54 protein-coding genes and 2 pseudogenes (1 of these 56 running past the window's edge) are annotated in these 57,479 nt (G+C 64.0%); 40 read left to right on the top strand and 16 right to left on the bottom strand.

The genetic code is table 11. The features are described 5' to 3' along the window. The 17 genes from GGR61_RS20985 to GGR61_RS19530 all read left to right on the top strand — a co-directional run. Positions 1-25 carry part of the coding region annotated (locus tag GGR61_RS20985; protein ID WP_221237463.1) for a hypothetical protein on the top strand (this coding region is incomplete at its 5' end). The annotated region extends 384 nt beyond the left edge of the window, so 25 of the 409 annotated nt are shown. Between the two features lie 794 nt (positions 26-819). Beyond that, complete coding sequence (locus GGR61_RS19610; RefSeq protein WP_184623494.1) at positions 820-1,290, top strand: VOC family protein; 471 nt, start codon at positions 820-822, stop codon at positions 1,288-1,290. 174 nt (positions 1,291-1,464) lie between these two features. Beyond that, the gene (locus GGR61_RS19605) at positions 1,465-1,644 is read left to right on the top strand and encodes a hypothetical protein (protein ID WP_184409305.1); all 180 of its coding nucleotides are present in this window, start codon (positions 1,465-1,467) and stop codon (positions 1,642-1,644) included. Positions 1,645-1,774: 130 nt separating this feature from the next. Next, positions 1,775-2,029: a hypothetical protein gene (locus tag GGR61_RS19600; RefSeq protein WP_184623486.1), complete on the top strand. Its 255-nt coding sequence runs from the start codon at positions 1,775-1,777 to the stop codon at positions 2,027-2,029. A gap of 293 nt (positions 2,030-2,322) precedes the next feature. After that, positions 2,323-2,685, top strand: coding sequence for an MAPEG family protein (locus GGR61_RS19595; protein ID WP_260289049.1), 363 nt, complete (start codon positions 2,323-2,325; stop codon positions 2,683-2,685). 57 nt (positions 2,686-2,742) lie between these two features. Beyond that, positions 2,743-3,129 (top strand): hypothetical protein, encoded by a 387-nt coding sequence (locus tag GGR61_RS19590; protein ID WP_184623484.1) that lies wholly within the window; start codon positions 2,743-2,745, stop codon positions 3,127-3,129. Positions 3,130-3,494: 365 nt separating this feature from the next. Next, entirely contained in the window at positions 3,495-3,953 is a 459-nt protein-coding gene (locus tag GGR61_RS19585; RefSeq protein WP_184623482.1) for a hypothetical protein, read from the top strand. A 564-nt stretch (positions 3,954-4,517) separates the two neighbouring features. Then, on the top strand, positions 4,518-4,874 hold the full coding sequence (locus GGR61_RS19580) for a hypothetical protein (RefSeq protein ID WP_184409309.1): 357 nt from the start codon (positions 4,518-4,520) through the stop codon (positions 4,872-4,874). Between the two features lie 463 nt (positions 4,875-5,337). Continuing rightward, complete coding sequence (locus GGR61_RS19575; RefSeq protein WP_326520645.1) at positions 5,338-5,691, top strand: cupin domain-containing protein; 354 nt, start codon at positions 5,338-5,340, stop codon at positions 5,689-5,691. Positions 5,692-6,478: 787 nt separating this feature from the next. Further along, on the top strand, positions 6,479-6,979 hold the full coding sequence (locus GGR61_RS19565; protein ID WP_184623477.1) for a hypothetical protein: 501 nt from the start codon (positions 6,479-6,481) through the stop codon (positions 6,977-6,979). Between the two features lie 340 nt (positions 6,980-7,319). Then, positions 7,320-7,781: an RDD family protein gene (locus tag GGR61_RS19560; protein WP_184623475.1), complete on the top strand. Its 462-nt coding sequence runs from the start codon at positions 7,320-7,322 to the stop codon at positions 7,779-7,781. Positions 7,782-7,852: 71 nt separating this feature from the next. After that, positions 7,853-8,305 carry a GNAT family N-acetyltransferase gene (locus GGR61_RS19555; RefSeq protein WP_184623473.1) on the top strand — a complete coding sequence of 151 codons (453 nt, stop codon included), beginning with the start codon at positions 7,853-7,855 and terminating at the stop codon, positions 8,303-8,305. A 108-nt stretch (positions 8,306-8,413) separates the two neighbouring features. Next, on the top strand, positions 8,414-9,442 hold the full coding sequence (locus GGR61_RS19550) for a hypothetical protein (RefSeq protein WP_260289046.1): 1,029 nt from the start codon (positions 8,414-8,416) through the stop codon (positions 9,440-9,442). Between the two features lie 393 nt (positions 9,443-9,835). After that, a complete protein-coding gene (locus GGR61_RS19545) occupies positions 9,836-10,018 on the top strand; it encodes a hypothetical protein (protein ID WP_184409316.1) in 183 nt (60 codons plus the stop codon). A gap of 114 nt (positions 10,019-10,132) precedes the next feature. Next, positions 10,133-10,585 (top strand): YfeK family protein, encoded by a 453-nt coding sequence (locus GGR61_RS19540; protein ID WP_260289045.1) that lies wholly within the window; start codon positions 10,133-10,135, stop codon positions 10,583-10,585. Positions 10,586-10,703: 118 nt separating this feature from the next. Further along, on the top strand, positions 10,704-11,126 hold the full coding sequence (locus GGR61_RS19535; RefSeq protein ID WP_260289044.1) for an isoprenylcysteine carboxylmethyltransferase family protein: 423 nt from the start codon (positions 10,704-10,706) through the stop codon (positions 11,124-11,126). Positions 11,127-11,308: 182 nt separating this feature from the next. Further along, positions 11,309-11,581 (top strand): hypothetical protein, encoded by a 273-nt coding sequence (locus tag GGR61_RS19530; protein ID WP_184623471.1) that lies wholly within the window; start codon positions 11,309-11,311, stop codon positions 11,579-11,581. Positions 11,582-11,786: 205 nt separating this feature from the next. On the opposite strand, the gene GGR61_RS19525 is transcribed toward GGR61_RS19530, so the two are convergent. Further along, positions 11,787-12,221, bottom strand: coding sequence for a helix-turn-helix domain-containing protein (locus tag GGR61_RS19525; protein WP_184409318.1), 435 nt, complete (start codon positions 12,219-12,221; stop codon positions 11,787-11,789). Between the two features lie 133 nt (positions 12,222-12,354). On the opposite strand from GGR61_RS19525, the gene GGR61_RS19520 reads away from it, so the two are divergent. The 3 genes from GGR61_RS19520 (at position 12,355) to kdgT (ending at position 16,446) form a co-directional block, all read left to right on the top strand. After that, positions 12,355-13,230: an SDR family oxidoreductase gene (locus GGR61_RS19520; protein WP_184409319.1), complete on the top strand. Its 876-nt coding sequence runs from the start codon at positions 12,355-12,357 to the stop codon at positions 13,228-13,230. A gap of 577 nt (positions 13,231-13,807) precedes the next feature. Further along, complete coding sequence (locus GGR61_RS19515) at positions 13,808-15,256, top strand: OprO/OprP family phosphate-selective porin (RefSeq protein WP_184623469.1); 1,449 nt, start codon at positions 13,808-13,810, stop codon at positions 15,254-15,256. Between the two features lie 215 nt (positions 15,257-15,471). Further along, entirely contained in the window at positions 15,472-16,446 is a 975-nt protein-coding gene (gene kdgT, locus GGR61_RS19510) for a 2-keto-3-deoxygluconate transporter (RefSeq protein ID WP_184623467.1), read from the top strand. Between the two features lie 59 nt (positions 16,447-16,505). Here the strand turns inward: kdgT and GGR61_RS19505 are convergent, their stop codons facing one another. From GGR61_RS19505 to msuE, 3 genes are all read right to left on the bottom strand, one after another. Beyond that, positions 16,506-17,537 (bottom strand): methionine synthase, encoded by a 1,032-nt coding sequence (locus tag GGR61_RS19505; protein WP_184409322.1) that lies wholly within the window; start codon positions 17,535-17,537, stop codon positions 16,506-16,508. Positions 17,538-17,565: 28 nt separating this feature from the next. Next, positions 17,566-18,549 carry a DUF1852 domain-containing protein gene (locus tag GGR61_RS19500; protein WP_184623466.1) on the bottom strand — a complete coding sequence of 328 codons (984 nt, stop codon included), beginning with the start codon at positions 18,547-18,549 and terminating at the stop codon, positions 17,566-17,568. A gap of 169 nt (positions 18,550-18,718) precedes the next feature. Next, positions 18,719-19,306, bottom strand: a complete 588-nt coding sequence (msuE, locus tag GGR61_RS19495; RefSeq protein ID WP_184623503.1) for an FMN reductase — start codon at positions 19,304-19,306, stop codon at positions 18,719-18,721. A gap of 103 nt (positions 19,307-19,409) precedes the next feature. Between msuE and GGR61_RS19490 the strand changes: the two genes are divergently transcribed. The 4 genes from GGR61_RS19490 (at position 19,410) to GGR61_RS19475 (ending at position 24,214) form a co-directional block, all read left to right on the top strand. After that, positions 19,410-20,324: a LysR family transcriptional regulator gene (locus tag GGR61_RS19490; RefSeq protein ID WP_184409324.1), complete on the top strand. Its 915-nt coding sequence runs from the start codon at positions 19,410-19,412 to the stop codon at positions 20,322-20,324. After that, positions 20,324-20,989, top strand: a complete 666-nt coding sequence (locus tag GGR61_RS19485; protein ID WP_184409325.1) for an epoxyqueuosine reductase QueH — start codon at positions 20,324-20,326, stop codon at positions 20,987-20,989. The genes GGR61_RS19490 and GGR61_RS19485 overlap by 1 nt, the downstream gene beginning before the upstream one ends. Before the next feature lie 116 nt (positions 20,990-21,105). Then, positions 21,106-21,981, top strand: coding sequence for a methylenetetrahydrofolate reductase (locus tag GGR61_RS19480; RefSeq protein ID WP_184623501.1), 876 nt, complete (start codon positions 21,106-21,108; stop codon positions 21,979-21,981). 274 nt (positions 21,982-22,255) lie between these two features. After that, positions 22,256-24,214, top strand: coding sequence for a choice-of-anchor X domain-containing protein (locus GGR61_RS19475; RefSeq protein WP_184623464.1), 1,959 nt, complete (start codon positions 22,256-22,258; stop codon positions 24,212-24,214). A gap of 271 nt (positions 24,215-24,485) precedes the next feature. Here GGR61_RS19475 and GGR61_RS19470 read toward each other — a convergent pair whose 3' ends face one another. The 6 genes from GGR61_RS19470 to GGR61_RS19445 all read right to left on the bottom strand — a co-directional run bounded on the left by GGR61_RS19470 (position 24,486) and on the right by GGR61_RS19445 (position 29,683). Continuing rightward, positions 24,486-24,893 carry a hypothetical protein gene (locus tag GGR61_RS19470; protein WP_184623462.1) on the bottom strand — a complete coding sequence of 136 codons (408 nt, stop codon included), beginning with the start codon at positions 24,891-24,893 and terminating at the stop codon, positions 24,486-24,488. Between the two features lie 165 nt (positions 24,894-25,058). After that, on the bottom strand, positions 25,059-25,910 hold the full coding sequence (gene purU, locus GGR61_RS19465; RefSeq protein WP_184409358.1) for a formyltetrahydrofolate deformylase: 852 nt from the start codon (positions 25,908-25,910) through the stop codon (positions 25,059-25,061). Between the two features lie 218 nt (positions 25,911-26,128). Next, positions 26,129-26,521 (bottom strand): XVIPCD domain-containing protein, encoded by a 393-nt coding sequence (locus GGR61_RS19460; protein WP_184623460.1) that lies wholly within the window; start codon positions 26,519-26,521, stop codon positions 26,129-26,131. 206 nt (positions 26,522-26,727) lie between these two features. After that, positions 26,728-27,603 carry an NAD(P)-dependent oxidoreductase gene (locus GGR61_RS19455; protein ID WP_184623459.1) on the bottom strand — a complete coding sequence of 292 codons (876 nt, stop codon included), beginning with the start codon at positions 27,601-27,603 and terminating at the stop codon, positions 26,728-26,730. A 37-nt stretch (positions 27,604-27,640) separates the two neighbouring features. After that, on the bottom strand, positions 27,641-28,771 hold the full coding sequence (locus tag GGR61_RS19450) for an NADH:flavin oxidoreductase/NADH oxidase (RefSeq protein ID WP_184623457.1): 1,131 nt from the start codon (positions 28,769-28,771) through the stop codon (positions 27,641-27,643). 48 nt (positions 28,772-28,819) lie between these two features. Further along, positions 28,820-29,683, bottom strand: a complete 864-nt coding sequence (locus GGR61_RS19445) for an NAD-dependent protein deacetylase (protein WP_184623455.1) — start codon at positions 29,681-29,683, stop codon at positions 28,820-28,822. Between the two features lie 216 nt (positions 29,684-29,899). Here GGR61_RS19445 and GGR61_RS19440 point away from each other — a divergent pair, with 216 nt between their 5' ends. After that, positions 29,900-30,682, top strand: a complete 783-nt coding sequence (locus GGR61_RS19440) for a response regulator transcription factor (RefSeq protein WP_326520273.1) — start codon at positions 29,900-29,902, stop codon at positions 30,680-30,682. Here GGR61_RS19440 and GGR61_RS19435 read toward each other — a convergent pair. Then, on the bottom strand, positions 30,645-31,973 hold the full coding sequence (locus GGR61_RS19435) for an ATP-binding protein (protein ID WP_326520644.1): 1,329 nt from the start codon (positions 31,971-31,973) through the stop codon (positions 30,645-30,647). The genes GGR61_RS19440 and GGR61_RS19435 overlap by 38 nt on opposite strands. Positions 31,974-32,154: 181 nt before the next feature. On the opposite strand from GGR61_RS19435, the gene GGR61_RS19430 reads away from it, so the two are divergent. The 4 genes from GGR61_RS19430 (at position 32,155) to GGR61_RS19415 (ending at position 40,356) form a co-directional block, all read left to right on the top strand. Next, entirely contained in the window at positions 32,155-34,479 is a 2,325-nt protein-coding gene (locus GGR61_RS19430) for a YadA-like family protein (protein ID WP_184623453.1), read from the top strand. Between the two features lie 56 nt (positions 34,480-34,535). Continuing rightward, the gene (locus GGR61_RS19425) at positions 34,536-36,488 is read left to right on the top strand and encodes a S8 family serine peptidase (protein WP_184623451.1); all 1,953 of its coding nucleotides are present in this window, start codon (positions 34,536-34,538) and stop codon (positions 36,486-36,488) included. Between the two features lie 299 nt (positions 36,489-36,787). Beyond that, the gene (locus GGR61_RS19420; protein ID WP_260289043.1) at positions 36,788-39,241 is read left to right on the top strand and encodes a TonB-dependent receptor; all 2,454 of its coding nucleotides are present in this window, start codon (positions 36,788-36,790) and stop codon (positions 39,239-39,241) included. 104 nt (positions 39,242-39,345) lie between these two features. Further along, positions 39,346-40,356, top strand: a complete 1,011-nt coding sequence (locus tag GGR61_RS19415) for a nuclease (protein ID WP_184623447.1) — start codon at positions 39,346-39,348, stop codon at positions 40,354-40,356. 127 nt (positions 40,357-40,483) lie between these two features. Here the strand turns inward: GGR61_RS19415 and GGR61_RS19410 are convergent. From GGR61_RS19410 to GGR61_RS19400, 3 genes and pseudogenes are all read right to left on the bottom strand, one after another. Further along, positions 40,484-40,654: pseudogene (locus GGR61_RS19410) on the bottom strand (alpha/beta hydrolase); the annotation flags it as partial. Beyond that, positions 40,648-40,875: pseudogene (locus GGR61_RS19405) on the bottom strand (VOC family protein); the annotation flags it as partial. The pseudogenes GGR61_RS19410 and GGR61_RS19405, both read right to left, overlap by 7 nt. After that, positions 40,875-42,164, bottom strand: coding sequence for an MFS transporter (locus GGR61_RS19400; RefSeq protein WP_184623443.1), 1,290 nt, complete (start codon positions 42,162-42,164; stop codon positions 40,875-40,877). The pseudogene GGR61_RS19405 and the gene GGR61_RS19400, both read right to left, overlap by 1 nt. A 97-nt stretch (positions 42,165-42,261) precedes the next feature. Between GGR61_RS19400 and GGR61_RS19395 the strand changes: the two genes are divergently transcribed. The 4 genes from GGR61_RS19395 to GGR61_RS19380 all read left to right on the top strand — a co-directional run bounded on the left by GGR61_RS19395 (position 42,262) and on the right by GGR61_RS19380 (position 45,814). Then, the gene (locus GGR61_RS19395) at positions 42,262-43,149 is read left to right on the top strand and encodes a LysR family transcriptional regulator (protein ID WP_184623441.1); all 888 of its coding nucleotides are present in this window, start codon (positions 42,262-42,264) and stop codon (positions 43,147-43,149) included. Between the two features lie 386 nt (positions 43,150-43,535). Beyond that, positions 43,536-44,060, top strand: coding sequence for a hypothetical protein (locus GGR61_RS21285; protein ID WP_260289033.1), 525 nt, complete (start codon positions 43,536-43,538; stop codon positions 44,058-44,060). A gap of 74 nt (positions 44,061-44,134) precedes the next feature. After that, positions 44,135-44,713, top strand: a complete 579-nt coding sequence (locus GGR61_RS19385) for a hypothetical protein (protein WP_184623439.1) — start codon at positions 44,135-44,137, stop codon at positions 44,711-44,713. Between the two features lie 432 nt (positions 44,714-45,145). Beyond that, positions 45,146-45,814 carry a hypothetical protein gene (locus GGR61_RS19380; protein WP_184623437.1) on the top strand — a complete coding sequence of 223 codons (669 nt, stop codon included), beginning with the start codon at positions 45,146-45,148 and terminating at the stop codon, positions 45,812-45,814. 17 nt (positions 45,815-45,831) lie between these two features. Here GGR61_RS19380 and GGR61_RS19375 read toward each other — a convergent pair whose 3' ends face one another. Continuing rightward, positions 45,832-46,638: a TatD family hydrolase gene (locus tag GGR61_RS19375; RefSeq protein ID WP_184623435.1), complete on the bottom strand. Its 807-nt coding sequence runs from the start codon at positions 46,636-46,638 to the stop codon at positions 45,832-45,834. Between the two features lie 243 nt (positions 46,639-46,881). Continuing rightward, positions 46,882-47,799, bottom strand: coding sequence for a LysR family transcriptional regulator (locus GGR61_RS19370; RefSeq protein WP_184409342.1), 918 nt, complete (start codon positions 47,797-47,799; stop codon positions 46,882-46,884). 128 nt (positions 47,800-47,927) lie between these two features. Here GGR61_RS19370 and GGR61_RS19365 point away from each other — a divergent pair, with 128 nt between their 5' ends. From GGR61_RS19365 to gvpU, 7 genes are all read left to right on the top strand, one after another. Continuing rightward, a complete protein-coding gene (locus tag GGR61_RS19365) occupies positions 47,928-48,980 on the top strand; it encodes an aromatic ring-hydroxylating dioxygenase subunit alpha (protein ID WP_184623433.1) in 1,053 nt (350 codons plus the stop codon). A 17-nt stretch (positions 48,981-48,997) separates the two neighbouring features. Next, entirely contained in the window at positions 48,998-49,960 is a 963-nt protein-coding gene (locus tag GGR61_RS19360; RefSeq protein ID WP_184623431.1) for a PDR/VanB family oxidoreductase, read from the top strand. 293 nt (positions 49,961-50,253) lie between these two features. Further along, complete coding sequence (locus GGR61_RS19355; RefSeq protein WP_184623429.1) at positions 50,254-51,795, top strand: adenosine deaminase; 1,542 nt, start codon at positions 50,254-50,256, stop codon at positions 51,793-51,795. A gap of 71 nt (positions 51,796-51,866) precedes the next feature. After that, positions 51,867-53,018 (top strand): nucleoside hydrolase, encoded by a 1,152-nt coding sequence (locus GGR61_RS19350; RefSeq protein WP_184623427.1) that lies wholly within the window; start codon positions 51,867-51,869, stop codon positions 53,016-53,018. Positions 53,019-53,514: 496 nt separating this feature from the next. Further along, on the top strand, positions 53,515-54,975 hold the full coding sequence (locus GGR61_RS19345) for an AtzE family amidohydrolase (RefSeq protein WP_184623425.1): 1,461 nt from the start codon (positions 53,515-53,517) through the stop codon (positions 54,973-54,975). Then, positions 54,975-56,555, top strand: a complete 1,581-nt coding sequence (locus tag GGR61_RS19340) for a gamma-glutamyltransferase family protein (RefSeq protein WP_184623423.1) — start codon at positions 54,975-54,977, stop codon at positions 56,553-56,555. Before GGR61_RS19345 ends, GGR61_RS19340 begins: the two co-directional genes overlap by 1 nt. 317 nt (positions 56,556-56,872) lie before the next feature. Beyond that, positions 56,873-57,331 carry a gas vesicle accessory protein GvpU gene (gene gvpU / locus GGR61_RS19335; RefSeq protein WP_184623421.1) on the top strand — a complete coding sequence of 153 codons (459 nt, stop codon included), beginning with the start codon at positions 56,873-56,875 and terminating at the stop codon, positions 57,329-57,331. Positions 57,332-57,479: the final 148 nt, after the last annotated feature.

The following is a 57,479-nucleotide window of genomic DNA, read 5'->3' as shown; positions in this document are numbered from 1 at the left end:
TCCGGTGATGCGGCCAGGTGGCTAACTATTCATTCAAGCCGACGCCGCTTCACGGCGCGGCTTAACTCAGGTGTTAGGCCGTGGTGGAGCAAATGCGTTGGTGGTTGCCGCTTCGGTGAGTTCGCAGGCATGCATGCGGTTGGCTCCGGACAGCAGTCATCACCGTTGCTTATTGCGGTAAGTTCGGTGCTTCGCCTTGGCACGTCGTTCCCGCGCTGCGCTCGGTGCAGTTGGCTTCGGTGGGATCACGCGCCACTGCATCGCTGGGCAAGCTCCATCCCGCAAGCTGTGGCAAACTCGGTCAAGGCGGTAGTGCTGGGGAGCATGGTTGCACCATCCAACCTTCGCGGCCACTCACTGCCTAACAACTCATTCAAGCCGAAGTTGCTTCGCAACTCGGCTTAATTCAAGCGTTAGGCCGTGGTGGAGCAACAGCATCGGTGCTCGCATCTTCGACCAGTTCATTGGCGCGCACGCAGTCGGCTCCGGACAGTGGTTCTCACCGTAACTGGCATCGGGCAGTCCGCCGCTTCGTCATTTCGCGTCACTGCCGCGCGGCACTCATTGCGCCTGGCTTCGGAGCCAACAGGTCCCGTGGCATTGCGGCGCAAGCTTCATCCCACAAGCTGTGGCACACTCGGCTCAGGCGAGCAGTGCTGGGGAGCATGGTTGCACCATCCAACCTTCGCGGCCACTCACTGCCTAACAACTCATTCAAGCCGAAGTCGCTTCGCAACTCGGCTTAATTCAGGCGTTAGGCACTGTCGTTTAGTGCGGCAAGTCAATCAATAGTTAACTTTCGTAATTTCAAGGTGATCAATGACATCGTCACTAAATTTTGAGGTCTATCGTTCAGACCACGTAGGCATTTCAGTGCCATCTCTCGACGATGCCATACTGTTTTGGACCGAAGCCTTGGGCGCTGAACTTATCCGCACCGGGGAAATGGCTGGCGACTTCCTGACGCAGGTGACCGGCGCCAAGAATGCAACCGTAAAAATGGCAATAGTTGAGCTCGCCGGCCAAAAAATCGAATTGCTAGAGTACGACGATGTTACAAAGCGCACGGAGGTTCCCTCCAGGCCTTACAGTGCCGGGATACTTCACTTGGCCATTCAAGTAAGCAACATTGAGGCAGTGATCGAAAAGGTCGGTTATTATGGCTGGAAAGCTCAAGGTAAACCCCAGAAGATCGAAGAAGGCTCGCGTGCTGGTACTCATGTGATGTATATCGTAGGTCCGTCAGGAACAGCACTTGAACTCATGCAACCGCCGTCCTTGGATAAATGATTCTATTTTCGGGCATGTTTCACAACTTCATGGTGACTCGAACAGTTTACTGAGGTTGCCTTGGGTGCCCGACAAATCGCTGCAGTTGACTGCCCAAAGCGCTCCGCGCTTCGGCTGCCTTCGGCTGCTCCGGCGGCAACTGAGCTTAGGTGTTAGGCTGCAAGGGAAAAGTTTATGACGCTTGAAGAGGAAGCCAAACGGGCCACTGAGCTGCTAAGTGGAAAAATGGTCGAGACTGTCTGGCGCCACCAACCAGGCGAGGTAGGGATCCGATTCAAGGATGGCAGCCGGCTCTTCGTAGACATCAACGGCAATGCCCTCGAGCTTTTGATTACCAGCTCCACCGATGAATAAAGAATCGCAGCTAGTGGGATTTCCTTGCTCACTGCCTAACAATTCATTCAAGCCGAACCCGCTTGGCGGTTCGGCTTAATTCAGGCGTTAGGCGGCTGACCTACAACATCGCAAACTTGAGAAAAAAGCAATGGAAGACGACTACCAACTCGTAATGTCCCCGCTCTGCCGATCGATCACTGACAAAGGGCACACTGTTCGCATCGAGATCTACCGCGGCGAGAATAGCGACTGGACACTCGAGGCTGTTGATGCCTCCAACAATTCGACGGTTTGGGACGATCTTTTTTCTACAGACCAAGCCGCGTTGGATGAGGCGTTGCGGACAGTTCGCGAGGAAGGCGTAGAGTCTCTTGTCGGGCCTCCCAGTGCAGGCTTGCAGTAATGGCGCACAGCCGCCTAACAATTCGTTCAAGCGGAACTTGCTTCGCTACACCAAACACATTGCAGAAAGAGCTTGCCATGTGTTTGGCTCCGCTACGCAAGTCGGCTTAATTCAGGCGTTAGCCGGCAAAGGAGCTCATAGTGCACCTGGACGAAAAGCAGCGCGGAGTCGCCCTTGGCATGGCTTCAGGCCTCATCGCCTCTTTGCTGGTTGTTTTCTTGGCATCAAGGGCGTTTTTGGGATGGGACGCTGTAGATCGCATTGCAATCAGCCTGTTGTTGCCCGCCACAGCAATGTGCGTCGCTATTGCTCGTATGGCCAAACATCGCTTCTTCACACCTGCTGACATTGACGGCAGCGCATTGAGCGTCGGGACTGACCGAGCCAGAACGTTAGAATCTCTACTGCAAAATACAACGGAACAGCTGGCGTTGGCACTCCCCGTTTACGTCGCTGCCCTGTTCAGTACTCGCCCCAGCATTCAAGCCGCAGCTCCCGCGTGCGCTTGTGCCTTCTTGCTGGGTAGGCTGACATTCTTTGCCTCCTATAGTGGTGGCGCACGCGCTCGTGCACTTGGCTTCGCACTTACTTTCTACCCCACAGTGCTACTTCTCATCTGGCAAGTCATGCTTCTACTCTCGGCGGTTGCCAACTAATAATTCATTCAAGCCGAACTCCCTTCGCGGGTCGGCTTAACTCAGGCGTTAGGCCGCATGCAAACTCTCCTAGAATCTGTCGGCAAAGAGATCGAATGGTACGACGGCTCCGACGTGAGCGAGATCACCAACACCAGCTCAGGGTTGCGAGTGGTGCTTTCTGCTCCTGTAGGCATTGATCGATACGCTGAGGTCCATTTCTCTTTCGCCCGCGCCTTCCAGGTCATGGATGAAGGAGACATGCTTGAGTATTGGCACGCTCCGCTCAAGAGCAAACATTTCTTATACAGGGTCGTCTCAGGTGGCTGGCGCGATCGAGCAGCCGGGCACTACTTGCACGTAACGTCTGCACTCGATCAGATGCAGGAGTGGTTGATCGTTTCTGAGTGCCTGTGCGTGTCTGTGATCTCAGCGCAGCCTCCACATGTTAGAGAGTACAGCTAGTGCGGCCTAACAATTCATTCAAGCCGAACCCGCTTCGCCAGTCAGCTTAATTTAGGTTCTAGGTGGTGTTTCGGATGGATTCGTATGGTTTCCACTTCGGGGAGTTTGCGGAGTCGTCCAGGGTCGGCGCCGATGGCGGTGTTGCTATGGCTGCACTTGCAGCGTACGCGTCGGCCTCGGGAGCGCTGGGTCTGCCGTTGTCCTGGATTGGTTGGCACCACGTGCCATGGCGTCCCGGGCAAGCCAAAAACTGCGGCGTTGTAGCACTTGGCTCAAGTGGTGGGCGTGTCAGTACATCCCCACTTACCAATTCATTCAAGCCGAACTGGCTCCGCCAGTCGGCTTATTTCGTAGGTTAGACCGCAATGTTAGAACTACGCAATCCTCGGACAATCGCACTTGAGCTACTTTCAGCGTCTGAGTTGCCTCATTTAAGCCAGGATCACCGCCTTCCATTCATTGAGATTGCAGGAGACTTCGTTCTTCTTGACTCTCTCTCTGCCAAGAATGAGACAGAAGGCCGTGATGCACCCCTGGCAGGACTTGGTAAAGATTGGTGGGTCTTTGCAACATCTGGCACGGGAGACGCTTGGCTTATCTCTACCGGCAGCGATCAGCACATTGCTTTTTTGGATCATGATTCCGGACTGGATGCAACACCTCAAATTCTCGGGATAAATTTTGGCCAATGGCTTCAATTGGCCGACATCATCCGTCAGTTCGAATCTGCTGATGATCCAAATCTGATCGCAGATACGGAGCAGTCAATTGAGCAAATATCATCTGGTCTCTTTTTGCTGTACCCATATCGCCTTGCGGCCTAACCATTCATTCAAGCCCGACCCACGTCAGGGTGTCGCCTAAGTGCCCGTCTTCGGCTATATTTGCAGCCAGTCGCCGCCCTGCTGTGGGACGGCTTAATTCAGGCGTTAGGCCGCATGACAGAATCCCGAACTTTGTCCTTCTCCACCTGGCTCCACCAAGCCGTACCATCCAGCACTCCCGATTGAGTCGTGGCTTACAACTTCAACCTGGCGGAATGCGGCGACTGGATCGTAGAATTGATTGGAGCTGGCACTTACGACCAAGATGATCCTGAGTGAGCTTGCCCACCTGAGTTATGGTCATCGCAGCCACTCGAGTTCGTACTCGCACGCTCTGTCGCGGGAACCGAGTGGGAACAAGCGGTGGCTTACGTGAGTAAAGAGGTGAGATCTTTCATTGAGAACTCATCTACCTCACAGGCAAGCGTGCTTCGCATCGCGACCGCAGTATGTGTCGGCTTTGTCGACGGCGACTTGGTCGAGGTTTGGACGGTTGATGCGGTCTAACAATTCATTCAAGCCGACGGCGTTTCGCGGGGCGGCTTAATTCAAACGTTAGGCACCATGAAAAATTGCCCATTTTGCTCGTCCACCCTTGAAGCGATCGACGTGGCGCCCTGCTTCGATTGCGGGCATGCGACCCAAGAGTTGGAGCACTTCTCCCGCAAAGAGCACGAGTACAACGTCTTTGAGCTCTGGGATCGAGAGATTGTCCTATGCGATTTTTGTGATGCCGACTTTGGGTCGTATTATCCGGACTATTGGGGTCTGCCTGACGGCCCGCTTCCGATCTATCCGCTCACGTTATTACGCGAGGTAGATAACCCGAGTATCACGCAGGATTTTTATTGTGCAACGTGCAAGCATCGCCTGGATTTTCTGATGTTCCGCTTGCATGCAATGGCGCACAATGCCGCCTGACACATCAGCAACGGCGAACTGGCTTCGCCAGCAACCCATCTTGGACCCTGGACTAAATGGGTCGCATTTTTCGCACATCGAGCATTGTTACGTTCACTTCAATGTCGCTTGCCTGGCAAGGTCTATCCACAGCTTCGCCAAGCATCGTCGCGGCTGATGGCAAGGGACAGCTGATCCGGCGCCGCTTCGAGTAAGACGGCTCCATCGGATTCGGCCAAGGTGAGCCGCTCGCGTACGGAGACGGAGTGATGCAGACTTGTCGAGTCCAGAACGCTAGACGAGCAACATGTTTCCAGCCCACTCCCGTCACGGCTTTGGGGCCAAGAAAGTTGCATATCATCGTGCAGAGTCCCAGCATGCTGTCTGAAATCCACTGAAGCCGAACTTGCCTGGCTGGTCGGCTTGACTCAGACGCTATACGGCAGGAACACAGATGGTCAATGCAGTCTCTCCAAGAAATGTCGTGAGCACGCTCACCGAACTATGGTCGCCTCGCGTGATCGCCGAAGTCGACGACGCGTACATCAAGGTCGCTAAAGTCCAGGGCGCGTTGGCCTGGCATAGCCACGAGAACGAGGATGAGCTATTCCTCGTTCTCAAGGGTCGCCTCCGCATCGAGTTGGAGGACCGTGCGGTTGACCTCAACGAGGGCGAGATGTTTGTCGTCCCCAAAGGCGTACGACATAACCCTGTGGCCGATGAAGAGTGCCACATCATGCTCATTGAGCGTAAGTCAACCCTCCATACCGGCGATCTCGCCATAGACAAGACACGCTCGCTTGCGGACCAGCTGCGGCCGGTCGATCTGAGCGGCTAAGCATTCATCCAAGTCGACGCCGGTCTCGCCGCGCGGCGTCGCTCAGCCAATAGAGGTCACATGCATTTAAGGAACGCAATTGAGGCAGCCTTCGGGGGCAGGGCTTTTGCACGGCCGCTTTTCCACTCCCATCCTGGTGGCTTGCGCTTTGCGTTATCGGATGGATGCTCGCCTATTAGGCGATTCGTCGTTGCGCTCCAGAAATCGCAAATGATTTGCGATGAGATATTTCCCATTGGAGGCTCGCTTGTTGTCTGTCTGCAAGTTCATGCAGAGAGGAGTCACTTCGCCCACCGTAAGCACATCAGGGAAATGCTGGAGGCAGACATTGACATTCCGCCTGAGAGGAGCATTTGGTGTAGTCCTGCCCCGACGGAAAGGGAGCTCGAAGACGGCGGCGACGGATGGTTAATACACCTGGCGTTCGCCGCTCCCTTATCATTGCTTCCACATTTCCTGTGGTGCTCTATGGCGGTGGATTGCGGGTCGATTCGGCCACGGACGTCCTGCAACATCTATCTTTTCAACTTGCAGGAACGCTTGCTGGTATGGCCGTACGATGATCGAGGCATGGATGTCGTAGGTCCGAATCACTTGCGTCTGTCGGCACTTTTCCATAAATACCGCGCTCACTTGAACGAGTACGAGCTTCCGGCAATGCTCAAGACCTTCGAGCCCCACATCGAGTGCTCCAGCAAACGTCCTTTGGAAGCAACCGAGCCCAAGCGTTAGCACTCATGGTAGATTCCCGTCCAATGCCGGCGTCAATCACACATGAGGGAACAACATGCAGATCTGGAAGCGACGGGTTGCAGGAATTCTGGCGATTGGTGGCGGCGCTCTTGGGATAGTGGTCATATCTACGGTGCTGGTGCAGCAGCGCAAACCACTGGAGTGGGTCTTTTCGCTGGCCTTCATCCTGCTTTATGCCTGGGGAATCTGGTGCGGCTCCAGGTTGCTTGAAGGCCAGCCCGGTGCGGAGCGTTCCAACGCCAAATTTTGGCTGATTCAGGTACCGTCGTTTACCAGCCCTGTATTTAGCTATTTTTTTTCCAGCGGCTTTCACCTGACCGCCACACTTCAGTTCGCACCGATAGAGACCCGCGTGAATTTTATGCTGGGTAGCAGCTTCTCCTACTCGCTCGACGAGCCGTCCGCAGCCATCGCTATCGGCATCAACGTCTTCGCCCTTGCGATGTGGCTGTGGCTAGCGCACGAGGCACGCCGCATGAAACATGGTCGTTCCACACAAGTACCGGTATCTGGCACACAGAACGGCGAGGGGTGACCTTGATGACGGTACGTTCCTGGCGCTGTGCCAAAGCGAAGAGAGTCCGCGCCTGGCGCATCCCCATGGCCGGGCAGAGATAGGATCATTGTTGTGGCGCAGCGATTCGCGGCAATGCCTGCCATCAGCACGCGTGCGAAAGAATCAATCGGCCTTGCCCTGCAGTCGTTGCAACTGCCGCGTTACTGACTGACCTCCGCCCCATATCAATCCGAAGATGGTTCGACGTTTTCTGTGAGCGAATCGGGCAGCAGGCCTGGGCCGTGTAACATTGCCGGCCGACAAACCGTACGGCCCTTCCATTGCTGGTGTACCAGCACGCTTCAATACGAGACAGCACATGACGCATCAAGACATGGAGTACGTTGGATTCTGGCCTCGCGTGGGCGCAGCGATCATCGACGGATTGCTTTTTTGCCTGATCACGCTTCCATTGCTCACCCTTATCTACGGTGAATCTTACTGGACCAGCGACAGCTTCATTGAAGGCCCAGCCGACGTCATCGTCAGCTGGGTTCTACCAGCCATCATTTCCTGCTGGCTCTGGGTGGTTCGCGGTCAAACACCAGGAAAAATGGTGTTCGGCGCCCGCATCGTCAATGCTCGTACCGGTGAGAACATCACCTTGGGTAGAGCGATCGTTCGCTATCTCGCTTACTTCATCAGCACGGCCGCATTTTTCATTGGGTGTCTCTGGGTCAGCTTCGATCCTAGGAAGCAAGGCTGGCACGACCATATCGCCGGCACGGTTGTGGTCAAGAAGAAACGTCGTGAAGCATCGGCTGCGCCGTTTGAGCGTTGACACTGCCATGGGGCGGCTCGCATACCAATCCTCGCGTCAACTACTGTGTCGACATTGCAGAAGACCTTGTGATGACTGAATTATTTCCTTATCAGCTCGTGCATCAAACGCCGACGATTGAAACGTATCGGCATCTTCGGCAGGCCAGTGGTCTGAGCCCGAAGTCGATGGAGGCCGCCGAACGCGGCTTACCCAATTCGCTCTTCAGCGTCCAGGTGCTTTGCGATGGCGAGCCGGTTGCGATGGGGCGTGTCATCGGTGACGGGGGCTGCTTCTATCAGGTCGTGGACATCGCAGTTCTTCCGGCATTTCAAGGGCGTGGACTGGGCAAAGCCGTGATGCAGGAGATCCAGCACTACATCGAGCGGGAAGTCCCCGACTCTGCATATGTCAGCCTGATCGCCGATGGTCAGGCGTACAAGCTCTATCAACACTTCGGCTTCGCGCTGACCGCTCCCGGGAGTGTCGGCATGGCGTACAAGAAGGAAAGCGTCACGCGCGGCCGCGCGATGGCGAAATCCTAGCAAAGCGGGAACGCAGCGACCTGGCATTGATGGCGATACTGCAAGCATGGCGAGCAACCAATGTCTCCGGTCCTGCGTCGCCTGGAAGTACGCGATGCAGCATGTCCAATGCTTGCCACCCTGCCATCCTCGACCAGTGCGTGGCACCGCTGTATTGCATCGCCGTGGCCTGCATTGCAGCGTTTGCCCCTGCTGCATGGATTGAGTCGCCCGACACGTTGGCTGGTTTCTTCCTTCATCTCCGCACTGCAGGTCTCCTGCAATCCTTATGATTCGATTGCGCAGCCGCATTGCACCGCCATCTGCCGATCGACCCATCCCTTATCCATTGCAGACAGGAACGTCATGTTCTCCTTCTTCAGGAAGAAAGCCGCACCGTTATTGATCGTCCGGGCTGATGGGCAAGCGCTGTGCAGCATCACGGCGCAGGATCTTCCGTGCGAAATGACGCCCTCCGCGCGATTGGCTGCCAACCGCACCCTGGAGTTCATCGACGCGACTGGAGACATCCATGCACATGATCTTGGTGAGGCGTCGGGATGGTTTCACTTTTCCATCCGGGTGCATCCCAATCTTGGCTGTCAGGCGGATTGCGTTATCTCTCAATCCGAGCAGCGTGACCCGGATGAGTTTGCTGCGGGCAAGGTGTCGGGAATCAGGTTTCAGCCGTTCTTTCTGCCGGGTGCCGCGGTCAGGAATACAGCGCTAGCCGGCAAGGGGCTGTTTAGCAGAGGGCTACACTTCAGCGGCATGGTGACCAGCGGGAATGTCATCCTTTCCTGCGAGTGCGATATTTGCAGGCGATCGTTCCGCATTCGTTCTTACCACGCGGGCTTCAGCGATGCAGGCTATTTTTACTCGGCCTCCGGCAAGTACACGATCACCGTCGATAGCCATATCCCCGGAAGCCCTGCAGCGCTATCGGAGCCCGATGCGAAGGAACTCGCCGCCTTGGAAGCAGCGCTACCACTGGCGCCGGATGGGTCGGCCTATGCGTATCTCAACCCTTTCCGCTGTCCGCACTGCTCCGCGCCCTACATCGACTTCGTGGCCAACCCTGGATTGCGTGCAGGGGAATATTACGGAAACTATTTTGATGGCGCGACCTTGCTGCGATACGAGCAGGCAGGCGCGTAACCCCGCGCTCTGGCAACAGTGACGCCACGTCAACTGAGCGCGCACCGTTGCCGGACAGTTCGATTCCTACGCTGCGCACCAGTTGCGGAATCGACTCCGATCCGTGGCATGCATGCTCGGCCGTGTGTGCCCGCATGCCGTCGTTGCGTCAACGGTTTGGAGGTCCTGTGCGGAAAACATCTGGCATCCGTGCGCAACGCTGCGCATGGAAATGCGGCGTGCTGTCGGCAGACGACGGTCGTGGTGGGTCGGGACGTAACGCGGGTCATAACTTGCAACATGTGGCCTGGTCATTAAAATCGGTCGCGGCATCGTGTCGCCGCACGGCCCGCGCGATGCAGCAAGAACGCCAGATGAGGCGGTTTGAGTGGGTCATCCGTTGAAGGAGTGCGTATGTTGAAGCCTGCAAACACCAAGCTCTATTCCAAGCTGGTCGGCACCAGCCTTGCCATCGGCGCGGGTGTTGGCGCGTCGCTCGGAATGGTGCTCGGCAACATGCCGCAGGGCATCACCCTGGGTCTGTCACTCGGCGTCGTGCTGGGCATCGCGTCAGCTCGGCGGCACGGCGCGCTGTGAGGCTTGCAGCGTGCGGCGGGCCTGCTGCGCGGCGGCGCGCTTGACTAGAGCGCACGGACCGGTCGCCTTGTGATCGCGATGAGATGCTGTCCATAGTGACGGCGCAGGTGATCGTTGTTGGCGGCCTTGCTAACGATCGGCAACTGGCGGCAGTCCGCTATCATCCGATCGATGAACGCCAAATTTTTTCTCGTTGCACTGCTGCTGGGCGCCTGTGCACCGGCGCAAGCGGTCACGCCGACCACCGCACGCGAGATCGGTCAGCTGTTCAAGGTGCTGGAACGATCCAATTGCCAGTTTTCCCGCAATGGCGCGTGGTACGCCGCAGCAAAGGCCAGCGAGCACCTGCAGCGCAAGTACGACTACTTGCAGAAAAAGGGACTGGTGACGTCCACGGAATCGTTCATCGAACTTGCCGCCACCAAGAGCAGCATGTCCGGCAATCCCTATCAGGTCCGCTGCGGTACTGGCGCAGCGGTGGCGAGCCAGGCATGGTTCACCGGCAAGCTCCGCGAGCTGCGTCAGTCGCCGGCGAACGCTGGCAGTGAGCGTCAGCTAACGCATTGATCCGCGCGATGTCCTCAGGTCCGGCCGCTGCCGTGCTGCAGACTCGTGGGATTGGCGATCAACCATGGACAAGCGTGCAGTGCAGTGGCTTTAGACAAGAATCCCGCCCCCGATCGTGATGATCTTGCTCGGTATTGCCGCTTTTTCAGTGGCACGCTCGACACCGGCATTTGCATGCCCGCTGCCGCTCAGCACACCCGCTGCAATCGCATGTGCGTGTGGCGGCGCTGCGCTCAATGGCCTTCCCAAGCGCGCGTTCAGGCGTGCCGGGACGACCGTCAATCCACTCAGGCCAGCACAGGCTACGCAGCTCATCACCAGCGGCGCGTATCGCTATACACGTAACCCGATGTATGTCGGTCATGCTGCCATTTTGCTGGGTTGGGCACTTTATCTGCAGAACCCGATAGCGTTGCTCGCAGTCCCGGCGTTTGTACTGTACGTGACGCGATTTCAGATCATGCCGGAAGAGCGGCTACTGGCGGCGCGTTTTCAGGACAGCTATGCGCAGTTCTGCAAGCGTGTCCAACGCTGGCTGTGAGTTCCTTTTCGCCACCTGCGAAGGGCGTCATGCAGGATCGGGCAAGACCATCTGTGCCTACAGCGACACAAGGCGGCTAGAGACCTTGGGCGATGCGTTTCCCGTGGCAAGGAACTGAATGTCCTCCATGCCGGCAACGCTGTCGCGGCAACACGCAACATCGACCATGAGGACGCAACGGGATGCCTGCCTATCTGTACACCGTGTGGTTTCGCGATAACGCTGTCGATCAGTGCGAGCAGGATCACGAGTGGCCTGCCTGCATCGAAATCGTTGCACCGCACGCGGAACTGGCCGCCGCCTGGGGCACTGCGCTCGCCAGCGATTACGCATGCCGCCATGCGGGGCTGACGCGCTTGGGCCAGTCGATCGAAGCACTTGCAGCAGGCCCGTCGGGCAAGCTCCCGCTGGTGCAATACGGCGCGCCGGCAACCGACGCAGAGATCGGTTGGTGAGCTGGCCGCAGCCACTGGAGCGTGCGCTGCCCAGCAACGCAATCATCCCAAGGAGCGCCGCCGACCGCCAAGCGACGCGCGTGCACAGGCGTCGCTGGCGCAGTAGCACGCACCAGGCCGTGCATGTTCAGTGCGATTGACCAAGCCCACAACCAAGCCGAGCGATCCGGCCGCGCCGCCTGGCGCGCGCCAGACTTCACCACCGCTAGGCCAGTGCTTCGTCTGCCTGCAGTGAACCAATGCTCTCCTGCGCGCGGTCGTAGCGCTCACGCGCGGCGCGGACCGTCGCGTGATTCTCGGTGGCCCAGTTCAGCAGCTGGTAGACCGGCACGAGCAACGCGACACCGAGCTTGGACAGCGCGTATTCCACGCTTGGCGGCTTGGTCGCGTAGACCTTGCGGGTAATCATGCCGTTGCGCTCAAGGTTGCGCAGGGTCTGGGTCAGCATCCGCTTGGAAATATCCGGCACGGCGCGCTGGATGGCGCTGAAGCGGGACGGGCCGGGGATCAGCGTCAGCAGGATCAGCATGGTCCATTTGTCGCCGATCTGATCGAGCACGTCGCGCACCGGGCACTTGGTGGCGTCAAACGGCATACCTTGCAGGGACGGTGGCGCTGGAAACAGAGCAATTGCGTTCACTGGGGGTATCTCACGGTAACCAGGGAGTGGAAAACTGCCTCCTTGCGGAGGATCGAAGGGCCCTGAGAAAATTTTGGTATCAGTAGTCTCTACTGTAGACCAGACCTCTTATCGATACCTCTTGGAGCTCATCATGGCAAACACGTCTCCCCTGATCCTCGTCACCGGCGCCAGCGGGCAGCTGGGCACCTTGGTGGTCGAAGCGCTACTGGAGCGTGTGCCAGCCGCCCGCATCGTAGCAACGGCCCGCGACACTGCGTCACTCGCGCGGTTCGCAAAACGCGACATCAGTATGCGCCGCGCCGATTATGCAGACCCGCTCAGCCTGGATCAGGCCTTTGCAGGCGTGGACCGGGTGCTCTTGGTGTCGTCCAATGCAGTGGGCGAACGCGTGCCACAGCATCGCAACGTGATCGAAGCGGCCAAGCGCGCCGGCGTGGAATTGCTGGCCTATACGAGCGTGCTGCACGCCGACACCAGCACGCTGTCGCTGGCCTCGGAGCATGTGGTCACCGAGGCGCTGCTGCGCGAGACCGGCGTGCCGCATGTGCTGCTGCGCAACGGCTGGTATACCGAGAACTACACCGGCTCGGTCGCGGCCGAAGTGGCGCACGGCGCAGTGATCGGCAGCGCCGGCGAGGGCAGGATCAGTGCGGCCACGCGGGCCGACTATGCTGCCGCTGCCGCAGCGGTACTGGCCTCGGAAACGCCGCAGGCCGGGCGGATCTACGAACTGGCAGGCGATCGCGCCTTCACGATGGCCGAATACGCCGCAGAAGTGGCGCGCCAGTCCGGCACGCCGGTGACGTATCACGATCTGCCCGAGGCCGACTATGCCGCGGCGCTGGCGCAGATCGGCCTGCCGGCGGCGCTTGCCCAGGTGCTGGCGCAGTGCTCGGCCTCCTCGCGCGGCGGCAGCCTGTTCGACGACAGCCAGACCCTGAGCCGTTTGATTGGCCGCCCCACCACACCGTTGCACGAGGCGGTGGCGGCAGCACTGACAGGCTGAGTCCGGCGGCGGCACACAGCGCCGCCACCAAGCTGCCTCAACAAACACCTGCCTGGCGACAGACCAGCAGCTCCTGCTCGGCAGACAGCTGCGCGATCGAAGGCCGGTACAGGCCGGCGTCGGTCGCCAGGCCACCTGCGCAGGGCGATGTGCGGCGATGGCGATGGCGTCGTGATCGTGCGTCGTCGCTTCCCGGGTGCGGTTGCTGATCGCAAGCAACCGCACCAGCGCGCCGCAACGGCCGCCTGGGCACGGCCGCCACACTTCGCAAAGGGCGAGCGGCCCGGCCACCTCGCAAACGCGCCTGCGCACGCACTGGCTGCGCGCAGATGGGCCCGCCTCGCAGCGGTCGCACAACTGCCATCGCCCGGACATGCTGTTGACACAAGCATCAACGGCTGAGCGCTCCTGCATGTCACCAAACTGACATGAAATCTAAATATAACTGCACACATTGCCGCACCGTCAGGACGACCGGGCGCCTTGGCGGGCGCGCCGGCGCCGTGTCCGCTGCCCTGCCGCACAACGCAGGCCTGACGTTGCCGCCGACCCGTTTCCCCTTGTACGAGCCGGACCAATGAAAAAACGCAACCTCGCCACCGTCCTGTGCGCCCTCAGCGCCACTGCCAGCGGCAGTATGCTGGCCGCAGAGTTGGAGCTGTACGTCGACCGCAAGACCAAGCAGATCTTCGCTTCGCCGGCACCGGGCCGCGACAAGCTGGGCACCTTCGTGCAGGTCGACGAGAACGGCAAGCTGCCTGCCTCCGCCTTGCCGGCCGCACCGGCATTGCCGCCGCCGCCCGCCGCACCAACCCCGGCGCAGACCGCCGTCGCCCAGGCCGCACCGGCGCCCATGCCGGCTGCAGCGACCCCGGCCAAGGCCAGCGATGCCCCCAAGAAGTGGTACGACAAGCTCAGCCTGCGCGGCTACACCCAGATCCGTTACAACCAGGGCGTCGGCGGCGACGCGCGGGATCTGCGCGCGCCGGGCGACCGCTTCATCGGCAACGACCAGAGCCTGGGCATCCGCCGCGCACGCCTGGTGCTGAGCGGCGATCTCAACGAGCACGTGTCGCTGTACTTCCAGCCGGATTTTGCCAGCACCCCGACCGGCTCGACCACCTCCAACTTCGCGCAGCTGCGCGATGCGTATGCGGATATCTATTTCGACAAGAAGCGCGAATACCGCGTGCGTGTCGGCCAGTCGAAGATGCCCTACGGTTGGGAAAACCTGCAATCCAGCCAGAACCGTCTGACCCTGGATCGCGCCGACGCGCTCAACTCCGGCCTGCGCGACGAACGCGATATCGGTGCGGTGTTCTATTACAGCCCGACCGTGGCCAAGGAACGCTTCCAGGATCTGGTCAAATCCGGCCTGAAGGGCTCGGGCGACTATGGCGTGCTGGGCGCGGGCGTCTACAACGGTCAAGGCGCCAACCGCGCGGAGCGCAACGACGGCATGCATGCGGTGGTGCACGCCACCTACCCGTTCAAGTTCGCCAACGGCCAGTATCTGGAAGTGGGCGCCGACGCCTACAGCGGCCGCTTCGTGCCCAGCGCGGCGGCGGTGAGCATCGATGGCCGCAGCTTCACCCCGGCCATCACCGATCCGAACGGCTACACCGATCAACGCGTGGCCGCACACATCATTTACTACCCGCAGCCGTTCGGCCTGCAGGCCGAGTGGACGGTGGGCCGTGGCCCGGAACTGGATGTCGCGCAGCGCCGCATCCGTACCCGTTCGCTGAGCGGCGGTTACGTGCAGGCGATGTACAAGCACGATGGCAGCTACGGCACCTTGCTGCCGTACCTGAAGTGGCAGACCTACCGCGGCGGTTCCAAGTTCGACACCAATGCGCCGCGCATGCGTCTGGACGAAGTGGAAGCCGGTGTCGAATGGCAACCGATGGATGCGCTGGAACTGGTGTTCGCGTATTCGAAGATGAAGCGCACCGATGTGTCGGCCGCGCCGTATCCGGTGGTCGAAGGCGATCTGCTGCGTTTGCAGTTGCAGGTCAATTACTGAGTCATCGATGCCTGATTGATCGACACACACACGCCGGGCCATCGCCCGGCGTGTGTGTGTCTGCAGGCCAGCATGCACCCCGTTCGCACGCGGCCGCATCGGTTCGCGCCGCGCGCAGGTACCGCGCCGGGTGACGCCGCATGCTGCGGTCATGGCCGATTGCCGCACATGTAGACCACGCATGCGCGCATGGCCGCTCATCCCCGAGGTGTTGTATGCGCATTAAAGCCACGCTCGAGCGCCTGCCTGGCGGCATGATGCTGGTGCCCCTGTTGCTGGGTGCGCTATGCCACACGCTATGGCCATCTGCCGGCACCACCTTGGGAAGCTTCAGCAACGGCCTGATCAGCGGCACCATCCCGATTCTGGCGGTGTGGTTCTTTTGCATGGGCGCGACCATCCAGTTACGTGCCACCGGTCAGGTCCTGCGCAAGTCCGGCACGCTGGTGCTGACCAAGATCGGCGTGGCATGGCTGGTGGCGGTGCTGTGTCAATCGCTGCTGCCGCCCGCCGGCCTGCCCAGCGGCCCACTGGCAGGATTGTCGGTGCTGGCGTTGGTGGCGGCCATGGACATGACCAACGGCGGCTTGTATGCCTCGTTGATGCAGCAATACGGCAGCCGCGAGGAAGCCGGTGCGGTGGTGCTGATGTCGCTGGAATCCGGCCCCTTGGTGACGATGCTGATCCTGGGCGCCAGCGGTGCCGCCTCGTTCGAACCGCGCCTGTTCCTCGGCGCCGTGCTGCCGTTGCTGGCAGGCCTTGCGCTTGGGAATCTCGACGCGGAGCTACGGCAGTTCCTTGCGCAAGCCACGCACACGCTGGTGCCATTCTTCGGCTTCGCACTCGGCAACACGCTGGACCTGACCACGATCGCCACCACCGGCGTGCATGGCGTGCTGCTGGGCATCGCGGTGGTGGTGATCACCGGCGTGCCGCTGATCCTGGCCGACCGCCTGATCGGCGGCGGCAATGGCACCGCCGGCCTGGCCGCCTCCAGCACTGCGGGAGCGGCGGTGGCCACACCGGCATTGATCGCAGCGATGGCGCCGCAGTTCGCAGCGGCGGCACCGGCCGCCACCGCGTTGGTGGCCAGCTCGGTGATCGTCACCTCGTTACTGGTGCCGCTGCTCACCGCCTGCTATTGGCGCATGTTCAAACGTAGCGAGGCGGCGGCGACCTCACCCGGCTGAGGAGCATAGGAGGTGCGCCGCCCCCCCTTTGGCCGCTGATCTACGCAGGCACCAGCGCGCTACCGCGCCGACAGTTCTGCGCGAATGATGTCTGCGCCTGCACTGAGGGCACTGAGTTTGCCTCGTGCGACGTGTCGGGCGAGCGGCGCCATCCCGCAGTTGGTGGACGGATAGAGCTTGTCGGCATCGACAAACCGGAGTGCCTTGCGCAGCGTCTCGGCCACCTCCTGCGGTGTTTCGATCGTATTGCTTGCCACGTCGATGGCGCCGACCATCACCTTCTTGCCGCGGACGAGTTCGATCAGATCGATCGGCACATGCGAGTTGTGGCACTCCAGCGAGACGATGTCGATCGTGGATGCCTGCAGCTTGGGGAACGACTCTTCGTACTGACGCCATTCCGAGCCCAGGGTCTGCTTCCAGTCGGTATTGGCCTTGATGCCGTAGCCATAGCAGATATGGACGGCGGTCTCGCAGGTGAGCCCTTCGATGGCCCGTTCAAGGGTGGCAACACCCCAGTCGTTGACCTCGTCGAAGAAGACATTGAAGGCCGGCTCGTCGAACTGGATGATATCCACGCCGGCCGCTTCGAGTTCTTTGGCTTCCTGATTGAGAATCTTGGCAAATTCCCATGCCAGCTTTTCACGGCTTTTGTAGTGCGCATCAAAGAGGGTGTCGATCATCGTCATGGGACCAGGCAGCGCCCATTTGATCGGCTGCCGGGTTTGCTGGCGCAAGAACTTTGCATCGTCGACGAAGACAGGCTTGGGGCGGCTCACCTCGCCAACGACGGTCGGCACGCTGGCGTCATAGCGATCGCGAATCCTGACGGTCTCGCGCTTTTCGAAATCGACGCCGCTGAGGTGCTCGATGAAGGTGGTGACGAAATGCTGGCGGGTCTGTTCGCCGTCACTGACGATATCGATGCCGGCATGCTGCTGTTCCTGCAGCGACAGACGCAACGCGTCTTGCTTGCCTTCGATCAGTTCCTCGTCCTGCAGCTTCCAGGGCGACCAGAGTTTCTCGGGCTGTGCGAGCCAGGAAGGCTTGGGCAGGCTACCGGCGGTTGAAGTAGGGAGCAGCTTATTCATAATAAGTGATGTCTTGCGTGCGTGTTGATTAGACAGCGTGGCTCGAGGCCCACTGCTCGAGAATGTTTCCGTAGGGTTTGATGAAGTGCTCCTCCGTGAATTTCCCCTGTGTCACGGCGAGCTGACTGCGCTCTTCGCGGTCGTAGACGATCTGGGTAGACGAGTAATCCCGGTGCTTCAGGCTCGGCTGATAGATGGCACCCGCAGCGGAATTGGCGTTGTAGATTTCTGGCCGGTAAATCTTCTGGAACGTCTCCATGGTGCTGATGGTGCCGATCAGCTCAAGATTGGTGTAGTCGCTCAGCAGGTCGCCGAGGAAGTAAAACGCCAACGGGGCGACGCTGTTCGGCGGCATGAAATAGCGCACCTGCAAGCCCATCTGCTCGAAATACCGATCGGTCAGTGAACCTTCGTCCTGCCTGTACTCGATGCCCAGGATCGGATGCTGGTTTCCAGTTCGATGGTAGACCTTGCTGCTGGAGACGCTGATGCAGATGACCGGCGGCTTGGCGAACTGCGCGGTGTAAGCAGCGGAGTTCACGAAGTGCTTGAACAGCTTCCCGTGCAGGCTGCCGAAATCCTGCGGGATGCTGAAGCCGGACGTGTCCTGATTGTGCGCTGGCAGCAGCACGCTGAAATCGTAGTCGCGCACATAGGAAGAAAAATTATTCCCTGCAATGCCGTCGATGCGCGCACCGGTCCTCTTATCGAGGATGTTGGGTTTCAATATCTCGATCAACGGAAAAGCGCCGCTGCTTTCGCTCCCACCGATGTCCATCTCGACCGAGATGATGTCGAGTTCGACAGCGTAGCGGTCAAGCTTGGGGTTATCCCAATGTGCCAGGTCGTTGAAACGGTTGTCGATCATCGCAAGCGTGTTACGCAAATTTTCCTGACGACGTTGCCCTCTGGCCAGGTTGGCGAAATTCGTCGTATTGCGCGTATTGGCCGAGGGACGGTAGTCCTCATCAAACCGAAGGCTTCTGATGCTGAAGGTAAAGTCTTGAGTCATTGCAAGCTGACGCCTTGTTTCGAAATGAGAGACGAGCGCACTGCTCTATGCAGGGTTGGATGCCTGCTGGATGGAAGCGGGGAATCTGGATCGGCGAGCAATCGCCGATCGATCCTGTGACCGGCGAGGGGCGTGGTGGCCTGCCAGGCAACCGTGGACTGGATGATCCTCAGGCCGCGGCCACGTTTTCTGCGGCGATGGCGCTTGCCTGCCGCGTCAATGCGATCAGCGGCAATGCGCGCTGGACCGCCAGCCTGGCCCGCTCGGCCAGTGCCTCGTTGTGCACGCGGTAGTCCAGGAAGTCGCGGTCGGTGGCGTAGACGCCCAGCGGCAGCGTGCGTGCCTGGAAGAAACTGAAAAGCGGCCGCAACTGGTGATCGATCACCAGTGCATGGCGTTCACTACCGCCGGTTGCCGCCAACAGGACGGGCGTGTCGATCAAGGCATCCTGATGGATCAAGTCGAAGAAGTGCTTGAACAGCCCGGTAAAGGAACCGCGATAGACCGGTGTTGTCACCACCAGCACGTCGGCCTGCTCCACGGCGATCAGTTCCCGCTCCACCGTTGCCGGCAGCTGGGAGCGCCAGACCGCACCAGCGAACTGCGGTGTCAGCGCCCCGAGTTCGACCAGATGTTGCTCGCACGGGACTTGCTCGGCGATCAGGGCCAGCAAGTGCTCTGCCAGGGCGATGGCCTTGGAAGGGCGTTGCATCCCGCCGGAGACCGCAACGACGCGGAGTGGGTGTGGCAGGTTGATAGTCATGCAGGTCGACCTAAAACGACGAACCCCGATCCTAGGGCTGGCATTCAATGAAGTAAAATGGTGTTATTTCAACAATCCATGAATTCGGATCATCTGAATGCTTGAGCGCATCCATCTCACCATCGTCCAGCAGGTCGAGCAGCAAGGCTCGCTGACCGCCGCCGCCGGCGTGTTGAACCTGACCCAGTCGGCGCTGAGCCACAGCATGAAAAAGCTGGAGCAGCAGCTGGGCACCGACGTCTGGCTGCGCGAGGGGCGCAGCCTGCGCCTGACCCAGGCCGGCCAGTATCTGCTGGCGGTGGCCAACCGGGTGCTGCCGCAACTGGACCTGGCCGAAGAGCGCCTGGGACAGTTCGCGCAGGGCGAACGCGGCGCGCTGCGCATCGGCATGGAATGCCATCCCTGCTACCAGTGGCTGCTCAAGCTGGTGTCGCCCTATCTGGCCACCTGGCCGGATGTGGATGTGGATGTGAAGCAGAAGTTCCAGTTCGGCGGTATCGGTGCGCTGTTCGGCTACGAGATCGATCTACTGGTCACGCCCGACCCGCTGTTCAAGCCCGGGCTGCGGTTCGAGCCGGTGTTCGACTACGAGCAGGTGCTGGTCGTGGCCAAGGGCCATGCGCTGGCGTCGGCTGCCTACGTCAAGCCGCAGCAACTGACGCGGGAAGTGCTCATCAGCTATCCGGTGGACCTCGAGCGGCTGGACATCTACAGCCAGTTCCTGCTGCCGGCCGGTGTCACGCCCAGGCGCCACAAGGCCATCGAAACCACCGACATCATGATGCAGATGGTGGCCAGTGGCCGCGGCGTGGCCGCCATGCCACGCTGGCTGGTGGAGGAATATGCCTCCAGGATGGACGTGGTGCCGGTACGGCTGGGTGCGCGCGGCATTCCCAAGCAGATCTTCCTGGGCGCACGCGAGGCGGATATCGCCATCGACTACCTGCGCGCCTTCATCGAACTGGCCCGCCAGCCTGCCAATGGCAACGCCCCTGCACCCGGAGCCCACTGATGGACACCACCGACACGCGCACACCGCTTCCACTGCCCGCCGGCCACGACAAGGTCTTGCTGCATTCCTGCTGCGCGCCGTGCTCCGGCGAAGTGATGGAGGCGATGCTGGCGTCCGGCGTCGACTACACCATCTTCTTCTACAACCCCAACATTCATCCGCGCAAAGAATACGAGCTGCGCAAGGAGGAAAACATCCGCTTTGCCGAGCAGTGCGGCGTGCCCTTCGTCGATGCAGACTACGATCGAGACAACTGGTTCGAGCGGGCACGCGGGATGGAGAACGAACCCGAGCGCGGCGTGCGTTGCACCATGTGCTTCGACATGCGCTTCGAACGCACCGCGCTGTATGCGCACGAGCACGGGTTCCCGGTGATCACCAGCTCCCTGGGCATCTCGCGCTGGAAGAACATGCAGCAGATCAACGACTGCGGCGTGCGCGCTGCGGCCAGGTATCCCGGCCTGATGTACTGGGAGTACAACTGGCGCAAGGGCGGTGGCTCCTCGCGCATGGTCGAGATCAGCAAACGCGAGAACTTCTATCAGCAGGAATACTGCGGCTGCGTCTACTCCCTGCGCGACACCAATCGGCACCGCGTGGAAAGCGGGCGGCGTCGCATTCAACTGGGGGTGAAATTCTACGGCGATGCAGAACAGGGCGATTGAGTGCCCGCAGGTCATGCGACGCCGCCAGATTTCATTGTGCTCCCTGGCACTGTTTCCACTCGATCAGGGCTGACGGAGCGGCGCCACCCAATCACCCCCACAGGACGACAAGCCCTTTGATTCATCCGGAGACGCCCAGCCTCGCCAGCACCATCACCGACGCCTATTCGCTGGAGGTCAGCGCAAAGGACATTGCCGGGCTGGCTGCTGCGGCGCCCGGGATCATGCGTGGCGCAACCATTGCCATCCCCTACCTGCCCAATCAGGACGACGACGCGCGCCTGGCCGCTGCACGAATGGTGCGCAAGCTCGGCTTCGAGCCCATGCCACATCTTTCCGCGCGCCGCATCGCCTCGCTCGACGCGCTCCACGCCTTCGTCAGGCGCGCCGTCGATGAAGCCGGCGTTGCGCGCTGCCTGGTGATCGCAGGTGATCCTGCGTCTCCTGCAGGGCCGTTTTCGGACAGCTTGTCGCTGATCGCGACAGGCGTTTTCGAGCGTTCGGGCATCCAGACCATCGCGGTGGCGGGGCATCCGGAAGGACATCCGATCGTGCATGCAACCGATCGATGGGATGTGCTGGAACGCAAGTGCCGCAGCATCGCCGAGCGCGGCATGGCGCCGCTGATCGTCACCCAATTCGCGTTCGATGCCGACATCGTGCTGACATGGTTGAGCGCGCTGCGCGCGCATGACATCCAACACCCGGTGCGTGTGGGCGTGCCTAGTCCTGCCGGTGTGGCGGTGCTCGCACGTTATGCCGCACGCTGCGGCGTCGGCGCATGCGCATCGATGCTGTCCACCTACGGCATCTCGCTCGGCAAGCTGTTCGGCACTGCGGGGCCGGATCGCTTTGTGGATCGCCTCGCCACTGGCCTCACCGAAGCGCATGGAGACGTCCGCCTGCACTTCTATCCCTTCGGCGGTATCGCACAGACGGTCGCGTGGGTGGAGCGCTACCGCTCCCGCATCGCACGCCCCGGGGTGGACTGACACCCACCGAGCGGCGAGTTCGAGCTCGACCGCAGAGCTTGAATTTATCCTTCACGCAAAGCGCGAGACGTCGCCTGTCCACGAGCTGGATCACAGTCTGCGCACTGCATTTCTGTCGGCTTGTTTTCCGCGCGTGAGGTGTTGCAGCGCACAGCAGACCTGTCACAAGCGCGAGGTATAACCATCGGCGAATCGCGGCGAGGGGGCGCTGCATCCGATGCCGTTGCCATGCGCAGCGGCATCGCTTCTGCAACGTCCAAGGAGAGATGTCGCCATGCCGAAGCCATCGCTACTGTCATTGCTGTGCACCCTGTCGCTGGTGTCCATGCCGCTGGCCGCTGCCGAGCTGCAGCCCAAACAACTGGCTGGGCCACCGGAGGAGTTCGCGCTGATGCGTGCGCCCGATCCGGCCGAATCGGCCATCCTGTCCAAGAGCGCCTTGCTGCCGGTAGAGCTTGCGCCAGCCGGTAACTCCGCACGTTGGCAAGGTACCTTGCCGGTGGAAAACGGCCATCTGCGTTTCATGGTGCTGGCCGGCGATCAGCCCTGGGATGCGGCAGTGACCGCACCACGCATTGCCGGCGCGCGCACTGCTGCTGTGGCACCGCAACTGCAGGCACAACGGACCCTGCTGGGCACGGCTGAGAGTGGCACCAGTGGCATGCGTTACGCGGTGGAATCCGCGCAGAACGGCGCCTGGTCGCTGACCCTGCAATCGGCATCGCCGGTGGTGCAACGCGGCTACGTGTTGATGGAAGGCGATGCGCGCACGCAGTTGGCGGCGTACGCGCGCAATCGTCGCCAGCAAGTGGGGCAATCGTTGACACTCAACGCGCTGCTCAGCGGCAGCGATGCACGCGGCGCGACCTTGCTCGCCACGCAGGCGGGGCGAATCGATACGGCGAGCCTGCGTGTGATCGATCCGCACGGCGGCATCCGCACGCTGCCGATGGTCGATGACGGGCAACACGACGATGGTGCGGCCGGCGATGGCGTGTACGGCGGTACGTTCCAACCGACCACGGAAGGTACCTGGGTCGCGCAGGTGATCGTGCGCGGTCACGACCAGGCCGGGCAGGCGTTCGTGCGCACCAGCGAGCATGTGTTGCCGGTGCTGGATACCTCCCTGCGTTTGCTCGGCAACGCACTGAGCGCACGCGCTGCCGACGGCACACGGCTCAGCATTGCCTTGCCGGTCGCCGCGCGCGGCAAGGCGCCATCGCATTACCGCGTGTTCGGGCAGGTGTGGGGCACCGATGCCAAGGGCAAGGAGGTGCCGGTGGCGTGGATCGGTGGCATGCTGACGCCGCAGCAAGGACAACTGCCATTGAGCCTGGACGAACGCTGGATCGCGCGTGCCGGTGCGCGTGCGCCGTTCACGCTGCGTGGGCTGCGTGTCGAAGATCCGGACCATTATATCCCGCTGCTGCAGGCCGACACGCTGCCGTTGCAGCTGCCCGCACTGCGACGTGCCAGCATTGCGCGGTCTGCCGGTGCGATTGATGAAAGCATGCGCATGGGGCCGCGTCCGGCCGCGCTGGCCGGCACCCATGCAATGGCACAACCGCAGGCGGCCGGCTCGCAACTGGTGCTGGTGCACGGGTATTGCTCCAACGGCGTGTGGCCGCAGGCGCAGTTCACCAACGCCTCGTCGTTCCTGGATGCCAAACAGAACCGCAGCAATGACCAGTTCGCGCAGCGCATCGCACAGTTCGCCAACCAGTGGTCGTCGTTCTCCACGGTGGCGCACAGCCAGGGCGGCATGGCCGCACTGCATCTGTATGCGTACTACTGGAGCGGGTTGGACAACGCCAGCGGCGGGCGGGTGATGCAGTCGGTGGGGACGCCGTACCAGGGCACCAATCTGTCGGGCGTGCTGGCTGCGGTGGGCTCGTGGTTCGGGGTGGGCTGCGGTACCAACACCGACATGACCTACGACGGCGCCAAGGCCTGGCTGGCCGGCATTCCCGCCGACGCGCGCGCCAAGGTCAACTACTACACCACCTCGTTCGCCAAGACCAACTGGTACACCAACGACTACTGCAACGCTGCCTCGGACCTGGTCTTGAATGACCCGGAAGACGGCACCGTGGAGCAGGTCAACGCGCAGTTGCCGGGCGGGGTGAATCGTGGGCATACCACCGGGCAGTGCCATACCACCGGCATGCGCGATCCGGCGCAGTATCTGGATGCCAACCGCAATGCAGTGATGAATGCCAACGCGGCGAGGTGAGGTCCGGTGGAGTGGTAGTGCAATGGCCGGCTGGATCACGCCGGCCATTGCGTTGTCTGCCGATGCATAGCCGCCGCAAGGCACGCAATGTTATGCCTGTCTTGCTCCAGCTCTTTCGCTGGTTACCGACCTGCCGAGCCAGAGTATGGCGGCGTTCGGTGCTGGTGGTGGAATCAAATCGTGCCGGAAACACGCTATCGGTGATCGGCGTTAGGTCAATCGTTATCGCTGCGGCACAGAAGCACCCTTGCCTCCCTGAGATGCTGCACTTCTATGTCCCAGTGAATTCCTTGGACAGCGCGGTCGCGAGCGTCGGTGGCATCGAACACATCTTGCCGTTGAACCCATCGTAATCGTCAATACTCGATGCCTTCCACGGAGTGCGACCGTCTTTGCCATTGAAGTAGATCAGCACTCGCAGATCCATGTCGTCGGACTGGTGGGTGGAAGGCTGGCAAGGGAGATCGACCAGTGAGCGAACACGCGCTAGCCGTGCGTTGTCCGTGATGTGGAAAGTACTGTCGGCAGAGGTGACCATCAACTGTTCGGTCAACCGCATGATCGAGGTGGCCTCGAACGGCCTGAAATAGATGTCAGCCGACTGCGGACGCTTGGCCGCGTTGCAGAGAGGAACGCAGATGCAAAGCGCGGCAGTCGTCGCAAGACGGATTCTCTTCACGTTGCATCCTCTTGTCCTGTCGGGTGTCGAGCTGCGTAGCGCCGGCACAGTCTTCGGACCGCGTTCGCCCAGGTACTGATCGTGTAATCACGGGGACCGGCGGACATCGTGCCTGCGGTGCAACGGCAGACTGACCGCACGCGGCGGCCCACAGGAACCACTGTCCTAGCGAAACACCACCGTGCGGTGCCCGTTGAGCACGATGCGATGTTCGACATGGCGACGTACCGCGCGCGCCAGCACCAGCGACTCGGTGTCGCTGCCCAGGCGCACCAGGTCGCGCGGGGTCATGGCGTGGTCCACGCGGGCGACGTCCTGTTCGATGATCGGGCCTTCGTCCAGGTCCTCGGTGACGTAATGCGCGGTGGCGCCGATGATCTTGACGCCGCGCGCGTGCGCCTGGTGGTACGGCTGCGCACCCTTGAAGCTGGGCAGGAAGCTGTGATGGATATTGATCGCGCGCCCGGCCAACGCGCGGCACAGGCCGGGCGAAAGAATCTGCATGTAGCGCGCCAGCACCACCAGATCGATGCGCAGGTCGTCGACCAAGGCGAGCAGCTGTGCTTCCTGTTCGGCGCGCGTGTCTGCGCTCACCGGCAGATGATGGAAATCGATGCCATAGGACGCGGCAAGTGGTGCGAAATCGGCGTGGTTGGAGACCACTGCGGCAATATCCACCGGCAGTTGCCGGCTATGGGTGCGGAACAAAAGATCGTTGAGGCAATGACCCTGCTTGCTCACCAGCACCAGCAGCCGCGCGCGGCGACGCGCATCGTGCAACTGCCATTCCATCTGGAACGTGGTGGCCAACACCGAAAACTGCTGCTCCAGGCTGGCGATGTCGGTTGCCGGCGGCTTGTCGAAATGCACGCGCAAGAAGAAGCGGCCGCTTTCGTCGTCGCCGAACTGCTGGGCATCGAGGATGTTGCAGGCAAGATCGAACAGCAGCCCGGTCACGCGGTACACGATACCGGTGCGGTCGGGGCAGGACAGCGTGAGAATGTAGTCGGAGCGCATCGGCGCAATGATAGCCAATGCGTGACACCGCTGGCGCAGTGCTTGCGTCGGTAACTTTTACGCTGCGACGCGGTGCAACCGTTGGGCCAGCTGCACTGCAGGTTCGCGTGATGGCACTGTACCCGCTGTGCGTACGAATCGGCCGATCAGCGCATCACAAGTGTTGCGCTGGTGGCATGCATCGCAAAACGCGATGCGCATGCCACTCCCGATGAAGATCAACGCGGCGGCAGGCGCAGCATCAGCCGACGATTGATCTCCTCCAGTTGCGCCATCGAGGTCTCCACCGAGGTTTCCATCGCTTCCTGGGTGGTGATGTGCGCACGCAGATGCGCGGGGTCGGCCAGTTCGCCGCGCACCAGAAACACGTTTTCGCCCACCTCGCCGAGGTGCCGGCTGAGCACCACGTAGTCCACCTGGTCGAAGCCATGCTGCTTGGCCAGCGGCAGCAGGCGCGCGGCCATGCGGACGCTGGCCTCGTCGGTGGATTTGTTCAACTCGGCATCGAGCGCGGCCACCGCTTCGCGGATCTGCGCGAACAGATAGTGGTCCGGGTGCTCGGGATGGTCCGGACCCACCGGGCCCTGGTTGACGACCGGTTCGGCGGTCATCGTGTGCCACCGGCGCAGGTCAGCGCGCGCGGTGTGCGCTCGGTCGAACCAAGCGTGATATGCAGGTGTCGCATCGCATCCTCCCTGGAGCGGCGGCTGTAACGAGCCAGCATTTTAGAGGGTCTGCTGCATGCTGAGGTGAGCAAGACGTACCGCGCTGCGCTTTCAAGCGAAGCGCGCCATGCACTCGCGCCTGCGCGTGGCGATCAGGCCTGCCCTGCCCGCCGCGCCGCCACCTCGGCCAGCACGGCCCAGTCGGCGTTGCCGTCGCCGTGGGCGATGGCATCGTCCAGGTGGGCGCGCAGCAATTCGCCCAAGGGCATCGGCACCTGTTTGTCGGCGCCGGCCTGGATGGCCAGGTCCACATCCTTGCGCCCCAGCGTGGCGGTGAAGCCGGCCGGTGTGTATTGGCGCTGCATGATGAGCTTGCCGTAGCCCTGGTACGCGGGTGCGGCGAACAAGGTGGTGGTAAGCATGCCCAGGAACTGGGTGGCGTCCACGCCGTGCCCGCGCGCCAGCGCGCTGGCCTCGGCCATGGCGCCGATGGCGCTGGCAAGGCAGAAGTTGGCCGCCAGTTTCACCGCGTTGGCCTGCTCCGGGGCATTGCCGATGTGCCAGGTCTTTTGACCCAGCACATCGAACATCGGCTGTACCCTCTCCAGCGCGGCAGCGTCGCCGGCAGCCAGGATATTGAGCTTGCCGGCCTCGGCCACGTCGACGCGGCCTAGCACCGGTGCGGCAACGTAGGCGATGCCGCGCTCGGCGTGCAGTGCGGTCAACTCGTGCGCCAGCGCCACCGAGATGGTGGCCATGTTGACGTGCACGCTGCCTGCCGGCAGTGCGTCCAGGACGCCGCCATCCAGCACGGTCTGACGGACCGCGGTGTCGTCGGCCAGCATCGAGAACAGCAGCGGGCCGTGTGCGGCGCCCACCGCCGCATCCACCACCGTTGCCCCGGCATCACGCAAGGGGTGCGCGCGTTCTGGCGAACGGTTCCAGACGCTCACCTCGAAGCCGCCGCGCAGCAGGTTGTGCGCCATCGGCAGGCCCATCGTGCCCAGCCCCAGAAATCCTATCGGCATGCGTTGTCCTTGTTCGGTATGAGGTCAGTGGTGTGGGTCAGCTGGCGAAGACGCCACGCGCCTCGCGCGGCTCGCAACGCAGGTATTGCGGGGCCGGCGTGACCGATGCACCCAGCGCGGCGGCGGCATGCCACGGCCAGCGTGGGTCGTACAGGATGCCGCGTGCGAGCGCGATTGCATCGGCCTGGCCGTCCTGCACGATCGCCTCGGCCTGCGCCGGCTCGGTGATCAGTCCCACGCCGATCACCGGCGTGGCGACCTGCGCCTTGATCTGCTGCGCAAACGGAATCTGATAGCCCGCCTGCACCGGAATCTGCTGGCGCGGATCCAGCCCGCCGCTGGAGACATGGATGTAATGCGCGCCACGTGCATCCAGCGCCTTGGACAACACGATGCTTTGTGCGAGATCCCAACCACCCTCCACCCAATCGGTGGCGGAGATACGCACGCCGATGGCGATGCGCTCGGACACCGCCGCACGCACCGCGTCGAAGATGCGCAGGGTCAGCCGCATGCGGTTTTCCAGCGAACCGCCATACGCATCGCTACGCCGATTGCTCAGCGGCGACAGGAACTGATGCATCAGATAGCCATGTGCGGCATGCAGCTCGATCAGGTCCAGGCCCAGGCGTTCGGCGCGCTGTGCCGCGTCGACAAATGCCTGCACCACCACATCGATGCCGGCATCGTCCAATGCGTGCGGTAATGGCTGACCGTCATGGAACGCCAGCGCCGATGCAGATACGGTCTGCCAGCCATGCGCGTGATCCGGTGCGATCGCCTCGCCGCCTTTCCACGGCAGATCGGTGGAGGCCTTGCGCCCGGCGTGCGCCAGTTGAATGCCGATCGGCATCGGCGACCAACGCCGGACCGAGTCCAGCACCTCGCCCAGCGCCTGCTCGGTGGCATCGTCGTACAAGCCAAGGTCGGCGTAGGAGATGCGCCCCTGCGGCTGCACCGCGGCCGCCTCCAGAATCAGCAACCCTGCGCCGGATTGCGACAGCGTGCCCAGGTGGATGCGGTGCCAGTCGCTGGCGCGCCCGTCCTGTGCGGAGTACTGGCACATCGGGGCGATGACGATCCGGTTGGCGAGCGCAAGCGGACCGAAACGGATGGGAGAGAACAACTGGCTCAAGGGGGCATCCACACGTGATACGGGGACGCCCATTGCACTGCGCCGCGCGCGTGGACACAACCGCTGCGATGGATCACTGCGTCATGCAGAGCGCGCATTGCGCTCGTTGACGCTGCCTGCACGCGGCGGGTCGGGTGGCACATGCAGAAACGCCAACGCCTGCGCGCACGACTGCTCCACCTTCAGGCTGAGCAAGTCGTCGGCGCGGGTGCGCCCGAAATTGAGTGCGGCAATCGGCAACCCGTTGCGCGCGGCCGTCTGCACAAAACGGAAACCCGAATACACCATCAACGACGAACCCACCACCAACACCGCATCGGCCGCCTGCAGATGCGCAAATGCACGCTCCACGCGCTCGCGCGGCACGTTCTCGCCGAAGAACACCACATCCGGCTTGAGCACGCCGCCGCACACCGGACACGGCGGCACCACGAAACGGTCGAAGGCCACATCGTCCAGATCCGCATCGCCGTCGGGCGCCTGCGCGGCGTCCAGGTCAGCCCAGCCGGGGTTGGCCTGTTCGAGCAACAGCTGGAATTCGCTGCGTGGCATGCGCCGCTCGCAGCCCATGCAACGCACCACATCGAGCCGGCCATGCAGATCGATCACCGCCTGACTGCCGGCGGCCTGATGCAGACGGTCCACGTTCTGCGTCAGCAGCACTTCCAGCTGGCCGCGTGCTTCCAGTGCCGCCAGTGCATGATGCGTCGCGTTGGGCTGCGCCAATCCGAAACGCGGCCAACCGACCAGGCTGCGCGCCCAATAGCGCTGACGCGTGGACACCTCGCCCATGAACGCCTGGAAGGTCACCGGCTGCGGACGCTTCCAGCCGCCGTGCAGATCGCGGTAATCGGGGATACCCGAATCGGTGCTGCAACCGGCGCCAGTGAGCACGAACAGGCGCCGATGGCGCTGCACGAAATCGCTGAGCATCGAATCGGACATGCGTGCAACACCTCAATCTGGGGAACGCGCCGGATCATCGCACGCATGCCGGCAACGTACTGCGTGTTGCGGCCTCGACCGCATTGAAAGCCCCGGGAAAACTGGCTACTGTCGGGTTGTCGCAGAAGCGAATCCATGTCGCGTGCGACGCACCATGCGCGACCACCCGCGCAACGCGTTACATCGGAACGCCGACATGCATCCGTTATTCACATCGTGAGCAACCCCTCTCGCCCGGACGATGTTTTCCCGGTCCGCTCCGCGCGGGCGGCGTTGCGGGTGGCGTTGCTGGAAGACGACGACGTGCTGCGCGAGCGCGTGCTGCTGCCAGGACTGCAACGCCACGGTTTCGAGGTGATGCCGTTGCGCACCATCGGCGCGTTGCATGCGTTGTTGCAGACCACCAGCGTCGAGTTGATCGTGCTGGATATCGGCCTGCCCGATGGCGATGGCTTTACCTTGACCCAGCAGTTGCAGGCGATGCGCCCGGCGCTGGGCATCGTGATCCTGAGCGGACGCGGCGACCAACCCGACCGGCTGCGCGGCCTGAGCCAGGGCGCGGATGCGTACCTGGTCAAGCCGGTGGAGATCGAGATGCTGGCTGCCACGTTGTTCAGCGTGGCACGGCGGCTGACGCGAGGGCCGGCCAGCACATCGGTCGAGCCTACCCGTAGCGCCCACGCTACCTGGCAGTTGCAGGACGACGGTTGGTGCCTGTTCGCCCCGGATGGCAGCGCCGTGCCGCTGACCGGCTCCGAACGCCTGGTGGTGCAATGCCTGTGGCAGTCGTCCGGGCGGCTGGTCACCCGCAGCGCGCTGCTGACCACGCTCGGCGGGAGCCTGGGCATGGAAGTCGATCCGCATCGGCTGGACGCGCTGCTGCACCGGTTGCGACAGAAGGTGCTCGAACGCAGCGGAGTGGCGCTGCCGCTGACGTCGGTGCGCGGCGCCGGTTACCTGCTCATGCCGCAGATGCAGGCACCAACGGCAGACGCATGACGAACTGCGTGCCGGCGCCGGGCACGCTGTCCACGCTGAGCACCCCGCCGGCGTGCAGCGCCAGCTCGTGCGCCACCGCCAGGCCCAGACCGGTGCCCTTGCCGACCGGCTTGGTGGTGAAGAACGGCTCGAAGACCTGCGCCAGCACCTCCGCCGGCATGCCGTGGCCGGTATCGGCCAGGGCGATGCAGACCGTGGCGTGCTGCCGCGCCACCTGCACGGTGAACGTGCCGCCGCCGGGCATGGCGTCGCGTGCGTTGGCGGCGAAGTTGAGCATGACCAGCTCGAACTGACTGCGATCCAGAAACACCGGCACCGGCTCTGCGCAGGCGTGCAGCCGCAATTGCACCTGCGCGCCGAGCAACTGGGCCAGCATCGGTGCAATCGCCTGCACCGCATCTGCCGCATCGAAGCCGGTCGGCATGGCCAGGTCGCGCCGGCTGAAGCTCAGCAGTTTGCGGCTGATGGTGGTGCCGCGCTGCGCGGCCAGGGCGATACCCTCCAGCGCCTGCGCCATCGCCACCGCATCGCGCGGCGGATCGAAGTCCAGTTCGTACAGACGATGACGCTGCTCGGCATAGCCCAGGATCGCGCCGAGGATATTGTTGAAGTCGTGCGACACGCCACTGGCCAGATGGCCCACCGATTCGATCTTCTGCAGATGCAGTACCCGTTGCTGCGCCTGTTCGCGCTCACGGATTTCTACCTGCAGGCGCGCCGCGGTCCGTCGCGCGCGATGCAGGCTTTCGCGCAGCGCGGTCACGGTACGGTCCAGCACCAGAGTGACCATCAGGTAGCTCATCACCAGCGAGGGCAGGTTCTGAAACGGGCGCTGCCCGTCCTGCGGGTTGCGCCCCCACGGACTGGCCATGCCCAGCAGAAACACCAGCGCGATGCACGCATAGACACGCCACAGCGCGCGCCGCCCGATCACCAGCGCCGCCAGCGTCAGCAACAGCATCGGGAACGGATCGAAGGCCTGCAGCTGATACCCGAAGGCCAGATTGGCGCTCACCGACGAGCACAGCACCACCGCGATGAAGAGGCCGATCGCCGGCTTCAGCGCGCCCTGGCGAATGCGCCAGATGCCGTACCAGGCCGCCAGGGTGATTGCCGCATCGGTGCCCAGGTCCACCGCCAGCTGCACGGCGCTCATCTGCAGCCTGGCGTTGAGCAGGATGTACAGCTTGTTGAGCGGAATTTCCACGCCCAGATACAGCAGCAACAGCTGCAGCGCCGGTGCGTTGCGCAGATCCACCGGGTCGCGCAGCGGCACCCGTCGCAACCACACCGCCGCACTGCGCCAGCGGCGCCGTAGCCAGCCTAGTGGCCACAGTCGAACAAGGTGCCCCGGCAGTCGCATGCGGTGAGTCTAGCGTGAGACACGCAGAAGTCTTCGCGCATTGATCGACGAAAACCCGGCTGACTTAATCGGGGATAAATCCCCCGACGCATCTGCCCAGGTATCCCCTATGTCTTCGTCACGTCTGCTGCCGGCGCCACGCTCGCGCCTTGCCGTTCGCATCTTTCCGCAGTTGTCTTACAGCCTGTTGACCACCGGCCTGTTGCTGGCCCTGGCCAGCGGGGCCGCGTTTGCACAGACGACCCCGACGTCTGCATCTGCGTTACCGTCTGCAGCACCCGCCGACGACACCACCGCAACCGCGCCAACCGACTCCACCGAGTCGACCGACGCCCAGGCGTCCACCGACAACGCGATGCCGCTGTCGGGGCAGGCGGCCGAACACTACTTCCAGGCCGAAGGGCTCAACGACGGCAGCGACAGTGCCGCCGCCGCCGGACAGCGCGCGGTGGCGATGGGCGCGCGCGCCGATGCGAGCGGTGGATTCTCGGTGGCGGTTGGCCACCACAGCACTGCATCGGCGGATGCCGCCATCGCCATGGGCGACGGCGCGCTGGCCAGCGGCATCTCGTCCATCGCCATCGGCGGCAGCTTTTTCGGCAGCGGCTTTTCCGATGCACAGGGCGCCACCAGCACCGGCTTCGGTGCCCTGGCGGTGGGCACCTACGCGCAGGCCAGCGGCGCCACGTCCGCCGCCCTGGGCTGGGCGTCCGAGGCCAGCGGCGGCAGTGCGGTGGCTGTCGGCAACTCGACCACTGCCCGTGGGCAGTACGCCACCGCGTTGGGCAGTTTCGCCGTTGCCGATGCCGAGCAGTCACTGGCCTCCGGCTATGCGGCCAGCGCCAGCAACATCGGCGCGATCAGCCAGGGCGCTTTCAGTTCGGCATCGGGCTTCTTCAGCGTCGCCATCGGCTACGGTGCCGCCGCCGCCGGCGATGGCGGTATCGCCATCGGCGATGCCGCCTCGGCCGCCGGGCAACAAAGCGTGGCCATCGGCGCCAGCAACGCCAGCATTCCCGCACAAGCCAATGGCCTCGGCAGCACCACCGTCGGTTCGGGTGCATGGTCGCTGTCGGACTACGGCACCGCACTGGGCTTCGATAGCCATGCCGATGCCGAAATGAGCATCGCCATCGGTGCGCACGCCATCGCCGCCAGCCTTAGCAGCGTGTCCCTCGGCGACAGCGCATTCGCCGAGGGCGATTACGCGCTGGCGCTGGGATCGATCGCCAGCGCCAACGGCAGCGGTGCGGCGGCGCTGGGCAGTGGCGCCACCGCGTTGGGCGACACCACGTTGGCAGTGGGGTTCAACGCGTCGGCGCTGGCGTCCAACAGCGTCGCGCTGGGCGCCGGTTCCTCCGCCGAGCGCGCCAACAGTGTGGCGTTCGGCAGCCAAGGCGCCGAGCGCCAGCTGACCCATGTGGCGGCCGGCACTGCGGCCACCGATGCGGTCAACGTCTCGCAGTTGCAGAGCATCGCCACCGCGCTCGGCGCCGGCTCGGTGCTCGACAACGGTGTGCTGGTCGGCGGCACCTATGTGATCCAGGGCACCAGCTACGCCAGCGTCGGCGCGGCGATGACCGCCCTGGACCAGGCACTGGACGGGGTGGACCACACCGGCGCAAGCGGCGGGACGATCGCGGTGGGCGGCGGCGGCGATGCGCAGATCGGCGTCGGCACCAACGCGGTGGCGATCGGCTCCAATGCCACCGCCAATGGCGAAAACGGCATGGCCGTGGGAACCCGCGCGCTGGCCTACGGCCCCAACGACACCGCACTGGGCGCCAATGCCCGCGTCAATGCCGACGGCAGCACCGCCGTGGGCGCCAACACCAGCATCACCGCCACCGCCACCAATGCGGTGGCGCTGGGCGAAAGCGCCAGCGTCAGCGCCGCCTCGGGAACCGCCATCGGCCAGGGCGCGACGGTGACCGCCGACAACGCGGTGGCGCTGGGCCGCGCTGCCGTGGCCAACCGCGCCAATACGGTGTCGGTGGGCAGTGCCGGCGCGGAGCGCCAGGTGGTCAACGTCGCCGCCGGCACGGCCGCGACCGATGCGGTGAACGTGCAGCAGATGCAGGCCGCAGACGCCGCGTCGGTGGCCACTGCCAACGCCTATACCGACAACCGCATCGACAGCTGGGACACCAACCTGAGCGCATTGCGCGACGACACCGACCGCCGCTTCCATCACCTGGACCAGCGTATCGACCGCATGGGCGCGATCAGCGGTGCGTATGCCGGCATGGCGACCAACACCGCCGGCCTGTCCGGCGCCAACCGGGTCGGCGTCGGCGTCGGCTCGCAGGGCGGCGAAAGCGCGCTGGCGGTCGGCTATCAGCGTGTACTCGGCAACCGCGCCAGCGTGTCCATCGGCGGCGCATTCGCCGGCAACGAAAAAAGTGTGTCGGCCGGCGCCGGCTTCAGCTGGTGAGCCGTCTGCCCGCCCTCGCCTGCCTGCTCCCATCGACTTCTTCCAGAGACCTCCTCATGTCGACCTCTCGTTCGTTTCTCGCACCGACGCTGCTGGCGTTGTCGCTGAGCCTGGCGCTGCCCGCCGCCGATGCGCAATCGGCGCCCCCGTCATTGTCGGTACTCACCACTGGCACCCAATCGCGTCTTTACGACGGCCTGATCGTCACCTACCGCGACGGCAGCACCGAACGCGGCGACGCCAACGCAGCGGCCACCCGGCTAAGCACCATCATGGCCGCGCCCGCCACCCGCACGCAGTGGTCCAGCCATTACCGCCAGAGCGCGCCCAACCTGCAGCGGGTGCGCCGGCTGGCGATCGGCGCCGACCTGGTGCGTCCCAACCGTCGCCTCAGCGATGCCCAGCTCGACAGCGTGATGCAGGCCCTGAAAGCCGATCCGTCGGTGGCGCACGTCGAACCCAACCTGCTGCTGCAGCCGATCCGCAGTACCGCCAAAGCCACCGTCAGCGCAGTGGCGACGCCGAACGACCCGGGCTTCGAAGTGCAATGGCATCTGCGTGCGCCCGATGGTCATCTGGAAACGCTGGCACCGGACACCGCCAGCTATGCCAACCACGGCGGTATCGATCTGCTGCCGGCCTGGCAGTACGGCGATGGCGACGGCATCGTGGTGGCGGTGATCGACACCGGCATCACCCGGCACCCGGATCTGGACCTGTCGCTGGCCGATGCCGGCTACGACTTCACCAGCAACGCCCTGATCTCCGGTCGCGCCACCGATGGCCGGGTGGCCGGCGGCTGGGACACCGGCGACTGGACCAGCGACGACAAGTACCTGGCCAGCAATGGCGGCTGCGCGCGGCCAGGCCAGCAGTCCGACAGTTCCTGGCACGGTACCCACGTGGCCGGCACCATTGCGCTGCTGAGCAACAACAATGTCGGCATGGTGGGCATCGCGCCCAAGGCCCGGATCCTGCCGATCCGCGCGCTGGGCCATTGCGGCGGCACCACCGCCGACATCGCCGACGCCATTGTCTGGGCCTCCGGCGGCAGTGTCGCCGGCGTGCCGGACAATCCCAATCCGGCCGAGGTCATCAATATGAGCCTGGGCGGCTCCGGCATCTGCAGCAGCGACACCATCACCGCCCAGGCCATTGCAGCGGCGATCGCGCGCGGCACCACCGTGGTGGTGGCCGCCGGCAACGACGGTGTCGATGCGGCCAACTCCACACCTGCCAGTTGCCCCGGCGTGCTCAACGTGGCGGCCACCGGCATCACCGGCAAGCGTGCGTTCTATTCCAGCTACGGCAACAGCGTAACCCTGGCGGCCCCGGGCGGCGGCGTGTACCCGGACGACGCCGCGAGCGGCACCGCAGTACGCACCGGGCTGGTCTGGTCCAGCCTCAATCGGGGCACCCACGGACCCGGCGAGCCCAGCTATGCCGGCTACTCCGGCACCTCGATGGCCTCGCCCCACGTGGCCGGCGTCGCGGCGCTGGCCATCAGCGCAGCGATCGCGCACCACCTGCCGGTGCCGACACCGGCCAAACTGCGCGAGATTCTGACCCAGACCTCGATCCCCTTTCCGGTCAAGCCCACGCTGCGCATCGGTGCCGGCATTCTCAATGCCAATGCCGCCGTGGCGCGCGCGGCCGGCGTCACCAGCGGCGGCGGCGAGGACCAGGCGGTGTTGCTCAGCCGTGGCGCGACCGTCACCGCCGTAAGCGCCGCCGCCGGCGAAGGCCCGCTGTACCGGCTGGACGTGCCGGCCAATGCACGCAACCTGCAGCTCCGCACGCTGTCCGGCCGTGGTCAGGTCAAGCTGTACGTGCGCGCCACCCGCGCGCCCAGCGCCAACGGCAGCGATGCCGACTACAGCTCGACACGACCCGGCACCACCCAGAGCGTCCAGCTCGCAGTGCCGGCCACCGACAGCTACTTCATCCGCGTGATCGGCGGCACCGGCGGCTACAGCAACCTGACGCTGATGGCGAACTACACGCTGTAGTCCGCCTGACGAGGTGCGTGATGGCGCGCCCGGGCGCATCGGTATCGACAGTCCCAGGTGCGTCGCGGCGGGCACCAAGCAGGCCCGGCCGCCTAAAAACGGGGTTCGCATCACAGATTGAGGCGCCGGATCGCCGATTTTGTGTGATCCGGCGCACACGCAACGTGCTGGAAACATCGCGCCGCGACAGTGGGCAGCTCCCCCGCTGCCCCCAACTCGCCATGCCCTACACACACCTCCGGACGCGCTCCGGAGTGCGTCGTGCCGTGTCGCGTCGCCCACTCGCCCTCGTGCTGGCCATGGCCCTGGCCACCCCCGCATTCGCGCAGGAAACCGGCGCGCCCTCCACGCCGGCCACGCGCAAGAGCGAGGACGGCATCTTCTCGCTGGACCGCATGATCGTCACCGGTGCCGGCCAGGCCCAGAACCAGTTCGACGCCTCGTATGCGATCACCGCGCTGACCGCCGAGCAGATCGACAAGCTGGCCCCGCTCAACCTCGCCAGCCTGATCGGCTCCATGCCAGGCATCTATGCCGAATCCACTGGCGGCGAAGTGCAGAACGTCTACCGCATTCGCGGCATTCCCGACGAAGGCGCGTTTGCGGTGATCCAGGAAGACGGCATCAGCCCCTACCCGGACAACAACGGCTATTTCTACAAGACCGAAGGCCTGGTGCGCCCGGACCTGATGGTCGAATCGGTGGAAACCGTGCGCGGCGGGCCGTCGCCGATCTTTGCCTCCAATGCGGCGGCCATCGTCAATTTCGTCACCCGCCAGGGTGGCGACACGCCCGAAGGCGCGGTGCGCACCACCGTGGGCGACACCGGGCTGTACCGGCTCGATGGCTACTGGTCGGGCAAGCTGGCGCAGGATTGGTATCTGGCCGCCGGCGGCTTCGTGCGCCGCAACGACGGCTACCGCGATGTGGGCTTCCCGGCCGACGAGGGCGGGCAGTTCCGCATGAACCTCACGCACACGCTGGACCACGGCAAGATCACCTTCACCGCCAAGCATCTGGACGACAAGAACGCGTTCTACATGCCGATCCCGCTGTACGACCCGCGCGACACCACGCGCTCGCTGGACCCGTTGATCGACCGCTTCACCGGCACCTTGAGCACCGCGCAACTCAAACGCGCCAGCATCGTGTCCAGCGATGCCGACGGCGCACCGCAACGCGAGCTGCGCGACCTGTCCGATGGCCGCCACATGAAGTTCAACCATCTGGGCGCCAACCTGGATATGGCCTTCGACAACGGCTGGAGCCTGTCGAACAAGGCCATCGTCAATCGCCTGGACATGACCTTCGACGCGCTGTATTCCAGCAATGCGCCGCAGGATGCCAACGCGTATGCCAATAGCCGCCGCGCTGCCGCCAGCGCCGCGTTTCCCGGCCTGGCGTCGCTGGGCTACGTCTACACCGACGACGGCAGCCGCTTTGATCCGGCCAGCACCGATGGCCTGGTGATCCAGGGCCAGTACCGCGCCATGAACGTGCGCGCCGATTCGTTCGCCGACGATCTGCGCCTGCACCGCAGCTTCGATTGGGGCGGCGACACCCATGACATCACGTTGGGCATCTACGGTGCCTATTACGCGCGCTCCTACAATTCGCGTTACCAGAGCTATCTGTTCGAGATGCGCCAGAACCCGCGCACCATCGACCTGCTCGGCTACGACGCGGCCGGCAACGTGGTCGGCGGGGTGACCAAGGACGGCGTGGTGATCTACGGCGCCGACCGCACCCAGGGCAAGGCCTACACCAGCATGCTGGCGCCTTACATCGCCGACACCTGGCAGGTGACCGACAAGCTGCGCCTGGAAGGCGGCGTGCGTCACGAGCGCTACCGCTATCGCGCCTGGAGCATGGCGCGCAGCACCGGCAACCTGGGCATGGCCGACACCCTGGCCGACGATGCCGCGCGCCTGTTCACCGGTGCCCGCGCACACACCGCGCTGGACGTGGGCGTGACCAACTGGACGGCCGGTTTCAACTACGACATCAACCCGACGGTCGGCCTCTACGGCCGCGCCTCGCGGGCGCACCGCGCGCCCAGCGAAGGCGCCAACGAAGGCAACGTCAACATCCCCACCGCCGACCAGTTCGAGCTCGGCACCAAGCTCAACTTCGACACCCTGGACGTGTTCGCCACCGCCTTCTACACCAAGTACGACCCGTACAACATCGGCACCAGCGCGGTGAACCCGCAAACCGGCGCGGCCGAATCCAAGGACTACCGCGGCAGCGTCACCAACCCCGGCATCGAACTGGCGGCGGTGTGGACACCAGCGCAATGGCTGCGTTTCGATGCGAACCTGACTTACAACGACACCAAGGTGTCCGATCTGACCGAAGTGGTGGCCAACGGTGCAGTGGCGGTGGTCGATGTGGACGGCAACATGCCCAACCGCCAGCCAAAGGTGTACGGCAATGCGGGGCCGACGGTGTTCTTCACCACCGGCAAGCTCGATTGGGAAACCTCGTTGCGCTACGCCTATGTGGGCAAGCGCTACGCCGACCTGGAAAACACCACCGAGCTGGCCGCCTACGACACGCTTGCGGCGAACGTTCTGGTACGCAGCGGGCCGTGGGATGTGCAGCTGTCGGTGGACAATCTGACCAACACGTTTGCGCTGACCGAAGGCAACCCACGCACCGACACCATCTCCGGCCAGGGCACGCGCGAGCCGATCTACGGCCGCCCGATCTACGAGCGCAATTCGCGGCTGGTGGTGACTTACCACTTCTGAGTACGCCGACGTTGATGCGCCGCATCGTCCGGTGTCGGCGCGCGGCCTTTCTCGATGCATCGCCTGCAGCGTGGCGCACCCGCTGCAGGCCACAAAGGATTCCGATGACGCCTTCCCGTCTTGCCTATGCGCTACTGCTCGCAGCCGCGGTGTGTTCCGGCGATGCCGCCGCCTGGGGCCAGCGCGCGCATGCCGCCATCGACAGCGCCGCCGTGCAGGCCCTGCCCGACGATGGCCCGGTCTTCCTCAAGCAGTACGTACAAGTGATTGCCGACGGTGCCACATTGCCGGACGGATGGCGCAGCGAAAGCGAGCCGTTTCTCAAGATCGAAGAAGACCCCAACCATGGCTGGTTCCGCGAGCAGTTCGCCTTCATGCAGCACCCGCCGCGCTCGCGCTACGCCTTCGTGCTGGCGCTGTACGACGAGCAGCGACGCATCGCCAGGCGCGACCCGCAACTGGCCGAGCGCATGAACGTGCGCTGGGCCGGCACCTTGCCGTACGCAGCCACCGAGGGGTACGAACGCATCGTCGCCACCATGCGGCAACTGCGCACGTTGCGCGCCAAGGGCCAGGACACCCGCGAACTGGAACGTATCTGCGCGTTCTACGTCAGCTGGTTTGCGCACTACATCGGCGATGGCGCGCAGCCGCAGCACGACAGCATCCACCACGATGGCTGGCAGGGGCCAAACCCGAACGGCTACAGCACCGACCCGAAGGTGCATGGCAAGTTCGAGAGCGACTACGTCGAGAACATTGCGCTGACTCCCCAAGACCTGCTGACCCGCATGCCGGCCCTGGCGCATCAGCAGGGCGATGTGTTCGAGCAGATCCTGGGCTTTCTCGCCATCGGCACCGGCCGCGTCGAACAGGTGTATCGCCTGGAAAAAGCCGGCGCCTTCGACGATGCCTCCAGCACCGATGGCCGCGCGATGGTCTATCTCACCGCCGGCGACGGCGCGGCGATGTTGCGCGATCTGCTGGTGCGCGCATGGCGCGAAAGCGCGCTGCATCCGGGCAAATCGACGCTGCCGCGCAGCATGGACCCGAGCCATCCGCAGTACGACCCGGCGACCGGATCTGCGCCTGCCGGCACGTCGCCGACCGTGTGACCGACCTTGGCGACAGCGGTGCGCAGCGATCGGCGTGCCGACGTGCGCGTCGGCCAACCGATGCTGCGCCTGTCGGCACGACGGCGCAGCGGACCGCGCAAGAAACCGGGTGTGGCATCACGTGGCCTCAGTGGACCGCATTGACCTGCGCGACAAAGCGCAGCAGATCCTGATCGAAGCGCCCGCTGTCTTCCAACAAATGGGCGTGCCCGGCGCTGGGATACAGCACGGTCTGGGCCCACGGCAACAGCTGCCGTGCACGCGCCAGCGTCGGCTCGGTGGTCACCGGTGCGTCGCGTGCACAACCGCGATTGCCGGGCCGGGCGTGGGTCGCTGCGCTTTGGGTTCGAACTCGCGGCCGGCCGCATGCAGATTGCTCTTCTGCTGGCCGAACGCCAACGCGCGGCGGCCTTCGCCGAAGGTAACTACCTGCATGCCAAGCACGCGCGCGTAGAAATTGCAGGGGGCGTCCAGGTCGGACACGGTCAGTACCAGATGATCGAGTCGGTCGATCTGCATCATTCGCCTCGCGCAGGATGCGGCGCAAACCGGCCATAGGGACGTGCATCGTCGGCACGTTGGCGCAGCACGTACGCCGCCGCAAAGGCCAGTATCAACAGCGTCAGGCACATGCCGACCAACGCGCCCCAGCCGCCGTGTTGCCAGAACCAGCCGCCGAGCGCGCCGATCACGCTGGAGCCGGCGTAATACGCCAGCAGATACAGCGACGCGGCATGGCTGCGATGCGCGCCACCGAGCCGGCTCACCCACGCGCTGGCGGCCGAATGCGCGATGAAGAACCCGATCGTCAACAACACGATGCCGGCCACCACCAATGCCAGCGCATGCGCCAAGGTCAGCGCCACGCCGAGCACGCACAACCCGATGCCGGTCGTGACCACCGGCCCGCGCCCGAACCGGTCCGACGCCGCACCGGCCACCGACGAACTGACGATGCCGAACACATAGGCGCTGAAGATCATGCCGATCTGGCTCTGGCTCAAGCCGAATTCCGGCCCGCCCAGGCGAAAACCGGCGTAGTTGTACAGGCACACGAACACGCCCATCAACAGGAACGGCAGCGCGAACAGAAACGGCAGATTACGATCGCGCAGATGCCCGGCCCAGGCGCGCAGATGGAAGCGCAGATTGATGCCGTGCCGACGCACGAAGTTGCGCGACGGCGGCAGCAACCAGAAGAACGCCAGCGCACACAGCAGGTCGAACACGCTCAACACCGCCAATGCGGTGCGCCAATCGTAGTGGTCGGTCAGCACGCTCATCACGATGCGCCCGCTCATGCCGCCGAACGCATTGCCGGCCACGTACAAGCCGGTGGCCGCGCCCATCTTGTTGGCCGGCAATTCTTCGCCCAGATACACCATCGCCACCGCCGGCACCCCGCCCAGCGCGATGCCGGACAAGGTGCGCACCACGACCAGGGCGCCCCAGTGCGGCAGGAACGCGGCGATCAGGTTGAGCACCGCCGCGATTGCGATCGAGACGAACATCAGCCCGCGCCGGCCGAGGTTTTCCGACACTGCGCCAGCGCAGAAGATCGCCAGTGCCAGCGCACCGGTGGCCAGCGACAACGGCAGCGAGGCGGTGGCTGCGTCCACGTTGAAGGCGCGCGCGAATTCCGGCAGCACCGGCTGCACGCTGTACAGCAGCGAGAAGGTGGCAAAACCGGCCAGGAACAACGCAAACCGGATACGCCCGCTGGCGGGCGCATCGGTTGCCGGTGCATCGGTTGCCAGGCTGGCGGCAGTGTCCGGCAATGGGCCGGTGCGGCGATCGGGAGCGGACACGGGCGCAACATCGAGACAAGGGACCGCGAGTATTCCCCTGCCCTGACCCCCTGTCCAATATATGATGCAGGCAGTTGCCATATGCAGGACAGATAGCATGGAACTCCGCCACCTGCGCTATTTCCTGGCCGTCGCCGAGGAAGGCAACTTCACCCGCGCCGCTGCACGGGTCGGTATCGGCCAGCCGCCGCTGAGCCAGCAGATCCAGGCGCTGGAACGCGACCTGGGCACGCCGCTGTTCCGGCGCACCCACAGCGGTGCCGAGCTGACCCCGGCCGGCGAGGCGTTTCTGGTCGAAGTGCGCCGCGTGCTCGCCGATGTGGAGCGCGCCGCAGAAACCGCGCGGCGGGTGGCGCGTGGCGAATCCGGCCGGCTGCGCCTGGGCTTCACCGCCTCGGCCGCATTCAACCCGGTGGTGCCGCACCTGATCCGCGATTTCCGCCGGCAATGGCCGCAGGTCGAGCTGTTGCTGGAAGAAACCAACACCGCCGGATTGTTGCTGGCGCTGGCCGCTGGCCGCCTGGACGCGGCCTTCGTGCGCTACGGCCTGAGCACGCCACCCGACCTGCAACTGCTGCGCTTTGCCGACGAACCGATGAAGATCGCCGTACCCGCCGCGCATCGTCTGGCCGCCCGCAACAGCGCGCCACTGGCGGCGCTGGCAGGCGAGCCGTTCATCCTGTTCCCGCGCAGCTTCGGCTCCAGCCTGTACGACGAAATCCTCGCCGCCTGCCGCGCATCCGGCGTGACCCTGCGCATCACCCAGGAAGCGCCGCAGATGTCGTCCATCGTCAATCTGGTCGCCGCCGAACTCGGCGTGTCGGTGGTACCCGCCTCCACCGCCCAGCTGCAGCTGCCCGGCGTGCGCTATCTGGATATCGAAGGGCAGATGCCGCTGGCCCGGCTCGCCCTGGCGGTGTCGCCCGGTGCACTCGAGACCGCGCCGTTGGTCCGGCATCTGTGGGCGCTGGCGGAAGTGCTCTGAGCGAGGGTGAGCCAGGCGATTCGCGACATACGTAACCGCGACCGTTGCGAACGCGTGCGATAGGTTCCATCGATGACACGTCATCGCGCGCAACCGCGCTCCTGCATGCCGGCAAGCACACGCACCGCAGGTGCCCCGCCCAGCGCGAACCTCGACGATGTTGCGCACTGCACAGAGCTCCGATCCAGCAACGTGTCAAATATACGTATGCACCTGAATTGGAACTGCGTGCCGTTCACGAAAAGGCGGCGTAGATGATGACGCATTCCCGCAAGCCGCCGATGGAACGGGAGTACTGCGCTAAACGCACCCGTCTTGACGCCGCTTCGCAGTAGCCTATACAAAAATGGGTTTATTCAGAGGATGAAGAACCAAGGAGATGCTGCATGAGTGAAATCTGGATCGTCAATCCTGGCAAAGGTTTGGGACCGCTCGAATTTGGCATGACGCAGGCTCAAGTTGCCGAATTTGAGAATGTCATGGGGCCAATCGATGAAACGACCGAAGAGACATTACCGGACGGCAGCCTGGCAATAAACGAATTTCGTGATCGCGGCACACCACTCTGCTCATTTCAAAGGGGATTTCTTAAGTTTCTATCTATTGGGCAGTCGGACCTAATCGACATCCGTTTCCAAGACGTGTCAATTTTCAGCGACGATCCAAAGCGCGTCTATTCAACGCTTGGAAGAGCGGCGGGCGCAGTCTTTTGGCACCACAACAGCGTGATCATGCCATCACTTGGCCTGGAGCTGATCGGCTTCGTCATCGAGTACAGCCCAAAGGGAAATCCACCGATTTTTGTCAGCAAAACTGCGGGCTTTACCTGGCCAGAGTTAGCGCTTTTCCAGCCGGGCCGCGAGACGTTCAAGGAAGAGCACCTAATCGAAATATCGAGCGAGGCGGATTAAGATCGCGCCCGGCTTGGTTTCAGCCCCCCCCACTCTGGCGATCCATTATTCAAATGTGAAATGAACTACTTATTATGAGGAAATACAACTTCCCGGTGTCATTTCAGTCTTCGCCGGAAGATCTTATCTGCCGGATTATTCTTGACGGACGCTTTACGCCGGAAGATCTCATCAGCGATTTTCCTAAAACCATAACGTCGCGCTATTTAAACGATGTATTGGGCCGAGGACGATCCATCGCGTCCTGTCGAACCACCGGAGACAATAGCATCGAGGTACGGATTGATCAGAGCATCTCAGTTTCCGACGTAGACCGAGCGATCATACTTAATCTTCTCGATTTCGGACAAGATCACGCGTCTGAACGTTCTACCACGATAAAAGAAGCACTCTTTTATACCGATTCACCCGAAACAATGTCTGCAGAAAAGCTCCAAAGAGCGCTTGAGGCGGCCAATGAAGAAGCGGGCCTGTTCATGTCAGCACGCTTGACGGACTTTCCTCCGAGCGATGAAGACCTCGCATCAGAGTGGCCACAAGATTGGGTTGAAGACCAGAAGTATGACTGGCCAAGCTACCATTTTTTCCACTTTTCGATTGAGTATCGTGACCGCTTGGCCAGCCCGATCTGGATTTCGCCGCTCACTTTCTAAATGCTGCACATGATGTGACTATGTGGCGCGGCTATAATCCTGGCATCAGCGCCGCTGACTCGGTGGCGTCGGGCCGGGACGGACTGAGTTTCGAGATAAATGCCCAAGGCAACCAGATAACATACACGCTCGAACGATCGCCTTGTGATCCTGCCCTGTCGGTAAAACAGTTTGTCGAGGCCATGCACGAACGCACTGGTGATTGGCCCGCACGTTGGGACATTGGTGTCCAACCCGAGGACTGACCGTCCTGCTGGACGACCGGTTGCTGTTGTGCATCTTGGTCCGATGCATTGCGCTTGGCGGAAGGCAGCAGCGATGTCGGCTGTGCGCACGCATTCCTGTGCCGGGGGCGATCGCCCCACTTGACCTCAACTGCGATTGAGGTCGTTCAATGCACGGCTTCTTCTGCCACCTGCCTCTGCCTCTGCCATGCATCTTCGCCATCTGCTGTTGCCCTGCCTCGACCCCGACCTCAGCCTGCGTTTCTATCGCGATGTGTTGCAGCTGCCGCAGCACGGCAACAGCGTCCGCATCGGCTGGACCACGTTGGAATGCGTGCAGGCGCAGCAGCCGGTGGGCAGTGTGCACCTGGCATTCAATGTCGCGCCATCGCGCTGGGACGCAGCTGCAAGGTGGATCGGCGCGCGCAGTAGCGTGCTTGTCGATCGGCACGGTGATCGGCGCTTTCGACTCGATGGTGTGTGGCAATCGCAATCTGTCTATTTCGCCGGGCCCGATGGCGCGGTGCTGGAGGTGATCGCCCGTCAGGCGCTGCAGCGCACGGTCACCGGCGAAGGCGCATTCCACGGCAGAGAGTTGCTGTGTGTGAGCGAGATCGGATTGCCCAGCGACAATGTCGCGGCGGTGACCAGCAGCGTGGCCCATCACTTCGACGTGCGGCCGTTTGCACCCGTGGTGGACGGCTTTGCCGCGCTGGGTGACGACCAGGGGCTGTTGATCGTCGTCGATCGGGCACGGCGCTGGTTTCCGCAGCAGCGGCAGCTGCCATGGGCCACCGGCGTGCGGGTCAGCGTGGACGCGCCGCAACCGGGGCTGCGCCTGCGCGATGCGCAGGGCTGGGAGTTGCTGGCGGCGTGATCGCCACGCCGCTCAACTCATGCAGCGACCACCGGGTCGGGCAGGCGGAAAAACGTACGCGCCGCCGCCGTGCTGTTGGCCGCCGTCAGCGCCACGTCCTCGCCACGATCGCGCGCGAGTTCTTCCACGATATGCGACAGGAACATCGGTTCGTTGCGACGGTCCTTGGGCATCGGCTTGAGCGTGCGCGGCAGCAAGTACGGTGCGTCGGTTTCGATCATCAACCGGTTGGCCGGAATGTTGCGCACCAACTCGCGCAGATGCGCACCACGGCGCTCGTCGCACAGCCAACCGGTGATGCCGATGTAGTAATCGCGGTCCAGATACGCGAACAGCTCTTCGCGGGTGCCGGTGAAGCAATGCACCACCGCCGGGCCGAGCCGGCCATCGAAGCTGCGCAGGATCGACAGGAAATCGTCGTGCGCGTCGCGTTGGTGCAAAAACAGCGGTTTGCGGTTATCGGCGGCCAACTGCAGCTGACGCTCGAAGGCCTTGTGCTGGGCCGGGCGCGGGGCGAAATCGCGGAAGTAATCCAGCCCGCATTCGCCCACCGCCACCACTTGCGGATGCGCCTGCAGCGTGCGCATTTCGGCCTCGCATTCGGCGGTGAACTCCACGGCGTGGTGCGGGTGCACGCCGGCGGTGGCGTAGAGGAATCCGGGGTGCTGCTGGGCCAGTTGCAAGGCCAGTGGCGAATGCGCGCGGCTGGCGCCGGTGATCACCAATTGCGCAACGCCTGCGTCGCGTGCGCGTTGCAGCACGGCGTCGCGGTCGCGGTCGAAGGAGTCGTGAGTCAGGTTGGCGCCGATATCGATCAACTGCATGTTGCGGGTGTCGCCTGAAGGAGCAGATGCGATTGTACTGGGTGGACGTTGCCCTCATCCGCCCTGCGGGCACCTTCTCCCGCACGCGGGAGAAGGAACACCCACTGCGGCACCTGCGCGCTATCGGCCTGCAGCGAACGCATGCTGCTCCCCTTTCCCGCGCGTGCTGCTCCCCTCTCCCGCCTGCGGGAGAGGGGCAGGGGTGAGGGCCGCTTAGGAGTGAGGCCCGCTTGCGCAACCCACTCAACCCACCACCGGCACCACCATCGCATCGATCTTCGCCGCCAGCGCCTGGATCGCCAACTGCGCCGAGCGCGACAGCTGTCGCTGCGGAGCCACGCACAGCGCCAGCGTCATCGGTTTGGTCAGATGCTGGCGGAACGGCACGAATGCCAGCCGTCCATCGGCCACATCGGGCGCGGCATCCAGCCACGACATCAGGCCCACGCCCGCACCGGCGCGCACCAGCCCGCGCAAGGTACGCACGTCGTTGCAGTGGGTCAGCCGTTTCACGTCGATGTGCTGGCGCTGATACAGCACCTTGGCATGCTCGCCGACGATCAGCGGGGCGGCCGGCAGCAACAGGCGATGCTCCAGCGTTTCGCTCAGTTGCAGCTCGGTGCGGGTGCTGAGCGGGTGGCCCACCGGCATCGCGATGCCCAGCGGGATATCCGCAAATGCGCGTACCTCCAGGTCCACGCTGCTCACCGGGTCCAGCAGCAGACCGATATCCACATCGGCCGAGGTCACCATTTCCATCACCCGCTGGTTGCGCGCGGTGGACAGGTTGAAGGTGATGCCGGGGTAGTCCTGCACCAATGCAGCCACTGCCGCCGGCACCACGCCCTCGCTGAGCGCGTCGATCATGGCGATCTCCACATGCCCGCGGCGCAGCCCCTTGAGTTCGTCGAAGCGCTCCAGCGTGCGAGCGTAGGCCTTTTCCCAGCCGCGCACGTCCACCAGCAGCAACTCGCCGGCGGCAGTCAGCCGCAACCGGCCGGGCAGGCGCTCGAACAGCTGCGCGCCCAGTTCTTCCTCGGCCTTGAGGATCTGCCGGTCGATTGCCGAGGCCGACACGTGCAGCACGTCGGAGGCCTTGCGGATGCTGCCGCAGCGGGCCACTTCGATGAAGTAACGGGTGAAGCGGGAAAAGGTCAGCATGCGGCAGGGCCCGGTTGGCGTTGCATTTTTTGCAATGGCTTGGCTGAAAATCGATGTTTGATAACACACCCCCGGCTTCCTAGAGTCAATCCGGCACCGCTCCCCGCCCTACGCCCGAGACTGGACCCATGGATGTTGCCGTCCCCGCCCTGCCGCTGCATTGCACCTTCGACGCCGCCGACTGGCAGCGCCTGGCCCAGCACTGGCATGCGGTGGCGCTGAGCAGCGAGGTGAGCGAGGCGCCGTTCAAGGCCACCCTGCTGGATGAGCCGCTGGTGCTGTACCGGCTGGGCGAGGAGCTGGTGGTCGCGCGCGATGTCTGCCCGCATCGCGGCGTGCCACTGAGCATGGGCACGGCCGATGGCGGCGGCGTGGTGTGCGCGTACCACGGGCTGCGCTTCGGCGCGGGCGGGCGCTGCAACCATATCCCCGCCAGCCCGACCCAAAACATCCCCGCCAAGATGCGCCTACACACCTACGCGGTGGCCGAGCGCTACGGGTTGATCTGGGTGTGCCTGTCCAAACCTGCCGGCGTGAGCGCGGCCGAGGTGCAGATTCCGCCGATGCCCGGCTGGGACGAGGACGGCTTCCAGCAGATCGTCTGCCCGGCCTTCGACATCGGCGGCAGTGCCGCGCGCCAGCTGGAAGGCTTCATCGATGTAGCGCACTTCGCCTTCGTGCATACCGCGACATTTGCCCAGCCCGACAAGCGCGAGGTACCGGCCTATACCACCACCGAAACGCCGACCGGCTTCAATGCCGATTATCTGAGCGCGGTGGCCAATTATTCGGTGGACATGCCGCTGCCGGACGTGGACCCCGGTTTCCAGTGGCTGCGCCATTTCGAAATACATCTGCCCTTCACCGCCACCCTCACCATCCACTTCCCGGTGCCGGGCAAGCGGCTGGTGATCATGAATGCCGCAAGCCCGGTGTCCAAGCACAAGACCCGCCTGCTGGTGCCGATCGCGCGCAACTTCGACACCCACCTGCCGGTGGAAGACGTGCACGCCTTCAACCTGCGCGTATTCGAGGAAGACCGCGCCATGGTCGAGGCGCAGCGCCCTGAATATCTGCCGCTGGATCCGCTGCTGGAAGTGCATATCCCTGCCGATCGCAGCTCGATCGCCTATCGTCGTGGCCTGCGCAGTCAGGGCTACAGCGACTTCTTCTTGCGCTGAGCGCCGAGGACACCGCCATGCAGTTGCACGAGGTGCGCGTCGCCGACGTCTTCGACCAGGGCCATCGCCAACGCGCGATCCGGCTGGAGCCGGTGGGCGCGGAATTGCCGGCCTTCGAGGCCGGGGCGCATGTGGACCTGCATCTGCCCGACGGCATGATCCGCCAGTATTCGATCGCCAGTGCGCCGCATGTGCGCGACCACTATCTGCTATGCGTCAAGTTGGCAGATGCTTCGCGCGGTGGGTCGCGCCATCTGTGCGAGCAGCTGAGCACCGGCGACCGCCTGCGCATCTCCACACCGCGCAATCTGTTTCCCTTACATCCGGGCGAGCGCCACGTCTTGCTGGCCGCCGGCATCGGCATTACGCCGCTGCTGTCGATGGCCGAAGCGCTGGAAGCGCGTGGCGAACCTTTCGTGCTGCATTACTACGCGCGCCGACATGCCGATATGGCATTCCTGGCGCGGCTGCAGCGCGGCTTCACCCATGGTCAGGTGCAGATGCATCTGAGTGATGGCGGCGAAAGCCCGCGTGTGCATGTGCCGGACGAATTGGAACAGGCGCGTACACGCGATCAACTGTATCTCTGCGGACCAGCCGCGTTCATGGACCACTTCACGCTGCTTGCCAAGGCACATGGCTGGACCTCGGCGCAACTGCACCGCGAACACTTCGCCGCCGCCGCCGAACTCCCCCGCGCGCACGACGCCGACAGCGCCTTCGAAGTGGAGCTGGCCGCCAGCGGCCGCGTGGTGCAGGTGCCGGCCGAGTGCAGCATCGCCAGCGCCTTGTTGGACGCCGGCATCGCGGTGCCGCTGTCCTGCGAGCAAGGCATGTGCGGCGCCTGCCTGACCGGCGTGCTGGCCGGCACCCCCGATCACCGCGACAGTGTGCTCAGCGCCAGCGAACACGCGCAGAACCGCCAGATCACGCTGTGTTGTTCGCGCAGCCGCTCGCCCAGGTTGGTACTGGATCTATGAGGTGGCACAGCAGTCATCCCCACCAACCCACATGAATGATGCGGCGGTACCCAGCCAACTGCCGACCACACGCACAGTCCTGCAAACGATCTGCTACCGATACACCGAGACAACGCGCCCTTCCCCCGCCTGCGGGGAAGGTGCCCGAAGGGCGGATGAGGGCAGCCACCACCCGCAAAACCAACAGCCCCCAACACAACGTCAACTGGCCTGGCGAGGCGTGGCAGGGCAAGCTGCACATCGGCTCTCGCCTTCCCACCCCCATCGCGTCTTCTTTTCTGGTCCGTCAACGCATGTCTTTACTGCACCGCTGTCTGCTCCTTTCCCTCTGCGTGTTGCTGCCAACGCTCGTACAGGCGCGCCCCGCGCCCGCGCCGTCGCGCGAGCAGCAGGTGGCCACCTTGTTCAATCAGGCGGCCGACCAACCCGCACAGCTGCGCGCCTGGCTGCAGGCGATGCCAAAGGGTGGCGACCTGCACAACCATCTGTCCGGTTCGGTCTATGCCGAGGACTATCTGCAGTGGGCCAGCGACGATGGCGCCTGCGTGCAACTGGACGACCTGAGCCTGCGCGCGCCGCCGTGCGGTAAGGGCCAGCAGCCTGCACGCGATCTGGCAACGCGCGATGCGGCGTTGTATGGCCGGGTGGTGGATGCGCTGTCGATGCGCAAATTCCTGCCCAGCCCATCGCACCCCACCGGGCACGAACAGTTCTTCAGTACCTTCGGCAAGTTCGATGCGGTGGTGCGCGCACGCGTCGCCGATACCGTCGCCGCCGTGCTGGACCAGGCCGCGCGCGACCGCGTGCCCTACGTGGAAATCATCGCCAACCCGCCGCAGATGGATGAAGCGGCAAAACGCATGCAGTCCCTGCCCTGGAACGGGGCAGACGACGCCGCCAATCTGCGCACCTTGCAGGACGCCTTGCCGCCGCTGGTGCAAGCCGCGCAACGCGCGCTTGCCGACACCGATGCCCAGGTGCGTCGTGTCCTGCATTGCGACCAGCCCGATGCACGCCCCGGCTGCCAGGTTCAATATCGCTATGTTCCCTACGTGCTGCGCGTATTGCCGCAGCCGATGGTGTTCGGGCAGATGGCGCTCGCCCATGCACTGATCGCTGCGGGCGGCAGCCGCGCGGTGGCAGTGAACATCGTCGCGCCCGAAGACAACCCGGTAGCGCTGGCCGATTACGCGCGGCATATGGCGATGTTCCGCTTCTTCGCAACGCGCTATCCCAACGTGCCGTTGTCCCTGCATGCCGGCGAGCTGGCATTGGGCCTGGTGCCGCCGGCACAGCTGCGTTCGCACATCCGTCAGGCGGTGGATGCCGGTGCACGCCGTATCGGTCATGGTGTGGATCTGCCTTACGAAGACGATGCCGATGCGCTGTTGCAGCGTATGCGCAGCAAACAGGTCGCGGTGGAGATCAACCTCACCAGCAACGATGTGATCCTGGGCATCAACGGCGCCGCGCATCCGTTGGCGATGTACCTGCGTGCCGGCGTGCCGGTGGTGCTGTCCACCGACGACGCCGGCGTCTCGCGCGCCGACATGACCCATGAATATCAGCGCGCAATGCAGGAACAAGGCATCGACTACCTCACGCTCAAGCAGCTCGCCCGCAATGGACTGACCTATAGCTTTCTGCCGGGCAACAGCCTGTGGGCGACGACCAACACCGCCGTGCAGCCCTGCGCACACGCGCTTGCGCACGACAGTGACGATGATGGCTGCCGCAGCTTCCGCCACGACAATCCGAAGGCGCAACTGCAATGGCAACTGGAACAGGCGCTGGCACAGTACGAGCGCGACATGCTGGCCAGGCAGATCAGGTGATGCGCTCTCTTTGCCGGTGTCGCACACCGATCACCCCCCACTGACACCCTGCCTTCTCCATTTCCACCCCGATGACCACTGTCCCCATTCCCGCCAGCAAACGCCGCGTCATCCTCGAAGACGACATCGACGGTTTCACCCCCGCGCAGTTGCTGTTGCTGCAATCGCCCGAGGTCGAGGTGCTGGGCATCAGCACGGTCAGCGGCAACATCTGGCGCGACGAAGCAGTGGCGCATACCTGCCGTCTGCTGGAATTGGCCGGCCATCCCGCTATTCCGGTGCTGCCCGGCCCGGTGCATCCGCTGCTCAACAGCGAACTGGCCACCGAACGTTGGGAAGCGCTGTACGGCAAGCTGGTCTGGAAAGGGGCATGGACCAGACACTGGGTCGATGGCGACACCGTGCAGAGCGCGCCGCGCTATCACGCCCACGACGTGGTGCCCGATCTGCCGTTGGGCAATCCCAGCGTGGTACGCCCATCCGACGAGCCGGCCGCGCTGTTCATGCTGCGCATGGTGCGCCTGTATCCCGGCGAGGTGAGCATCGTTGCCACCGGCCCGTTGACCAATCTGGCGCTGGCGCAGTCGCTGGACCCGGCGTTCGCCACCCTGGCGCGCGAGCTGGTCTACATGGGCGGCAGCCTCAACCCACGGCAGCAACGCAGCAGTATCAGCGCACAGCAGTTCGCACGCGAATTCGTCAACTCGCCACGCCGCGAATTCAATATCCGCTGGGATCCGGAAGCGGCCAGCATCGTGATGCGCGCACCGTGGCGCAAGATCACCATGGTGCCGGTCGACCCATCGACTGCGACCGAACTCACTCCCGACTTGCTGGCACGTATCAGCGCAGCCGACACCACCATCGGCCACGCGTTGCGCCGCCGCGAGCCGGGCTTCCCGATGTGGGACGAACTGGCCACAGCCGTGTGGCTGCGCCCGGAATTGGCGACGCACACCGAAACGCTCTACGTCGACACCAACACCGCGTTCGATGCCGGGTATGGCGATATCTTGTCGTGGGCACCGGGCTATCAGCCCGGCCTGGGCGAGCAGGCGCAGACCGTAGTGCGTGCGGTCGACGTGGACGCATTCGAGCAGGTCTTGGTCGATCATCTGACCGCACCACAGCCACCAGCGGTCGGGCTGCCGCTGGCCCTTCTGCCGGGAGAAGACTCACGAAGAGCGCATGGAGGGACGGCGCCTGACAGCACGACTGCATAGGTTGAGTACGAGAACGCACGAGCAGATGCGCAACCGACACCGCTGCGTCTGCCGGGCGCTGTACCCCGACCCCGCTACGCGCTGGCAGCACGGGTGCACGCCAGTGGCGGGCAAGACCGGCCTCGGCGCTGCGGCGAGAGCGGGCGAGGTACCGGCCGCGACATGCTTGAAACAGAACGACGCCCGAGGCGGCATCGCGTGATTGGATCGATCGGCAACGCCTGCCCACCTGCGCTTCTCGGTCTCACTCGCATGGCGCTTCAGCAGTCCGCTAGTTCCCCCCCGCTCGCCTGGCGTCTGTCATCTACCGTCCTCGCATCACCAGGCGCACGTCACTTGACGCATCCGCACCGACTGCAGTGTCCAGCACCGTCCACCAGGCGCTTCTGCAGCAATCACATTCGCTGCGCCTGCATGCCTGCACGGCACTCGAATCTCGAATCTCGAATCCCAAAATCTCGGCATCCCGAATCCCCGCTCCCAACAAGGTGACCCCATGCAAGTCCCAGCGCAGTGGCAGGCCGGCATCGATCGCAATACCGACATCCTGCGCGCGCATGCGCAGCTGCTCGCCAGCTTCAACGCCCCTTGCCCCGCAGCACCGGACACCACCGCCCCGCTCGGCCAGATCGCATCGATCGTCGCCACCACCCGTCGCCACCCCACACTGGCCGCAGACCACGCGAACCAGGCACTGACACGTATCGACCAGGCCAACGGCAGCCTGCGCGCGATCACCCGCCTGCTGCCAGCACGCGCCGCCGCCGATGCCGCGCGCGTACAGTCGGCGCTGGCCGCCGGCAGCGATGGCGGTGCATTGGCCGGCGTGCCGTTCGTGGTCAAGGATCTGTTCGACGTCGCCGGCCAGGTCACCACCGCTGGCGCCGTCATGCGCGCACAGTGCGCGCCCGCCATCCGGGATGCGGCCGTCGTGCAACGGCTGAGCGATGCCGGCGCGGTGTTGGTCGGCACCGCCAACATGGACGAGTTCGCCTATGGCTTCGCCACCGTCAATGCGCACTACGGCACCACCGCCAACCCGCACGATCACCGCCATCTGGCCGGAGGCTCGTCGGGCGGTTCGGCGGCCGCAGTGGCTGCCGGGCTGGTGCCGTTCGCGCTGGGCTCGGACACCAACGGCTCCATCCGCGTGCCAGCCGCACTGTGCGGCGTGTACGGCCTGCGTCCCACGCACGGCGCGTTGCCGCTGGATGGCGTGTTCGGCTTCGTCGATGCGCTGGATGTGGTCGGCCCGTTCGCCTCGTCCATCGCCGACCTGCGCCGCGTGCATGAGGTGATGCTGGGTCGCTCGCTTGCCTCCTGCAACGGCGGCAGCCTGCGGGTCGCACGTCTGGGCGGCTGGTTTCAACGCAATCTCGATCCCGAACTGGATACCGGCTTGCGCGCATTGCTCGCGGCCTGCAACAGCACCACCGTCATCGATCTGCCCGAGGCCGAGCGCTCCCGCGCCGCCGCCTTCGTCCTCACCGCCGCCGAAGGCGGGCACCGCCATCGCGCCGGCCTGAGCACGCAGGCCGAGCAGTTCGACCCGGCCACCCGCGACCGCCTGCTCGCCGGCCTGCAGCTGCCCGCCAGTGCGGTGGCCGATGCGCAGCGTTTCGCACAGTGGTTCGCCGCAGCGATGCAACGGTTGTGGGACCAGGTGGATGTGTTGATCGCGCCGGCTACACCCTGCGCGGCGCCGCGCATCGACCAGGACACCATCCAGATCGATGGCCTGCCGGTGTCCGCGCGCGCCAACTTGGGCATCTTCACTCAGCCGCTGGGCCTGGCCGCCTGCCCGGTGCTGGCCGCGCCGTTGCCGCGCCCCGGTCGCCTGCCGCTGGGCGTGCAACTGATTGCCGCGCCCGGCCGCGAAGACCGCCTGTTCGCACTCGCCGCGCAACGCGAACGCGACGGCCTGCTCGCCTTCAGCCCGCCGGCGCAGACACGCTGATGCTGCATACCTTGCGCGCACGCCGCGGCATGGTCGTGGCCCCGCACCACCTCGCCGCACAGGCCGGACGCGACATCCTGCGCGCCGGCGGCAACGCCATCGAAGCGGCCGTCGCCACCGCCGCCTGCCTGGCGGTGGTGTACCCGCACATGACCGGCATCGGTGGCGACGGCTTCTGGCTGATCCACGAACCCGACGGCCGCGTGCACGCCATCGATGCCTGCGGCCGCGCCGCACAGGCGGCAACACTGGACTTCTATCGCGGCCACAGCAGCATTCCGTGGCGTGGCCCGGGCGCGGCCAATACCGTCGCCGGCACCGTCTCCGGCTGGGCGCTCGCGCTGCAACACGCAGGCGGCAACGTGGCGCTGCAACGCATATTGCAAGACGCCATCCACCACGCCAGCGATGGCGTGCCGGTCACGCTCGGCGGCGCGCACATCGCCGCCAGCAAGAGCGCTGAACTGCGCGGACAACCCGGCGCCTACGCCAGCATCTTCGAACCCCACGGCGCGCCCTTGCACGAAGGCGCACTGCTGCAGCAACCGCAGCTCGCACGCAGCTTGCAACGGCTCGCCGACGAAGGCCTGGACAGTTTCTATCGCGGTCCGCTTGCCGACGACATCGCTGCCGATCTGCAGGCACTCGGCAGCCCGCTGGACGCGCACGATCTCGCAACCCAGCGCGCCGACCCCAGTGTCCCGCTGTCGGTCGCCATCCACGGTGCGCGCCTGTACAACCACGCGCCACCCACGCAAGGCCTGGCCTCGCTGCTGATCCTCGCGCTGTTCGATCGCCTGCAGGCCGAACAGCCCGACAGCTATGCGCACCTCCACGGCCTGATCGAAGCCACCAAACAGGCGTTCCTGATCCGCGACGCACACATCGGCGACCCGGCCTGGATGACGCTCGACGCACAAGCCTTGCTCGACGACAGCAGCGCACTCGACGCGCTCGCCGCACGCATCGACATGCGCACCGCACTGCCCTGGCCGCAGCCCTCTCAAGCCGGCGACACCGTCTGGTTCGGCGCCATCGACGCGCATGGCCGTGCGGTCAGCTGCATCCAGTCCACGTATTTCGAATTCGGCTCCGGCCTGGTGCTGCCGCGCACCGGCATCACCTGGCAGAACCGCGGCTGCAGTTTCCGCCTCGCGCGCGACGGCTGGAACGCCCTCGCACCAGGGCGCAAGCCCTTCCACACCCTCAACCCGGCCCTGGCCACCTTCGACGACGGCCGCGTCATGGCCTACGGCACCATGGGCGGCGAAGGCCAACCACAAACCCAAGCCGCGGTCTTCTCCCGCTACGCGCGTTTCGGCGTACCGCTGCAACAGGCGATCAGCGCGCCCCGTTGGTTGCTCGGCCGCACCTGGGGCGAAGACAGCACCACGTTGAAGGTGGAAGACCGCTTCGATCCGGCGGTGGTGCAAGCACTGCGCGATGCCGGGCATGCGGTGGAACTGTTACCTGCCTACACCTCGGTGATGGGGCATGCCGCTGCGTTGGTGCGCGAGATGGATGGGGTAATCAGCGGGGCCAGTGATCCGCGCTCTGATGGTGCGGTGGCTGGTTGGTGATGGTTGGGCTTGTTGCTTGTTGCTTGTTGCATCTGCGTCCGTGACGGGCAGACGTTGCTGGCAGCCAATCGAGCCATCACGTCGGCGTGCACGACGGCAGCGGCGAGCGCTCAGGATCACGACACCGGCCAGGGCGGGCCGGCAAGGGGAACATGTCATAGACTCTGGGCATGCTCTCCACGTTAACGGTAGCGGACCCAACTGCGCCGGTCACTGGACAGGACGCACTTACGTTCCTGGGCATGCGCGGCGATGCGTAGGTACTTCGCTGCGCTTATTTCAACATACGCGTTAGACATTCCACCAAGGAGAGCCACATGACAGATCAAGACGACAATCAACCGAACCTGGAAGACGTCAAGCTGGCGTTCGACGGCCAGAGCCTGGATTGGTATCTGCAGAAGCTGGTCGCCACCGTCAACACGTCGAACGTGCAGTTCGGCATCACGCTGTTTGTCGAAGGCATCATCGTGTCCGGTCAGCTGGTCAGCGGGAAGCAGTACTTCGAGGCGTTTGCGCAGGAGTTCTCTGCCGCCTATCCCGGCGATGCCGAGGAAAAAGAGGATATCCGTCGCGCGTTTGCCAGCCACGCCAGCATCTACGACAGCGAGGACGATGCGCAGCAGAGCAGCAGACCGCCGCAGTTCATCCACCTGATCGACTCGCGTTGCTTCTCGCCCGGCGGCCAGCCGCTGCCCAGCAACCGTGGTGTGCTGTGGCGCGGCAAGGTGAATGCCGTGTCCGGCTTCACCCTGGGATCGCTGTCGGCAGATTAAGAGCGGCTAACAAAACGACTTCGCGTCAGCCTACTGCAGGCCGGCTATCTGCTGCCTGGCTGCAGGGCCCTTGCCCGCCCAGCGTCGCGGGACACGCTGCAAGTACGTCCTTGTAGCTCTTACGCGGCATCCATGCCGCGTAAGGTCC

The sequence above is a fragment of the Xanthomonas sp. 3058 genome (assembly GCF_014199765.1).
GTDB lineage: Bacteria > Pseudomonadota > Gammaproteobacteria > Xanthomonadales > Xanthomonadaceae > Xanthomonas > Xanthomonas campestris_B.
The sequence above is the reverse complement of the archived record's forward strand: the minus strand, read 5'-3'. Positions and strand labels throughout refer to the sequence as shown.

Coding starts and splice junctions, on each gene's coding strand:
- GGR61_RS19610 (WP_184623494.1), top strand. CDS start 820: ATGACATCGTCACTAAATTTTGAGGTCTATCGTTCAGACCACGTAGGC.
- GGR61_RS19605 (WP_184409305.1), top strand. CDS start 1,465: ATGACGCTTGAAGAGGAAGCCAAACGGGCCACTGAGCTGCTAAGTGGA.
- GGR61_RS19600 (WP_184623486.1), top strand. CDS start 1,775: ATGGAAGACGACTACCAACTCGTAATGTCCCCGCTCTGCCGATCGATC.
- GGR61_RS19595 (WP_260289049.1), top strand. CDS start 2,323: ATGTGCGTCGCTATTGCTCGTATGGCCAAACATCGCTTCTTCACACCT.
- GGR61_RS19590 (WP_184623484.1), top strand. CDS start 2,743: ATGCAAACTCTCCTAGAATCTGTCGGCAAAGAGATCGAATGGTACGAC.
- GGR61_RS19585 (WP_184623482.1), top strand. CDS start 3,495: ATGTTAGAACTACGCAATCCTCGGACAATCGCACTTGAGCTACTTTCA.
- GGR61_RS19580 (WP_184409309.1), top strand. CDS start 4,518: ATGAAAAATTGCCCATTTTGCTCGTCCACCCTTGAAGCGATCGACGTG.
- GGR61_RS19565 (WP_184623477.1), top strand. CDS start 6,479: ATGCAGATCTGGAAGCGACGGGTTGCAGGAATTCTGGCGATTGGTGGC.
- GGR61_RS19560 (WP_184623475.1), top strand. CDS start 7,320: ATGACGCATCAAGACATGGAGTACGTTGGATTCTGGCCTCGCGTGGGC.
- GGR61_RS19555 (WP_184623473.1), top strand. CDS start 7,853: ATGACTGAATTATTTCCTTATCAGCTCGTGCATCAAACGCCGACGATT.
- GGR61_RS19550 (WP_260289046.1), top strand. CDS start 8,414: ATGCTTGCCACCCTGCCATCCTCGACCAGTGCGTGGCACCGCTGTATT.
- GGR61_RS19545 (WP_184409316.1), top strand. CDS start 9,836: ATGTTGAAGCCTGCAAACACCAAGCTCTATTCCAAGCTGGTCGGCACC.
- GGR61_RS19535 (WP_260289044.1), top strand. CDS start 10,704: ATGATCTTGCTCGGTATTGCCGCTTTTTCAGTGGCACGCTCGACACCG.
- GGR61_RS19530 (WP_184623471.1), top strand. CDS start 11,309: ATGCCTGCCTATCTGTACACCGTGTGGTTTCGCGATAACGCTGTCGAT.
- GGR61_RS19520 (WP_184409319.1), top strand. CDS start 12,355: ATGGCAAACACGTCTCCCCTGATCCTCGTCACCGGCGCCAGCGGGCAG.
- GGR61_RS19515 (WP_184623469.1), top strand. CDS start 13,808: ATGAAAAAACGCAACCTCGCCACCGTCCTGTGCGCCCTCAGCGCCACT.
- kdgT (WP_184623467.1), top strand. CDS start 15,472: ATGCGCATTAAAGCCACGCTCGAGCGCCTGCCTGGCGGCATGATGCTG.
- GGR61_RS19505 (WP_184409322.1), bottom strand. CDS start 17,537: ATGAATAAGCTGCTCCCTACTTCAACCGCCGGTAGCCTGCCCAAGCCT.
- GGR61_RS19500 (WP_184623466.1), bottom strand. CDS start 18,549: ATGACTCAAGACTTTACCTTCAGCATCAGAAGCCTTCGGTTTGATGAG.
- GGR61_RS19490 (WP_184409324.1), top strand. CDS start 19,410: ATGCTTGAGCGCATCCATCTCACCATCGTCCAGCAGGTCGAGCAGCAA.
- GGR61_RS19485 (WP_184409325.1), top strand. CDS start 20,324: ATGGACACCACCGACACGCGCACACCGCTTCCACTGCCCGCCGGCCAC.
- GGR61_RS19475 (WP_184623464.1), top strand. CDS start 22,256: ATGCCGAAGCCATCGCTACTGTCATTGCTGTGCACCCTGTCGCTGGTG.
- purU (WP_184409358.1), bottom strand. CDS start 25,910: ATGCGCTCCGACTACATTCTCACGCTGTCCTGCCCCGACCGCACCGGT.
- GGR61_RS19460 (WP_184623460.1), bottom strand. CDS start 26,521: ATGACCGCCGAACCGGTCGTCAACCAGGGCCCGGTGGGTCCGGACCAT.
- GGR61_RS19455 (WP_184623459.1), bottom strand. CDS start 27,603: ATGCCGATAGGATTTCTGGGGCTGGGCACGATGGGCCTGCCGATGGCG.
- GGR61_RS19450 (WP_184623457.1), bottom strand. CDS start 28,771: ATGGGCGTCCCCGTATCACGTGTGGATGCCCCCTTGAGCCAGTTGTTC.
- GGR61_RS19445 (WP_184623455.1), bottom strand. CDS start 29,683: ATGTCCGATTCGATGCTCAGCGATTTCGTGCAGCGCCATCGGCGCCTG.
- GGR61_RS19430 (WP_184623453.1), top strand. CDS start 32,155: ATGTCTTCGTCACGTCTGCTGCCGGCGCCACGCTCGCGCCTTGCCGTT.
- GGR61_RS19425 (WP_184623451.1), top strand. CDS start 34,536: ATGTCGACCTCTCGTTCGTTTCTCGCACCGACGCTGCTGGCGTTGTCG.
- GGR61_RS19420 (WP_260289043.1), top strand. CDS start 36,788: ATGGCCCTGGCCACCCCCGCATTCGCGCAGGAAACCGGCGCGCCCTCC.
- GGR61_RS19415 (WP_184623447.1), top strand. CDS start 39,346: ATGACGCCTTCCCGTCTTGCCTATGCGCTACTGCTCGCAGCCGCGGTG.
- GGR61_RS19395 (WP_184623441.1), top strand. CDS start 42,262: ATGGAACTCCGCCACCTGCGCTATTTCCTGGCCGTCGCCGAGGAAGGC.
- GGR61_RS21285 (WP_260289033.1), top strand. CDS start 43,536: ATGAGTGAAATCTGGATCGTCAATCCTGGCAAAGGTTTGGGACCGCTC.
- GGR61_RS19385 (WP_184623439.1), top strand. CDS start 44,135: ATGAGGAAATACAACTTCCCGGTGTCATTTCAGTCTTCGCCGGAAGAT.
- GGR61_RS19380 (WP_184623437.1), top strand. CDS start 45,146: ATGCATCTTCGCCATCTGCTGTTGCCCTGCCTCGACCCCGACCTCAGC.
- GGR61_RS19375 (WP_184623435.1), bottom strand. CDS start 46,638: ATGCAGTTGATCGATATCGGCGCCAACCTGACTCACGACTCCTTCGAC.
- GGR61_RS19370 (WP_184409342.1), bottom strand. CDS start 47,799: ATGCTGACCTTTTCCCGCTTCACCCGTTACTTCATCGAAGTGGCCCGC.
- GGR61_RS19365 (WP_184623433.1), top strand. CDS start 47,928: ATGGATGTTGCCGTCCCCGCCCTGCCGCTGCATTGCACCTTCGACGCC.
- GGR61_RS19360 (WP_184623431.1), top strand. CDS start 48,998: ATGCAGTTGCACGAGGTGCGCGTCGCCGACGTCTTCGACCAGGGCCAT.
- GGR61_RS19355 (WP_184623429.1), top strand. CDS start 50,254: ATGTCTTTACTGCACCGCTGTCTGCTCCTTTCCCTCTGCGTGTTGCTG.
- GGR61_RS19350 (WP_184623427.1), top strand. CDS start 51,867: ATGACCACTGTCCCCATTCCCGCCAGCAAACGCCGCGTCATCCTCGAA.
- GGR61_RS19345 (WP_184623425.1), top strand. CDS start 53,515: ATGCAAGTCCCAGCGCAGTGGCAGGCCGGCATCGATCGCAATACCGAC.
- GGR61_RS19340 (WP_184623423.1), top strand. CDS start 54,975: ATGCTGCATACCTTGCGCGCACGCCGCGGCATGGTCGTGGCCCCGCAC.
- gvpU (WP_184623421.1), top strand. CDS start 56,873: ATGACAGATCAAGACGACAATCAACCGAACCTGGAAGACGTCAAGCTG.